At 39.0% G+C, this 57,671-nt stretch carries 48 protein-coding genes and 1 riboswitch (1 of these 49 running past the window's edge); all 48 genes read left to right on the top strand.

Annotation, left to right across the window (positions count from 1 at the left end; translation table 11 throughout):
• Positions 1 to 852, top strand: the 3' portion of a protein-coding gene (gene lysS, locus E7L28_RS07135; protein ID WP_316691684.1) for a lysine--tRNA ligase. 663 nt of this gene lie to the left of the window's left edge; 852 of the gene's 1,515 nt are visible here — the last part of the coding sequence; its start codon lies beyond the left edge, outside the window; its stop codon occupies positions 850 to 852.
• Positions 853 to 1,408: 556 nt separating this feature from the next.
• On the top strand, positions 1,409 to 3,583 hold the full coding sequence (locus E7L28_RS07130; RefSeq protein ID WP_021147864.1) for an ornithine decarboxylase: 2,175 nt from the start codon (positions 1,409 to 1,411) through the stop codon (positions 3,581 to 3,583).
• 62 nt (positions 3,584 to 3,645) lie between these two features.
• The gene (gene potE, locus E7L28_RS07125; RefSeq protein ID WP_021147865.1) at positions 3,646 to 4,965 is read left to right on the top strand and encodes a putrescine-ornithine antiporter; all 1,320 of its coding nucleotides are present in this window, start codon (positions 3,646 to 3,648) and stop codon (positions 4,963 to 4,965) included.
• A 164-nt stretch (positions 4,966 to 5,129) separates the two neighbouring features.
• Positions 5,130 to 5,228, top strand: a riboswitch (purine riboswitch).
• A gap of 53 nt (positions 5,229 to 5,281) precedes the next feature.
• Positions 5,282 to 6,631: an NCS2 family permease gene (locus E7L28_RS07120; RefSeq protein ID WP_316691683.1), complete on the top strand. Its 1,350-nt coding sequence runs from the start codon at positions 5,282 to 5,284 to the stop codon at positions 6,629 to 6,631.
• Positions 6,632 to 6,760: 129 nt separating this feature from the next.
• Complete coding sequence (gene guaD, locus E7L28_RS07115; RefSeq protein WP_021147867.1) at positions 6,761 to 8,047, top strand: guanine deaminase; 1,287 nt, start codon at positions 6,761 to 6,763, stop codon at positions 8,045 to 8,047.
• 152 nt (positions 8,048 to 8,199) lie between these two features.
• On the top strand, positions 8,200 to 9,153 hold the full coding sequence (locus tag E7L28_RS07110; protein ID WP_278618561.1) for a cation diffusion facilitator family transporter: 954 nt from the start codon (positions 8,200 to 8,202) through the stop codon (positions 9,151 to 9,153).
• A 125-nt stretch (positions 9,154 to 9,278) separates the two neighbouring features.
• A complete protein-coding gene (gene serS / locus E7L28_RS07105; RefSeq protein WP_004695438.1) occupies positions 9,279 to 10,559 on the top strand; it encodes a serine--tRNA ligase in 1,281 nt (426 codons plus the stop codon).
• 13 nt (positions 10,560 to 10,572) lie between these two features.
• Positions 10,573 to 11,217, top strand: a complete 645-nt coding sequence (gene fsa / locus E7L28_RS07100) for a fructose-6-phosphate aldolase (protein ID WP_008715804.1) — start codon at positions 10,573 to 10,575, stop codon at positions 11,215 to 11,217.
• A 59-nt stretch (positions 11,218 to 11,276) separates the two neighbouring features.
• Entirely contained in the window at positions 11,277 to 12,239 is a 963-nt protein-coding gene (glpX, locus tag E7L28_RS07095; protein ID WP_004695442.1) for a class II fructose-bisphosphatase, read from the top strand.
• 202 nt (positions 12,240 to 12,441) lie between these two features.
• Positions 12,442 to 13,707, top strand: coding sequence for a UDP-N-acetylglucosamine 1-carboxyvinyltransferase (murA, locus tag E7L28_RS07090; protein ID WP_004695444.1), 1,266 nt, complete (start codon positions 12,442 to 12,444; stop codon positions 13,705 to 13,707).
• Positions 13,688 to 15,073, top strand: coding sequence for a rod shape-determining protein (mreB, locus tag E7L28_RS07085; RefSeq protein WP_038125913.1), 1,386 nt, complete (start codon positions 13,688 to 13,690; stop codon positions 15,071 to 15,073). Before murA ends, mreB begins: the two co-directional genes overlap by 20 nt.
• Positions 15,074 to 15,301: 228 nt before the next feature.
• A complete protein-coding gene (locus tag E7L28_RS07080; protein ID WP_105087051.1) occupies positions 15,302 to 16,642 on the top strand; it encodes a phosphodiester glycosidase family protein in 1,341 nt (446 codons plus the stop codon).
• 88 nt (positions 16,643 to 16,730) lie between these two features.
• A complete protein-coding gene (locus tag E7L28_RS07075) occupies positions 16,731 to 17,015 on the top strand; it encodes a biotin/lipoyl-containing protein (protein WP_004695449.1) in 285 nt (94 codons plus the stop codon).
• A 12-nt stretch (positions 17,016 to 17,027) separates the two neighbouring features.
• A complete protein-coding gene (locus E7L28_RS07070; RefSeq protein WP_316691682.1) occupies positions 17,028 to 19,010 on the top strand; it encodes a SpoIVB peptidase S55 domain-containing protein in 1,983 nt (660 codons plus the stop codon).
• A 30-nt stretch (positions 19,011 to 19,040) separates the two neighbouring features.
• Complete coding sequence (locus E7L28_RS07065) at positions 19,041 to 19,802, top strand: MlaE family ABC transporter permease (RefSeq protein ID WP_004695453.1); 762 nt, start codon at positions 19,041 to 19,043, stop codon at positions 19,800 to 19,802.
• Between the two features lie 21 nt (positions 19,803 to 19,823).
• Complete coding sequence (locus E7L28_RS07060; protein WP_004695454.1) at positions 19,824 to 20,582, top strand: ABC transporter ATP-binding protein; 759 nt, start codon at positions 19,824 to 19,826, stop codon at positions 20,580 to 20,582.
• Positions 20,582 to 21,841 carry an MlaD family protein gene (locus tag E7L28_RS07055; protein ID WP_316691681.1) on the top strand — a complete coding sequence of 420 codons (1,260 nt, stop codon included), beginning with the start codon at positions 20,582 to 20,584 and terminating at the stop codon, positions 21,839 to 21,841. The genes E7L28_RS07060 and E7L28_RS07055 overlap by 1 nt, the downstream gene beginning before the upstream one ends.
• Before the next feature lie 42 nt (positions 21,842 to 21,883).
• Positions 21,884 to 23,344: a TolC family protein gene (locus E7L28_RS07050; RefSeq protein ID WP_021147875.1), complete on the top strand. Its 1,461-nt coding sequence runs from the start codon at positions 21,884 to 21,886 to the stop codon at positions 23,342 to 23,344.
• A gap of 292 nt (positions 23,345 to 23,636) precedes the next feature.
• Positions 23,637 to 27,926 carry a translocation/assembly module TamB domain-containing protein gene (locus E7L28_RS07045; RefSeq protein ID WP_316711566.1) on the top strand — a complete coding sequence of 1,430 codons (4,290 nt, stop codon included), beginning with the start codon at positions 23,637 to 23,639 and terminating at the stop codon, positions 27,924 to 27,926.
• Positions 27,927 to 28,102: 176 nt separating this feature from the next.
• Positions 28,103 to 30,268: a BamA/OMP85 family outer membrane protein gene (locus E7L28_RS07040; RefSeq protein ID WP_316691680.1), complete on the top strand. Its 2,166-nt coding sequence runs from the start codon at positions 28,103 to 28,105 to the stop codon at positions 30,266 to 30,268.
• A 106-nt stretch (positions 30,269 to 30,374) separates the two neighbouring features.
• A complete protein-coding gene (locus E7L28_RS07035) occupies positions 30,375 to 30,863 on the top strand; it encodes an OmpH/Skp family outer membrane protein (protein WP_295815511.1) in 489 nt (162 codons plus the stop codon).
• A 29-nt stretch (positions 30,864 to 30,892) separates the two neighbouring features.
• The gene (locus E7L28_RS07030; protein WP_287509022.1) at positions 30,893 to 31,864 is read left to right on the top strand and encodes a coiled-coil domain-containing protein; all 972 of its coding nucleotides are present in this window, start codon (positions 30,893 to 30,895) and stop codon (positions 31,862 to 31,864) included.
• An 11-nt stretch (positions 31,865 to 31,875) separates the two neighbouring features.
• Positions 31,876 to 32,403, top strand: a complete 528-nt coding sequence (locus tag E7L28_RS07025; RefSeq protein ID WP_316691679.1) for an OmpH/Skp family outer membrane protein — start codon at positions 31,876 to 31,878, stop codon at positions 32,401 to 32,403.
• A 30-nt stretch (positions 32,404 to 32,433) separates the two neighbouring features.
• Positions 32,434 to 33,465, top strand: a complete 1,032-nt coding sequence (gene lpxD / locus E7L28_RS07020) for a UDP-3-O-(3-hydroxymyristoyl)glucosamine N-acyltransferase (RefSeq protein WP_012864065.1) — start codon at positions 32,434 to 32,436, stop codon at positions 33,463 to 33,465.
• A 6-nt stretch (positions 33,466 to 33,471) separates the two neighbouring features.
• Complete coding sequence (locus E7L28_RS07015; RefSeq protein WP_128114131.1) at positions 33,472 to 34,374, top strand: lysophospholipid acyltransferase family protein; 903 nt, start codon at positions 33,472 to 33,474, stop codon at positions 34,372 to 34,374.
• 261 nt (positions 34,375 to 34,635) lie between these two features.
• Positions 34,636 to 35,475, top strand: coding sequence for a UDP-3-O-acyl-N-acetylglucosamine deacetylase (gene lpxC / locus E7L28_RS07010; RefSeq protein WP_316691678.1), 840 nt, complete (start codon positions 34,636 to 34,638; stop codon positions 35,473 to 35,475).
• A complete protein-coding gene (gene fabZ / locus E7L28_RS07005) occupies positions 35,472 to 35,897 on the top strand; it encodes a 3-hydroxyacyl-ACP dehydratase FabZ (protein WP_004695477.1) in 426 nt (141 codons plus the stop codon). Before lpxC ends, fabZ begins: the two co-directional genes overlap by 4 nt.
• Before the next feature lie 20 nt (positions 35,898 to 35,917).
• Positions 35,918 to 36,730, top strand: a complete 813-nt coding sequence (gene lpxA / locus E7L28_RS07000) for an acyl-ACP--UDP-N-acetylglucosamine O-acyltransferase (RefSeq protein WP_004695481.1) — start codon at positions 35,918 to 35,920, stop codon at positions 36,728 to 36,730.
• A gap of 321 nt (positions 36,731 to 37,051) precedes the next feature.
• Positions 37,052 to 37,888, top strand: a complete 837-nt coding sequence (locus tag E7L28_RS06995) for an LpxI family protein (protein ID WP_316691677.1) — start codon at positions 37,052 to 37,054, stop codon at positions 37,886 to 37,888.
• A complete protein-coding gene (lpxB, locus tag E7L28_RS06990; protein WP_316691676.1) occupies positions 37,888 to 39,030 on the top strand; it encodes a lipid-A-disaccharide synthase in 1,143 nt (380 codons plus the stop codon). Before E7L28_RS06995 ends, lpxB begins: the two co-directional genes overlap by 1 nt.
• Complete coding sequence (locus tag E7L28_RS06985; protein WP_316691675.1) at positions 39,023 to 40,753, top strand: ABC transporter ATP-binding protein; 1,731 nt, start codon at positions 39,023 to 39,025, stop codon at positions 40,751 to 40,753. Before lpxB ends, E7L28_RS06985 begins: the two co-directional genes overlap by 8 nt.
• Positions 40,754 to 40,755: 2 nt before the next feature.
• On the top strand, positions 40,756 to 42,060 hold the full coding sequence (locus E7L28_RS06980; protein WP_012864072.1) for a 3-deoxy-D-manno-octulosonic acid transferase: 1,305 nt from the start codon (positions 40,756 to 40,758) through the stop codon (positions 42,058 to 42,060).
• Positions 42,061 to 42,114: 54 nt separating this feature from the next.
• A complete protein-coding gene (gene lpxK, locus E7L28_RS06975) occupies positions 42,115 to 43,227 on the top strand; it encodes a tetraacyldisaccharide 4'-kinase (protein WP_316691673.1) in 1,113 nt (370 codons plus the stop codon).
• A gap of 44 nt (positions 43,228 to 43,271) precedes the next feature.
• The gene (gene kdsB / locus E7L28_RS06970; protein WP_316711565.1) at positions 43,272 to 44,003 is read left to right on the top strand and encodes a 3-deoxy-manno-octulosonate cytidylyltransferase; all 732 of its coding nucleotides are present in this window, start codon (positions 43,272 to 43,274) and stop codon (positions 44,001 to 44,003) included.
• A complete protein-coding gene (kdsA, locus tag E7L28_RS06965; RefSeq protein ID WP_004698452.1) occupies positions 44,004 to 44,822 on the top strand; it encodes a 3-deoxy-8-phosphooctulonate synthase in 819 nt (272 codons plus the stop codon).
• A gap of 11 nt (positions 44,823 to 44,833) precedes the next feature.
• Positions 44,834 to 45,805 carry a KpsF/GutQ family sugar-phosphate isomerase gene (locus E7L28_RS06960; RefSeq protein ID WP_058948513.1) on the top strand — a complete coding sequence of 324 codons (972 nt, stop codon included), beginning with the start codon at positions 44,834 to 44,836 and terminating at the stop codon, positions 45,803 to 45,805.
• Complete coding sequence (locus E7L28_RS06955; RefSeq protein WP_004698460.1) at positions 45,805 to 46,326, top strand: KdsC family phosphatase; 522 nt, start codon at positions 45,805 to 45,807, stop codon at positions 46,324 to 46,326. The genes E7L28_RS06960 and E7L28_RS06955 overlap by 1 nt, the downstream gene beginning before the upstream one ends.
• Before the next feature lie 14 nt (positions 46,327 to 46,340).
• Positions 46,341 to 47,273 (top strand): lysophospholipid acyltransferase family protein, encoded by a 933-nt coding sequence (locus E7L28_RS06950; protein WP_004698446.1) that lies wholly within the window; start codon positions 46,341 to 46,343, stop codon positions 47,271 to 47,273.
• A complete protein-coding gene (gene lptC / locus E7L28_RS06945; RefSeq protein WP_316691672.1) occupies positions 47,260 to 47,796 on the top strand; it encodes an LPS export ABC transporter periplasmic protein LptC in 537 nt (178 codons plus the stop codon). The genes E7L28_RS06950 and lptC overlap by 14 nt, the downstream gene beginning before the upstream one ends.
• Positions 47,797 to 47,808: 12 nt before the next feature.
• Complete coding sequence (locus tag E7L28_RS06940; RefSeq protein WP_316691671.1) at positions 47,809 to 48,531, top strand: LptA/OstA family protein; 723 nt, start codon at positions 47,809 to 47,811, stop codon at positions 48,529 to 48,531.
• A gap of 9 nt (positions 48,532 to 48,540) precedes the next feature.
• Entirely contained in the window at positions 48,541 to 49,260 is a 720-nt protein-coding gene (gene lptB / locus E7L28_RS06935) for an LPS export ABC transporter ATP-binding protein (protein WP_012864076.1), read from the top strand.
• Between the two features lie 8 nt (positions 49,261 to 49,268).
• Complete coding sequence (locus E7L28_RS06930) at positions 49,269 to 50,360, top strand: LptF/LptG family permease (protein ID WP_012864077.1); 1,092 nt, start codon at positions 49,269 to 49,271, stop codon at positions 50,358 to 50,360.
• Positions 50,361 to 50,393: 33 nt separating this feature from the next.
• Positions 50,394 to 51,599 carry a DUF3084 domain-containing protein gene (locus E7L28_RS06925; RefSeq protein WP_012864078.1) on the top strand — a complete coding sequence of 402 codons (1,206 nt, stop codon included), beginning with the start codon at positions 50,394 to 50,396 and terminating at the stop codon, positions 51,597 to 51,599.
• 126 nt (positions 51,600 to 51,725) lie between these two features.
• Positions 51,726 to 52,253 carry a RuvC family protein gene (locus E7L28_RS06920; protein WP_278606651.1) on the top strand — a complete coding sequence of 176 codons (528 nt, stop codon included), beginning with the start codon at positions 51,726 to 51,728 and terminating at the stop codon, positions 52,251 to 52,253.
• Positions 52,243 to 53,112, top strand: a complete 870-nt coding sequence (locus tag E7L28_RS06915; RefSeq protein WP_012864080.1) for a YitT family protein — start codon at positions 52,243 to 52,245, stop codon at positions 53,110 to 53,112. Before E7L28_RS06920 ends, E7L28_RS06915 begins: the two co-directional genes overlap by 11 nt.
• A gap of 9 nt (positions 53,113 to 53,121) precedes the next feature.
• Positions 53,122 to 53,706, top strand: a complete 585-nt coding sequence (lepB, locus tag E7L28_RS06910; protein WP_008603428.1) for a signal peptidase I — start codon at positions 53,122 to 53,124, stop codon at positions 53,704 to 53,706.
• Positions 53,707 to 54,283: 577 nt separating this feature from the next.
• On the top strand, positions 54,284 to 55,546 hold the full coding sequence (locus E7L28_RS06905; protein ID WP_004695518.1) for an S-layer homology domain-containing protein: 1,263 nt from the start codon (positions 54,284 to 54,286) through the stop codon (positions 55,544 to 55,546).
• 608 nt (positions 55,547 to 56,154) lie between these two features.
• Positions 56,155 to 57,438 carry a putative porin gene (locus E7L28_RS06900; RefSeq protein WP_101929016.1) on the top strand — a complete coding sequence of 428 codons (1,284 nt, stop codon included), beginning with the start codon at positions 56,155 to 56,157 and terminating at the stop codon, positions 57,436 to 57,438.
• Positions 57,439 to 57,671 lie beyond the last annotated feature (233 nt).

The following is a 57,671-nucleotide window of genomic DNA, read 5'->3' as shown; positions in this document are numbered from 1 at the left end:
GATATCGATATTTACATGCGTATTGCACCAGAATTGTATCTAAAACGTTTAATCGTTGGTGGTATGGACCGCGTGTTCGAAATGAACCGTTGCTTCCGTAACGAAGGTATCGATAATCGTCATAATCCAGAATTTACTACTATCGAATCGTACCAAGCCTATGGCGATGTAGAGGATGCGATTCGCTTAACAGAAAATCTTGTGTCCTACTGTGCTCAAGAAGTACTTGGTACACAAGAAATTACATACCAAGGTACAGAAATTAATTTGACTCCTCCTTGGAATCGTATCACAATGGCTGAAGGTGTAAAAAAATACACTGGTGAAGATTTTGATGCAGTCACAACTATAGAAGAAGCTCGTGCTATTGCTGATCGCTTAAATGTAGAATACACAGAAAATGATGGTATTGGTAAAATCTTAAATCTTTGCTTTGAAGATTATGTAGAAGAAAACTTGATTCAGCCAACTATTGTATATGGTCATCCTAAAGAGATTTCTCCACTTGCTAAAGCAAGTCGTGAAAATCCATTGGCTACAGAACGTTTTGAAGCTTTCATCTATGGTCGTGAATTGGCAAATGGCTTCTCCGAGTTAAATGATCCAATCGACCAAAAACAACGTTTCTTGGATCAATTGAAAGAACGTGAAGCGGGTGACGATGAAGCTCATCGTATGGATGAGGATTTCGTTACTGCTCTTGAGTACGGCTTGCCTCCAACAGCTGGTCTTGGTGTTGGTATCGACCGTCTTGTTATGTTCTTAACAGACTCTGCATCTATTCGAGATGTATTATTGTTCCCATTGATGAAACCAGAAGCTCCTAAGCATTTTGAAGCTGAAGAAGATTAATTCTAAAGCTCACTACCGTGTATGGTGGTGAGCTTTTTGCTGTTTAGCATACAAAAAAAATCGATATAAAGCCCGTATCAAACACTTTGATACGGGCTTTTATCAACTCTTATAATGTTGATTAATAAATATATGAAGTGTGATTAGATATATAATATAAAAATGGTGTACGGATTATCTATGATTACATTATGATATACATAAAAAATTTTGATTTACTTTGTGATGAAATAAAAGAACATGGATATATAGTATTTATCGTTGATTTTCCAATATTATAGAGATATATGTGATTAAATTTACACATACCTGTAATAGTATAGATTATACATTTAAATCATGCACAATGTATAATTATGATATATGTGTATAATTAAACACTTTTAAATGAAAAATTCAGATGTTAAGATAGAAATATAGATACGTGAATTACCTTTAAAACAAGGAGGTGTATTTAGTAAAGGTGAATTCATTAATAAATTTTATAAATCAACCCTATGTGTAAGTTATATTCTTTAAATTATCGTTGTTAACATAATTTAGGAGGAAACACATCATGAAACATTTAAAAATTGCTTTCTCTCATAAGGCGCAATTCTACTTCGGTTCTATGGAAGGGCGTACAAATGTGGAGCTTAGTCAAACTGATTTTACCGATGTGGGGGCCATCGTCATTAGCGAGTCCGATACAGATGTACTTGAAAATGAGTTGGTACAATCCTTTGGTATACCGGTTTTCTTGGTTGTGTTTGATAAGTCTGTAGATATTTCTCCTTTTATCGGTAAGGTGGAACGTGTTATCGACGGATCAACTACAAATTTTGATTTATATAAACGACAGATTGAAGCGGCTGCTGCAAAATATGAAGCATCTATGTTACCGCCATTCTTCCAGGCCTTGGCAAATTACGTAGAGGACGGTAATTCTCAATTTGACTGCCCGGGGCATCAAGGGGGGCAATTCTTCTGCAAGCATCCTGCAGGACGTGCTTTCTATGATTTCTTCGGAGAAAATGTATTCCGCGCCGATCTTTGTAATGCGGACGTTAAGTTAGGTGATCTTCTGATTCATGAAGGTTCCGCAGTTGAGGCTCAGCAACATGCTGCACAGGTGTATAATGCGGACAAAACATATTTTGTATTGAACGGAACATCATCTTCTAATAAGGTCGTGTTAAATGCATTACTTACTCCTGGGGACATTGTTTTATACGATCGCAATAATCATAAATCGATTTGTCACGGGTCGCTCGTCATGTCCGGCGCAACACCTGTATATCTTGAAACGGCACGTAATCCGTTCGGGTCCATCGGCGGTATCTTAGAACATTGCTTTGATGAAAAATATATTCGCAAGCTGATTGCTGAAAAAGATCCTAAGAAAGCAAAGGCAAAGCGGCCTATCCGGTTGGCGGTTATTCAATTGGGAACGTATGACGGGACCATTTATAATGCGCGTCAGGTAGTCGATAAAATCGGACATCTCTGTGATTATATCTTCTTTGATTCCGCTTGGGTCGGCTATGAACAGTTTATCCCTATGATGAAAGACTGCAGTCCGTTGCTTTTGGAACTTGGTCCTGATGATCCTGGTATCCTGGTATCTCAATCCGTTCATAAGCAGCAGGCGGGCTTCTCACAGACATCTCAGATTCATAAGAAGGATAAGCATATTAAGGGGCAAGACCGCTATGTAAATCATAAACGTTTGAATAATGCGTTTATGATGCATGCCTCTACATCACCGTTCTATCCGTTGTTTGCAGCCCTTGACGTAAATGCAAAAATGCATGAAGGCGAAGCGGGTAAAAAATTATGGATTGAATGTGTGGAAACGGTTATCGAAGCTCGTAAAGCCGTATTGAAACACTGTAAATATCTACGTCCGTTAGTACCACCGGTTGTACATGGTAAAAAGTGGGAAGACGGCGACACAAAGAAAATGGCACAGGATGTGGATTACTTCGCATTTGAACCGGATGCGAAATGGCATTCCTTTAAAGGCTATGGCAAAGGTCAATATTTCATAGATCCTTGTAAATTTCAATTGATTACACCGGGTATTAATGTGGAAACGGGTGAATACGAAGATTTCGGTATTCATGCCAATATTCTTGCAAACTACTTGCGTGAAAACGGAATCATTCCTGAAAAATGTGACTTGAATACCATTCTGTTCTTGATGACACCGGCGGAAACAAAGACGAAGATGGATGATTTAGTGGCGCAACTTGTCCGATTTGAACAATTGATTGAAGCTGATGCACCTATGCAAGATGTATTGCCGTCCATTTATTACAGCCACTTGGATAAATACAAGGGATATCACATTCGTCAGCTATGTCAGGAAATGCATGACTTCTATAAAGACCGGAATGTAAGTATCTTGCAACAACGATTGTTCTTATATGATTACTTCCCGGAATATGTTATGAATCCTCAGGAAGCTAATTTTGAATTCCAGCGCGGCAAAGGTGAACTTGTACCGTTGAGCGAAGCGGAAGGGCGCATCGCTCTTGAAGGTGCGCTTCCTTATCCTCCAGGGGTATTGTGCGTACAACCGGGCGAATGTTGGTCAAAAACTGCTTGTGATTACTTCTTGGCGTTGGAAGAAGGCATCAACAAATTACCTGGATTTGCTCCGGAAATTCAAGGCGTATACATTACGGAACAGCCGGATGGAACGAAGAAAGCATTCGGTTATGTGTTGAAAAAAGAATTTGAAAAATAATTCCTCTGTGTACCGTCGGAGGTTTTCCGGCGGTACAATACACAAGATAAAAGGAGGTAACTATGAGTACAGGCAAAAATAAGATGTCCGTATTGCAGCTTACAATTTTGACCGCTGTAAATATGATGGGCTCAGGTATTATCATGCTGCCTACAAAATTGGCGCAGGTAGGATCATTGTCAATCGTATCATGGCTGATTACAGCTGTAGGTTCCATGTGTTTGGCCTATGCTTTTGCAAAGTGCGGTATGTACAGTCGTAAAGGCGGCGGTATGGGCGGTTATGCCGAATATTCCTTTGGCAAGGCGGGGAACTTCATGGCGAATTATACGTATGGCGTGTCTCTTTTAATCGCCAATATTGCTATCGCTATTTCAGCCGTAGGCTATGCGGCGACCTTTGCAGATGTTACGTTGACTCCGTTGTTGACCGGTATTTATACGATTGTCACATTGTGGTTGGCGACGACGTTGAATTTCGGTGGTGCCAGCATCACGGGACGTGTATCCAGCTTTACGGTATGGGGTGTTATTGCACCGGTTATCGTAATCAGTACAGTCGGTTGGGCTTATTTCTCAACAGATATGTATGTGGCGAACTGGAATGTTAATAATATGCCGTTCGGCGAAGCGGCAACTAATTCCATCGCTATGACTTTATGGGCATTTCTTGGCCTTGAGTCCGCCTGTGCAAATGCGGATGCCGTAGATAATCCTGAAAAGAATGTACCGAAAGCAGTTCTCGGTGGTACATTAGGGGTTGCAGTTATTTATATCGTATCCACCAATATGATCTTTGGTATTGTTCCTGCAAATGAACTCGTTAACAGTAATGCACCGTTTGGTTTGGCCTTTGCATCCATGTTTAACGGTGTAGCCGGTAAAATCGTTATGGGTCTTATGGTTATGTCGTGTTTCGGATCTTTACTCGGATGGCAGTTTACCATTGCCAATGTATTTAAAGGTGCTGCGGACGAAGGATATTTCCCTAAATTATTCAGCAAGATTACATCTAAAGATGCACCTGTAGTTGGTATGGTAACGATTACAATCATTCAATCCTTCCTCAGCTTGATGACAATCAGTCCATCTTTGAGTGAACAGTTTGAAACGCTCGTTAATTTAGCGGTTGTAACGAATATCATTCCATACCTCTTGTCGATGGGGGCTATCATCGTGTTGATGAAAGCTACGGGCCGCAGTGGCGGCGAATTGAAGGGGACAACCTTTATCGCTTTCATTGGCTCCATTTATAGCTTATATGCGCTATATGCATCCGGTCTTGAAGCAATGACATATGGTGCCATTGTAACCTTTGCGGGCTGGACCTTGTACGGCTTTGTATCGGACCGATTTGATTTGGAACGAAATCTCGGGAAATAGTCTTTATACGATGCGCCTCCTGAGGGAGGCGCATTGTTAGGATGTTTATTTATTATTTATTATTTATTATTTATTATTTATTATTGACAGTATATAAAAATAATTTTATACTTAAACTAAGACATATTTGTTCGGTACATATTTTATACAATTGATATATATAATTTCATAGTAAGACTATACCTTGTATACCCTTGACATGATGGGTCAAGGCTTTCTAGCGGGAACCGATATTCACGACTACAAGAGCTATTTTGTGATGCTCTTGTAGTCGTTTTTATTTATTTTCTTCTCTTTAAGTTAGGAGGTAAGTAAGATGAATTCGATGTCGAATGAGAGTGTGAGACACGGACAGGACCGGTGCTGGCTTGATAAATTTTTCAAGCTGTCTCAGCATGGTACGAATGTGCGTACCGAGATTTTTGCGGGCATAACTATGTTCATCGCTTCCGTATATATTTTAGCGGTTATACCGAATTTGCTGGTTGCATCCGGTATGCCTCATGAAAGTACGGTTGCGGCAGTTATTTTGACGACCGCATTTACGACAATTTTAATCGGTTTAGTAGCGAACGTTCCGGTTATCGTCGCTCCGGGACTAGGACTTAGCGCATTCTTCGCCTATACCATATGCGGATCGATGGGACTGACCTGGCAGACCGCACTAGGTGCCGTATTTATTTCCGGTGCTGTCTTTATTGTTTTGACAATAACGCGTATTTTGAATCTTATCATCGACGGTATTCCCAAGGTACTTAAAACATCTATTGGTGTCGGTATAGGTCTCTTTATTGCTTTTATCGGATTTAAAAATGCTCATATTATCGTAGCGGATAAGGCCACATTCGTAACACTTGGCGATATGCAGGATCCTGCGGTATTGTTGACATTGGCCGGTTTGCTCATCACCAGTGTGCTCTTAGCCAAGCAGGTGAGGGGCGGTTTGTTGTTGGGTATGATTATCACGACTGTTGCGGCCATGATTTTCGGTTATACAAAGGTCCCTGAAACTAGTGCGGATATTTTCAACTTGGTGCCGCCATTTCCTGTGGATACATTTGCTCAATTGGATGTGATGAGTGCTATTAAATATGGATTTTTGTCTATTATTTTCTCTATTACAATTGTAGATATGTTTGATAACATCGGTACGCTTATCGGTGTCACGCGAAAAGCGAATCTCGTTGATGCGGACGGTAAATTTAAACGGTTAAATCATGCATTACTATGTACATCTATAGGTGCCGCGGCCGGTGCAATCATCGGTACGTCTACGGTAACTTCCTATATTGAAAGTGCGGCCGCTGTTGCCGATGGTGGACGTACGGGTCTTACGGCATGCGTAACGGGTATATTATATTTAATCGCTCTGCTTTTTGCGCCATTATTCTTATTGGTACCTGCTCAAGCAACAGCTCCGGTACTCGTTATCGTAGGTGTATTTATGATGAGTGAAGTGACGCATATCGACTTCGGTGATTTTACGGAAGCGTTGCCTGCATTTTTAACGATTCTTCTTATGCCGCTTACCTTCAGTATTGCGCAAGGTTTATCCTTCGGTTTTATCTCTTATACATTGGTGAAACTTATTACAGGACGTCGTAAGGAAATCCATCCTGTTATGTATGTAATGACCATTGCTTTCATCATACATTTTGCTATATAAGCTGTGAGAGTCGGGATTGTTATATGTGTTTTTATTGTTGAGAGAGTAGCATCGAGCAATTATAGTTCATTGTAGTTGACGTACGTATATTACGGTTAAGCGGTATTGTTGAAAAGAGGAGATTATTCGATGAATTCCGTTTATATAGTAAAAGGTAATATTATTTATACATCACGACCAGCGGAGTTTGCAGTGATTCCAAACGGCTATATGATTGTGCGTGACGGTCGTATCGCATATTGTGGTGAAAGTATTCCCTCCGAATTTGAGTCGTATCCGGTTGAGGACTACGGGGATAATTTAATTATTCCCGGATTTGTCGATACCCATGCTCATGCGCCTCAATTTTGCAATCGAGGCCTTGGCATGGATAAAGAATTGCTGCCTTGGCTTGAAACGTATACATTTCCGGAGGAGGCGAAGTTTTCGGATTTAGACTACGCAAAGACGGTATATAGCGCTTTTGTTAACGAATTATGGCGTTACGGTACAACGCGCAGTATTTTATTTGGCACTATTCATAAAGAAAGCACATTGCTATTGATGAGGTTGCTTTCAGAAGCCGGCCTATCCGCTTTTGTAGGCAAGGTTAATATGGATCGGAACAGTCCCGATTATCTGATTGAGGATACGGACCAGTCCTTACATGATACGAGAGTATGGCTTGAAGAGGCTCGACAGTTTGGACCGCTCGTACGACCTATTGTAACCCCTCGCTTTGTGCCATCCTGTACGAGCCGCCTGATGAGTGGTCTCGGAGATTTAGCGGTGGAGTATAATGTGCCAATTCAATCGCATTTATCTGAAAATCATGGTGAGATTGAATGGGTTCATTCACTTCATCCGGATTCCTCCAGTTATACGGATGTATACTGTGAACATCGTCTGATGGGTACAGTGCCGACGGTCATGGCTCATTGTATTCATCTGAGCGATGAAGAAATGGAGCGGATGCATGAAACGAAGACGATGGTGGCACACTGTCCGTATTCTAACGTGAATTTGTCCAGCGGCATTGCACCTATACGAAAATTATTGAATCATGGTATTTCCATTGCACTGGGATCAGACATTTCAGGAGGCCATGACATCAGTATGGCTAAGGTTTTGACCGAAGCCGTGGGTTTGTCAAAGATGAAGTGGGCCGAGGTGGATGCCAGCTATGCATCGCTTACATTACCGGAAGCTTTCTATATGGCGACTAAGGGAGGCGGACAATTCTTTGGTGACGTAGGTAGCTTTGAAACCGGCTATGAATTTGATGCTCTTGTTATCGATGATCATGAATTGTTTGATCCGAATGAACGGAGTATAGAGGAACGTCTGGAACGGTGGCTATATATAGGTGATGATCGCCATATTGTTGGGAGATATGTAGCCGGTAAATTGTTAGATGAGCCTCCGATGGCTATGTAGCTATCATATAATAGAATAAAAGTTCATATGTTAGTGATTATTGAAGGTCCACCGTGCATAAGGTATACGGTGGACTTTTTGTAATACATTTTATACACTTCGATGATTAGTGTATAATAAAGATGTATATAAGTCAGAAAGGAGTGTGCTCAATGGATATATTAGGGGCAAGGCGCTCCATTGAACAGAAACTGCTGATGCAATCCGTAGGGCTTATGGCTTTGGTGGCTGTGAGCGGTACGATAATGGGGATTGTGACCGGGTCGAGTGCGGTCTTATTAGATGGTGTATTCTCCTTTGTCGATGTAGTTATTAAGATTATGATGCTCATGACGGCCAAATTAGTGGCTCGTGAGACGAGTAAGCGCTTTCAGTTCGGATATTGGCAATTTGAACCTCTCGTACTCGCGGTGGAAGGTTTTTTTATTTTGCTTATCGTGCTGTACGCGTTATCCAGCGGTATTACGGATTTGTTAAGCGGTGGACGTCACGTAGACTTCGGGCCAGCTATTTTCTATGCTATATTCTTTACTGTTGCGGATACTGCTTACTATCTTTATGTACGTCGTATTAATAAAAGTTTGCAGTCTAACTTGATTAAATTTGATAATGTAAGCTGGTATGTCGATGCTTTGTTAGAAGCGGCTATCTTGATTAGTTTCGTTGTAGCTACTATGCTAGAAAGTACTGAATATGCTAGATGGGCTACTTATATTGACCCTATTGTATTAATTATTTTAGCGGTACAGATGATACCCTCTGCATTTCGTATCATTGTGCCATCCATGAAACAAATATTAGGATGGGCACCAACTTCATTGCATAATGAAGTGCAAGAAATTATGGATCGATTTATGGAAAAGTATAATTTTAAAGATTATGTGACGAGCGTGCAAGTATATGGCAATACTCGAATCATTGAAATTGATATTTTAGTTCCTAAAAGTTTTCCATATCAAACCATTGCTGAAATTGATGCTATTCGCAATGAAATTGACCAAGAAATCGGCGGTAACCCAACGGAAAAATGGGTGACCATTTCTTTTACAGGCACGCGTAAATGGATGGCAAAAGATTATTTGCTAGATGAAGAAGAGGATGAATAATATAAAATATTGGTGAGAAGTCTAGTATATAGCACATAATTTAATGATAAATACACCAATATATGGTATACTTAAACGTATTGAATATATTGTGCGTAACATAGTTGGAAAATGAGGTTTATAGTATGTTAGATTTAAAATTTGTCCGTGAAAATATTGATTTAGTGCAACAAAATTTAGATAATCGTCATACAAAAGGCGATCTGAAAACCTTTGTATCCGCTTATGATGAACGTCGTCAATTGATCGGTCGAGTAGAAGAATTAAAAGCGCTTCGCAATTCTGTAACAGAAGAAATTAGCAAATTAAAACGCAACAAAGAAAATGCTGATGAAAAAATCGCAGAAATGAAAAAAGTAGGCGATGAGATTGCTGAGTTTGATAACCGTATTCGCGAAGTGGAAACAAAATTGCGCGATGCGGCATTGATGTTGCCAAATATGTGTGATGCATCTGTTCCTGTAGGGGCCGATGAAGATGAAAATGTGGAGCAACGCAAATGGGGCGAACCACGTCAATTTAATTTTGATGTACAGGCTCATTGGGATTTAGGTGAAAGCCTCGATATCCTTGATTTCAATCGTGCAGGCAAAATGAGTGGAGCTCGCTTTACTGTGTATAAGGGGTTAGGGGCTCGTTTGGAACGCGCTCTTATCAACTTCATGGTGGATCTTCATGTAGATAAACATGGCTATACTGAAATGATGACTCCATATATGGTAACACGTGAAACTTTGACGGGCACTGGGCAATTGCCTAAATTTGCTGAAGATATGTACCATGTAGAGGGAACGGAATATTTCTTGATTCCAACTGCTGAGGTTACATTGACTAATTATCACGGTGGTGAAATTTTGAGCGAAGAGGAATTGCCTAAATACTATACTGCATTCACCGCATGTTTCCGTGCTGAAGCGGGTTCCGCGGGGCGTGATACTCGTGGCCTTATTCGACAACATCAATTTAACAAAGTTGAAATGGTTAAATTAGCTAAACCAGAAGATTCTTTCAAAGAATTAGAAACATTAACAGATAATGCAGAAGAAGTATTGCGCTTATTAGAATTACCGTTCCGTGTTATCACTCTGTGCACAGGTGATATGGGCTTTGGTTCTGCTAAAACCTATGATGTAGAGGTGTGGATGCCTGCACAAGGCAAGTATAGAGAAATTTCCTCTTGCTCTAATATGACTGATTTCCAAGCTCGTCGTGCTAATATTAAATTCCGTCGTGGACCTAAGGGTAAACCGGAATTTGTTCATACATTAAATGGATCTGGCCTTGCAGTAGGGCGTACAGTAGCTGCTATCTTGGAAAACTATCAACAAGCCGATGGGTCCGTTGTAATTCCAAAAGTTCTCGTGCCATACATGGGTGGCGTTGAAGTGATTTCACCGGCTAAATAAGAGGGGGCATTTTATGAGATTCTTTATTGATACAGCAGAATTTGATGAGATTAAAGAGGCCTATGATTTTGGTTTCATTGATGGCGTAACTACAAACCCATCGCTTATCGTGAAAGCTAAACGCGATTTGAAACAAGTTATTTCTGAAATTGCAAACCTTGTTGATGGACCTGTTAGCGCAGAGGTTATTTCCTCTGATGCTGAAGGCATGGTGGCGGAAGCACATGACCTTGTGAAATTAGGCTCTAATGTGGTTATTAAAGTTCCTATGACTCCAGAAGGTCTTAAAGCCGTTGCTATTTTGAGCAAAGAAGGCATTAAAACGAATGTGACTTTGATTTTTTCTGCAAACCAAGCCTTATTAGCTGCTCGTGCAGGTGCAAGTTATGTGAGTCCATTTGTGGGTCGTATTGATGATATCAGCATGGATGGTCTTACATTGATTCAAGATATTACAGATATTTTCGCTATTCATGAAATTGAAACTGAAATTATTGCTGCAAGTGTGAGAACTCCGCTACATATTATTCAATGTGCTAAAGCAGGTGCTCATATTGCAACTGTTCCATTTAAAGTACTCATGCAAGCTATGAAACATCCGTTGACTGATGCAGGACTTGCAAAATTTATGGAAGATTGGAAACAAGCTAATCAATAAGTTAGAGACTCTAGGTAAGAGTCATATCAATACATAGAGGACTTATAAGGAGGCCCATTATGGATCGTACATTATCTTTGGAATTTGCTCGTGTCGTTGAAGCCGCAGCTTTGCGTAGCGGTCGTTTGCTTGGCCGTGGGCAAAAGGATGCAGCCGATGGTCTTGCTGTAGATGCTATGCGTCAAGCGTTTGATTCTGTTCGCATTTCTGGTACTGTGGTTATCGGAGAAGGCGAAATTGATGAAGCTCCTATGCTTTATATCGGAGAACACGTAGGTGCTGGCGGACCAGAAGTAGATATCGCTGTTGATCCTATTGAAGGGACAAACTTGATTGCTAAAGGTCAAAATGGTGCTATTGCAGTTATGGCGATTGCAGAAAAAGGTGGCTTGTTACATGCACCGGATATGTACATGGAGAAACTTTGTGTTGGTCCTCGAGGTGCAGGTGCTATCGATATTACGAAATCTTTGACCGAAAATATCAAAAATGTAGCGGCTAAAATGGAACGTAATGTAGATGAAATCACGTTGGTTATGCTTGATCGTGAGCGTCATCAAGGCTTGATGAAAGAGGCTCGTGAAGTAGGGGCTCGTATTATGCTCATTTCTGATGGTGATGTTAATCCAGCTATGGAATGTTGTATCGAAGGTTCTGGGGTGCACATGGTTGTAGGTACTGGTGGTGCACCTGAAGGTGTATTAGCGGCTGCAGCCTTAAAATGTGTAGGCGGCGATATGCAAGCTCGCTTAAAACCAGAAACGGAAGAAGAAATTCGTCGTTGCCATGAAATGGGCATTGCCGATGTAAACCAAGTGCTCACATTAAATGATTTAGTTCGTACTGATGATGTTATTTTTGCGGCTACTGCCATTACACGTGGTAACTTATTAAATCCAATTCAATATTTCCCAGGTGGTGCGCGTACACATACTATTGTGATGCGGTCTAAAACTGGTACGGTTCGTTTCCTTGATACAGTGCATATGGATCATAAACTTAAAACATTAAAAGCTAAATAAGAATAAAGCCCTGAAATATACTCAAAAATTTGGCACAAATTTTTGAGATATATTCAGGGCTTTTTTTTTCTTTGTATTTTCTCTCATTCTCTTGATGAGATATATCGAAAAATAGTATAATAACATTTAGTATATGACGTTATAAATACAAGGTCTTGTAGCTTATACAAGATGAACGATATAAAGTGTAGGAGGAATTCTGTTGGAAAAGTTAATCATTCAAGGTGGCAATCGATTGGAAGGACGTGTACGTGTTAGTAGTGCTAAAAATGCAGTACTCCCTATTATTGCCGGTACTTTGCTAGCATCAACGCCTAGTAAATTGCTTGAAATTCCAAATTTAGAAGATGTAGGCACGATTTGCCAAGTTATCGAGTCTTTGGGGGTTAAAATCACTCGTAATAATGCAGATGGTGAAATTGTTTTCGATGCTTCTACATTGACTGCTACGGAAGCTCCTTATGAACTTGTGCGTAAAATGCGTGCATCCTTTCTTGTCATGGGTCCACTTTTGGCTCGTAAAGGGGAGGCTAAAATCTCAATGCCTGGTGGATGTGCTATCGGTGCACGTCCCATTGATCTTCATTTAAAAGCATTTGAAGCATTAGGTGCAAAAATTGAAATTACTGAAGATTATGTATATGCTCATGCTCCGGAAGGACTTAAAGGGACTCAAATTTATTTGGATTTCCCAAGTGTGGGGGCTACAGAGAATGTAATTATGGCTGCTTCTATGGCGGAAGGTAAAACCGTTATCGAAAATGCTGCAGAAGAGCCTGAAATTGTTGATTTAGCTACATTCTTAAATGCTATGGGGGCTAATATTCGCGGAGCTGGTACAAATGTGATTCGTATTGAAGGTGTACCTCAATTACACGGTGCTATTCATACAGTTATTCCTGATCGCATTGAAGCTGGTACATATTTAATCGCTGCTGCTATGGCAGGTGGTGATGTATTCGTAGAAAATGCATTGCCAGAACATCTAAAACCAGTAGTGGCTAAATTAAAGGAAGCTGGTGTAACAGTAGAGGAAGAAATCGACGGCATTCGCGTTATCAGTAGTGGTAAAGGCATTAAAGCTGTCGATATTAAAACCTTGCCATACCCTGGATTCCCAACAGATATGCAAGCTCAATTCATGGCTCTTACCACGATTGCGGAAGGCACTAGTACAGTAACAGAAACTGTATTTGAAAATCGTTTTATGCATGTTGCTGAACTTCGTAAAATGGGGGCGCATATTGACATCGATAATCGTCAAGCTATTGTCGAAGGTATGCCAAGCTTACACGGGGCTATAGTGAATGCTACTGACCTGCGTGCTGGAGCGGCGCTGGTATGCGCTGCATTGACTGCGGAAGGTAGAACAGAAGTCGGTCGTTTACATCATATTGACCGAGGTTATGATGATTTTGTAGGTAAATTGCAAAGGTTAGGTGCTGATATTGTTCGGGTTGACGAATAAGAGTACACAGCCAAAACAAAATAAAAAGAAAAGAAGCCGGCGCTCTAAAGGGCCGGCTTTATACAACGAGCAACAGAACTTAGGTGCTGCAAAGGTTGAGAATTCGAAAGCGAGTACTACACGTAAACCATTGAGAAGGACAAAACGTAAGTCTACTAAGCTTTCAAATGGCGTGGCAAAGCAAGCTAATCATTTGGCCTCCAATATGCGCGAGACCATGATTAAAGTTACAAAAATGCGCCGTGCTGAACGACGTAGTCGTGAGACTGTAGCGATTGCTAAAACAACGCCAGCCATGACATTAAAACGTTTAGTTCGACCTGAGCAAGTTGGAGATTTTATGAGTCGTTTGAATCGATCCTTAAACTTCGATTTGGGAATTGATTTAGGGACTGCAAATATCCTCATTTTTGCGAAGGGTAAAGGCTTGGTATTAGATGAACCTGCGTATATTGCACGGGATGATAAAACCGGTGATATTCTTGCTTTAGGTGAGGCTGCACGTTCTATGGTAGGCCGTACTCCAAAAGGGATTTCCGTCATCCGTCCAGTTCAAGCGGGCGTTATTGCAGATTATGATATGACAGAATTCATGTTGAAGTACTTTATTCGCTCCGTTGTACCTGCTTCTAGATTGATGAAGACGCGTATTATCGTATGTGTGCCATCAGGCATTACACCTGTAGAGAAACGCGCCATTTTAGAGGCCTTACTCAGAACCGGTGCAAAAAAGACAGTCCTTATTGAAGAGCCATTGGCTGCTGCTATGGGGACTGGTCTCAATGATGCTAAGCACGTAGGGGCGATGGTTGTCGATGTTGGCGGTGGCACTACGGATATTGCCGTTCTTTGTGATACGGGTGTGGTTGTAAGTGAATCACTTCGCATCGGTGGAGATTCTTTTAACGAATCTATTATCCGTTATATCCGCCGTAAGAAGCGCCTCGTTATTGGTCCGCTAACGGCAGAGAAAATTAAAATTTCTGTAGGGACTGTGGATCGTCGTGCAAAGGAGCGTACGATTGAGGTACGAGGACGAGATGCAAGTTCTGGATTACCAAAGATGGTTGCGGTGAATTCTTTAGAGATTCAACGTGCTCTAGAAGCACAAGTGATGAATGTTTTGGAAGGCGTTAAGTCCATTCTAGAAAAAACTCCACCAGAACTTGTGGCCGCTATCAATGATCATGGTATCATTCTTACTGGTGGTGGCGCGCTCATCGATGGATTAGACCGTGTTATCACACGTTCTATTGGAATCGCGGCATACCTTGTAGAATCTCCAAGATATGCAGTAATTAAAGGTGTTGCAAAGGCTTTAGATGAAATGTCACAGCTTCGTGATACATTAGATGAGTTACAATAATATAGTTACAATAATATACCATGATGATGTAAGCTTAAATTGACGAGGTTATGGTCTACAGTTATTCTATTTTATGTATGGAGTATCTTTAGACTGTAACCTCGTTTTTCGTTTATTTTTTTGAATTTTTCATCTTTATGCTGTATACTATAGTAAAAGTATATTGCGTAAAATTGATGTAATGATATAAGGCCATTATTATGGTTTGTAGCTATAGAGGAATTAAAGATGAAACGATATCTGTATATGACTTTTGCTGTTTTAGGTCTACTGGGTAGTACCGTTCCTCATGCTGAGGCCGGTAATTTAACAGGGGTGCGCGTATCTAATCATGAAGGTACAAGCCGAATTGTTTTAGATGTATCTGAAATGCCTGTATCTTGGACTCAATCCTATAATGAAGAAACACATGCTCTTACATTGAACTTAGGGGGTACTACAAATGGTTTAACTGGCCCCATATCACAAAATGATAAAAAAACGGGAGTTCTTAAAGGCATTGGCTTACAACCGGTTAATGGGGCCTTACGAGTAACATTAACAGCGAATAAGGATGTACAACATCATGAGTTTGCATTAGAAAAGCCTTCGCGTATAGTAGTGGATTTATTTTCTGGCTATGCGCAACAGACTACAAAAGATGTAAATAAATCTGTAACGTATAGCAAAATTAATAACACCGTAGCTGAAGGGAAAATTCAAGCCTTTGCATTGACCGTAGATAATGATTCACCTATGGTGGTGGCGCATGTTCCAGAAGGTAAACCATTATCTTCTGTTACTCAAGCTCATACAGCTATCATTGGAGCAAAGGTAAAAGGGGGCAGTTTTGAACGACCTTACTCAGTGGCAAGTGATGGAGCCATTGATTTAGAGCGTATTTCTAATCGTGGTACGTTACGATATACGCCTAATAGAGGATACTTTATAGAAGAGAAAAAACCTTTACTTCAAGCTAAAACGAAGAATGAGAGTTTTGTAATCACCTCCGTTGATACGGTTCGTAAAGAGAATGCCTTGACCCTTTATACGTCAACTTATGGTCCTTCTACAAAGACCAATGAATATGGTTATGAAGTGACTGTAGCTAATGGCAAGGTTATTAGTAAACAAAAGGGAAATTCTAAAATTGGGGAAAACCAATATGTATTGTCTGGTCATGGCGAATCTGGAAATGCTTTACGTAAAATAAAAGTTGGAACACCTATTACGATTCAAAATAGAGAAGAACTTGCTCAAGTTAGTACTACCGGTGGGGCTAGTTTAGAAGTGGGCACTATGGTGATGAAAGGCGGTCGCTATGTAGGAGCTGATGAATCTAATAACAAAGGTCGTAGTTTCATTGGAACCACAAAGGAACATGATTTAGTTGTGCTAACAGTTGATAAATCCGAACTTCAATCTGTAGGTGTGACTCAAAAAGAAGGAGCTCAGTTATTGTCTAAATTAGGTGTTGTTGATGGCGCTGAATTATCAAATCAAGGTAGCATTGATATAGTTATCAATGATGATTATGTACACAAATCTTCTGCACCTATGAGTTATGAGGATATAGTAATCATAAAATAGATTCGTTGCATACAATTTTGTTTGAAATATTACTAATAATTTAGTATACTATAAATACATAACTAATTTTGTAAAAGGAGGGATCGTTATGAAAAGAGTAGTGTTAGCTTTAGCTGCATTAGGTATTTTAAGTGTTAGCTCTGTAATGGCGGCCCCTGTATCATACCAAAGTGTATTAACAGGTAAAGTTGCTTCTACAGTTTCTGTTGGTACTTCTGTAACAGAAGGCCAAACATTGGTGACTGTAGAGACATTGGCTGGTCCTATGGCTGCTGCTAAATCTACTGTAACTGGTACTGTAACGGCGGTTAATGTTACAGTGGGTTCAGACGTTTCTCGTGATCAAATCGTTGTCACTGTAGAAAGTAAATAAAGGAGAGAAGGAATGAAGTTTTCTCATTCTTGGCGTCGGTATAGAAAAGCGATACTGGCGCTTTTCTTCTGTACTTCACTTACAACTGCACAGGCTATTGATTTTATGCCTGTCAATGATGTAACAACAGGTATGGAAGGTATTGCAAAAACTGTAATCGTAGGGGATACTATTTCCACCTTTGATGTAAAGGTACTGGGTGTCATGAAGGATAAGGGACCATCTGGTCATCTTATTTTAGCCAAGTTTTCCGGCCCCGTTATGGATCAAACTGGTGGCATTGCGCATGGTATGAGTGGTAGCCCTGTATATATAAATGGTAAACTCGTTGGGGCTGTTGCTTATGGCTGGGGGTTTGCGGATGGTACGATAGGTATGATTACTCCTATTGAGGATATGGTTAAACTATGGAATATACCATATGAGAAAAACTTATCTAAACCTTGGGATGATACACAATTGATTCCTTTAGGTACTCCACTTATGGCGTATGGCTTCGATGCGGCATCAATGGAATACTTTAAATCGAAGTTACCGCAATATAAATATGAAACATATGACACCGCAAGTGCTAGTGGTGATGAAATTGCAAAACCTTTAGAAGCTGGTGGCTCGGTAGCGGCTTTGCTAGTTGATGGTGACCTTAAATTGGGCGCTATTGGTACTGTTACTCATGTAGATGGTGAAAAGGTTGTTGCCTTTGGTCATCCATTCTTAAAACATGGTTCTTCTAACTATTTTATGCACAATGCAAGTATCTTTACCGTTGTAAAAAGCTATAATGCTGCCTTTAAGCTTGGCTCTATGGGTAAAGAGATTGGTTCTGTTACTGAAGATAGAGGTGCCGGTATTGCAGGTGTATCAGGCGTGATTTCTCCTGGTATTCCATTGCGATTCCATTTAAAAGATCTTGATATGGGACGTGATAGAACTAGCTCTGTAAAGGTTATTGAAGATGGTGAAATGACACCAACTTTAGCAGCTACAGCCTTATATAATATGTTGAATAAAACATTGGATCGTAGTGGCTCTGGTACGGCTACAATTTCTTATACTATTACGCCAAAAGGGAAAGAACATAAGCCATTAACGCGAACAAATATGTTCTATAGCTCTGATTCCATTAGCGAAAAAGCAGTTGATGAATTTTATAATGTCATTGATGTTCTTATGAACAATCGATTCATCAACTATGAAATTTCGGATATTTCGGTTGAAACAAACGTAACGCAAGATAAGAAAACAGCCAAGCTTATAGATGCTTCTGCTTCGTCTACTGTAGTTTCTCCTGGGGATACTATTGTAGTAGATGTAACATTAGAACCGTTCCGCGGCGAAAAGGTTATTAAACAAATCTTCTTTAAGGTTCCAGACGATCAAGCTATTGGTAAATATACCTTAGAGGTACGTGGCGGTGGCGAGATTCCATTGCCATACGTATTGGAAAAACAAAAGTATAATTTAACAGACGAAATTTTACGCCGTTTGAAAGTTCATAAAGATTTTGATGAGCTTTATGATGAAATTCAAAAGACAGATACAAATAATCAAATCGTTGTAGAATTTTTGGAAGATGGTATCAGCTTAGTTGATGAAGATGGCTCTCAATCTGTTAAAAAGGCTAAGCTTAAAGATGTGGAATCAAAACCTATGCCAGGGGATGTAAAGAAAAAAACAGGTCAAGAAGATTTGAGTTCTAGTAAGGATGATGAAAAGAAACCTGAAAAGACTGCTGTTGATACTGAGTACATTGTGCAAGGTGATGGTCAATTTACGATTCATGTAATGAAGCCTGCTGATCGGGATAAAGAATTAGCAAAACGTGTCAAAGAAGCGAAACATCAGATTAAGATGGAACGCAAGTTAGAATTGGAAGATCAATCTAAAAAAGATAAAACGGATAAAGCTGAGTCTAAAAAGGATTCTAAAAAAGAGTCGAAAGAAACCAATAAAAAAGATGAGGCTAATGCTGGTGGAACAAATACAGCTGAATAAGTTGAAACTGTAAGGGAAAGGGATAGACTGTTGAGTTGGCTAGAATCGATAGGTCGAGTCGTCATAAACGGCTTATCGCAGATGGGTAGTGCTACATTATTAGTGTGGCAAACAATAAAACAATTAAAAATGATTAATCTGTGGCATGTATTTCAACAGATGGCTCACTTAGGGGTAGACTCCTTGCCTATTATTAGCTTAACTCTACTCTTTGCTGGTGCCGTTATGACCTTACAGATTACAGATGTACTAATTACCTATGGTGCTCAAAGTACAGTAGGTGGCCTTATGGCTGTAGCTATGGGCCGTGAATTGGGTCCTATCTTAGTTGGTGTAGTATTAGCCGGCCGTGTTGGCGCAGCTATCACGGCTGAAATTGGTACAATGAAGGTAACAGAACAAATTGATGCCCTACGTGTTATGGCTGTTGATCCTGTTGGTTACCTCGTGGTACCACGTGTAGTAGCGTGTATGATTATGGTGCCAATTTTGGCATTTTATGGTGTTGTTATCGGTATTGCCGGTGGTTACTTTGTAGCCACTGTTATCAAGGGTTTGGCGCCTAGTACATATTTAGACTCTATTCAAATGTTTTCTACCATTTCAGATTTCACCTTAGGACTTATAAAGTCTAGTGTGTTTGGTGCTGTCATTGCATTGGTAGGTGCTTATAAGGGCATGGAAACTAAAATGGGCGCAGAAGCTGTTGGTTTTTCCACTACTAGTTCTGTAGTAACTAGTATTATTCTAGTATTTGTATTAAATTACTTTTTATCTACATTGTTATTTTAGTGGATATTTTTAGAGGGATTTATGATTGAACTACGCAATGTTGTAGTTGCCTACGAGTCACGTGTGATTTTAGACTCTGTTAATCTCACTATTAATGATGGGGAGACGTTAGTTATATTAGGCGGCAGTGGTAGTGGTAAAAGTACATTACTTCGCTTATTAATAGGTTTACAACGTCCTACATCAGGGCAGATTATCGTAGATGGCACAGATATAACTACATTATCTGAAGATGAATTTAATACGGTACGAAGAAAAATGGGGATGGTATTCCAATATTCAGCTTTGTTTGATTCTATGTCGGTAGGTGAGAACGTAGCTTTTGGTTTGCGTCAACATACGAAGTTAAAGGATGACGAAATCAAACGCATTGTGGCAGAAAGACTTGATTGGGTTGGTTTAAAGGGATATGAGTCCTATATGCCTAATGAGTTATCTGGTGGTATGAAAAAGCGGGTTAGCTTAGCTCGTGCTATAGCACTAGATCCGAGTTTAATTCTTTATGATGAACCTTCATCAGGGTTAGATCCTATTACATCAGGTACGATTAGTATGCTAATTAAGGGGATGCAGAATCGGCTTGGTTGTACTTCTATCGTGGTAACACATGATATGCAGTCAGCATTTTATGTTGCTGACCGCATAGCTTTACTCGATCAGGGGCATTTTGTAGAAATTTCTGATACAATAGAATTTAAGAATTCTACAAATAAGAAGGTACAACAATTTATTCATGGTGAAGCAGAGCCGATTAACGAATCTGCGATGGGAGATATATAATGAAGTGGACGACGGAGGCCAAGGTAGGGGCTTTTACAATAATAGGTATAGTTCTATTTATTGCAGGCATACTATTTGTAGGCCGTATCGATATTTGGGCTAAACCGCAAATGACAATTACAGGTGATTTCACTCAAGTAAATGGCCTAAAAAATGGGAATCAGGTTAAATTTTCCGGCGTGGCCATCGGGACTGTTTCTGATATTGAAATTACACCGCGTGGCGTTGTGGTTAAGATGAAACTTGATGAAAAAACGCAGATTCCAAGTGACTCAATCTTTTCCTTGGGGGCAGATGGTTTTTTAGGTGATAAATTTATTCAAATTTCACCAGGACAGTCTAAAGTATATTTACAAGATGGTGACTCCGTTAAAGGTGAAGGCGTTGATGCTGTGGATAAGGCCATGCAGAGTGCACAAAAATTAATGGATGGTACTGAGAAGATGCTACAGTCTATTAATAGTATTATTGGTGATCCTGCAACTCAAAGTGCACTTAAATATTCTTTGCAATCTACAGCTGTGATGGCTGATAATGCGGTAGCTATTACACAAAATATGGCGGATGTAACGGCTCAGCTAAATCAAGCAGCACAACAGTTTAATGCTGATGGTAATGCAGGCAATGATATGCGTGCTATTTTAACTAATTTAAAACAAACTACTGATCGTGTAGATAATATGGCTCGTACCATGGAATCAACTGTAACAGATCCTAAAGCACAAGAAAATATTAAGGAGACTTTACATAATACGGCACAGATTTCAGCTCGCATCAATAAACTGATGGGCGGAAAGGCGTACCAAACGGATGTAAATGGAAATAGTGTAGAGGTTGGTATGACTGAAAAAAAGTCATCTACCAAGATTGAACCATCTGTAGATTTGTTGTATAACACAACGGATAATGAATTCCGTGTCAATGGTAGAGTACGTGCCTTTAACAATAAAGGAATGGCTGAAATTGGCCTTTCTAATATGGGTGATGATACTACTTTTGATCTGAATGCAGGTCGATTTATTAGTTCTAAATGGTTAGTGCGTGGTGGTATTTTTGAAAGTGAATTGGGCCTTGGGGTGGATTATAACTTCCGTGGTCCTGTGTCCTTATCAGCCGCGCTATATGACCTTAATCATCGTAAATATCGTATTCGTAGTGATATACGTTTGCATAAAGATACCTATGGCGTTATTCAAATGACCAGACCGTTCAGTTCTACGAATGGAGGTACCTATTTCGGTATTAAACAAGTATTCTAATGACTAACACATTTACTCTATATGAGTATGGAGGTACATATTATGAATAAAAAGGTTCTTTCCTTAGGTGTAATGCTTTCTTTAGTTACTACTGGTGCATTCGCCGCTGATGTAGTAACTACATCCGTTAACAACGGAGACCAATTAAGCAAATATCAAAAAGAAGCTATTCAATTAACACAAAAGCAATTAGCAGAAAAATCTGTTTTAGACAGTAAAACCTATGAACGTACATTAGCTTTAAACGAAGCCCGTACGGTTGATTTAGCATTAGCTAATAATCGTACAGCTAAGCAAACTAAATGGGGTTATGAAGCTGCTAAATCTGCAGTAAGCCAAGTAGCAGCTGGTAAGAATCCAAGTGTTAGTTATGGTTGGAGTGCTCAAAAAACGGGCGGTGACACAGGTAGTGGCAAATCTGGTAGTCATAACTTCTCCATTAGTGCGCCTGTATTCAATCCACAACTCGATGCAAGCATTGATTCTGCACGTTATACTCGTGAAGGTACTGGTGCTAGCTATGAAGAGGCTTTACAACAAGCAAAATATGATGCTCTTAACGGTTATTATACATTGATTATGAGCCGTAATATGGTAGATGTAGCACAACAAGCTGTTAAAGATTATCAAGGTCATGTAACTAATGTAGAGGCACAGTATAATGTTGGTTTAGTGGCGAGCTCCGATGTATTGGCAGCTAAAACAAATCTTGATGATTCTCAAACATCTCTTGTAAAAGCGCAAAATGCTGCAAATTTAGCAGAGGCGAACTTAAATCAAGTTATTGCATACCCTGCACAAACAGCTATTACTACAGCAGAGCATGATTTACAATATAAACCATATAATGTAACCTTGGAGCAAGCGAAAGCATATGCTATGCTTCATCGTTCCGCTCTTGTTAAATCAGCTCTTGATGTAAAATCTGCGGAAGAAGCTGTAAAATCTGCTAAGGCGGGTTATTTGCCTACGGTTGCTGTAAAAGCTGGTCGTGGCTATGGTGATCCAGATGGTTACTTTGGTACAAGTACAAAGTCCTGGAGTGTTGGTGCTAGTGCTACTTGGAACTTATGGGATGGTGGTGCAACACAAAATGCTATTAAAAAAGCAAATGCACAACTTGAACAAGCAAAAGAAGCTAACTTGGCCACTGTTGATGCTGTATTGTTAGCTGTACAAAAAGCATACTTGAATTTACGAGCTGCTGAACAAACAATCCAAAGTACACAAACTGCAGTCGCACAAGGTCAAGAAAGTTTCCGTATTGCTACGCTTCGTTACCGTGCAGGTGTTGGTACGAACCTTGATGTACTTGATGCAGAAACTAAGTTGACAACAGCTCGTAATAACTATGTAGAAGCTCTTTACAATTACAATATTAGCATTGCGGCTCTTGAACAATTAACAGGCGTTCCATTGTCTACACCTGTAGGTCAAGGGGCTGAAGTTATCGCTAATAGTGGCGCTGTTGAACAATTGGCAAAACTAGGCGGCAATCAATAATATGATCCTTAAAAAGACGACTTCGGTCGTCTTTTTTCTTGTAGTGGACAGTATAGACAATGAGTGCTCTTGATAGGGTTATATTTTATATGTATATTTCATGTAGTGTCGCAAAGTTTATGTTTATGTAGTGGTTAATAAAATTAAATATGTATTTATTCTAGAAACTGATTTCTGAGAAAATATATTAGTTTTATAAAATTTACCCTGAAAATACTATAGTTATTACTGTGTCTGTGGTAAGATTAGTATATATATTTATATTATTCATAATGTGTATGGGAGTATCATTATGACCCGTAAAAAGTGGCTCCTTATCGGTGCAGCGATTTTAGGTTTGTCTGGTATTGTTGGTGCCAGCATCAATCCTATGGCTCAAATTTACATTGCACCTATGGTTAAAGAACAAGTAAATAATGTCATAAACGGATCTATAGACTATGATTCTCTCCGAATTAATTGGAATGGTGATGTTGTTCTAACAGATGTGATTATTAAAGATAGAGATGGTCATTTAGTTGGAACTGCTCAAGAGGTAGCTGTAGGAGTTAAATTATCTTCTTTGCCGAAGATTGTCGGTGGCAACACATCAGGGGCTACGGCTATTTCTAGTGTAATCGTTGAGGCGCCAGATTTTCATATATGGCAACTAGCTGATGGGTCGTGGAGTATAACTAAGTTAGTAAAACCATCCGATCCAAATAAGTCGGGTACTTTTGATGGCTCTGTGACTATTAATGATGGTCGCGTAGCGCTACGTACTAAAGATGGAATAAAGAGGAATGTAGAAAATCTTGATGGGACTATGGCGCTTGATATGAGTGGCATGTCTAAAGGTGCCTTTACTGCTGATGTAGATGGTTCCGCAATTACCTTGAATGGCAAAATTGATATGAACAATGTATCTAATTTTGATCTCTTTGTACAAGCTGATGAAATTGATACTGCTGGTATTATGAGTTTTGTTCCACTTCGTAAGGATCTATCTGTAACGAGTGGTAAGTTACAAGATTTACATTTAAATCTTAAAAGTGAAGATGGCAAATACATTATGAGTGGTAATGTAGGCTTTAAAGGTTTAACAGGCACTTATAAACGGGGTAATACAATTTATAATATTACCGATGGCACGGGTCGCATTATGCTTAATAATGATCAAATCGTTATTAGTCGTAGTTCTTGGAGGGTAAATGATCAAGTAACAAAGATCAATGGCTTAGTTACACTAGGCAAAGATGAAGAGTATTTAAATCTTAATGTTGTGGCCGATAAAGTAGATTTAGAGGCGATAACAGACGTCGGTGTTTCTGGTATTGTAGGTGGGCGTGCACATATTGGTGGTACGACAGTAGCTCCTCGTGTAGATGCAACGATTGCTAGTGATGGTATTTCTTATAATGGTTACTATATTGATCGTTTACAAGGTGATATTGTATATGATAACGGTTTAGTTCGTACGGATGATGTGCGCCTATCAGTAGGCGAAGGTAGTGCAAAGGTTAAGGGCCAATATGTGGTTGATACAGGGGATTTTGATACTACTATAAAGATTCAAAATTTACCTTTAGGCACTTTCACAAAAGATATGACCTCACCGGTTACAGGTAATATCGATGGTGAGATGCGTATCTTAGGAAAAAATAATCAAGTTACAGATGTTGTAGGCGCTGTTGAAGGTCGCCAAATAGGCATTCGCGGTGTTGTAGTTGATACTGCAAAAGCTAACTTTACGCACGCTGATAATAGTACAAATATGACCGTTGTAGGCACTATAGGAGATGGGGCGCTAAGCGGATATGGCTATATCCAAAATGGTAATATAGATGCCACTATTTCCGGTAATGCATTGCCATTGACCGCACTAAGTCCTATTATTGGTCAAGATGTTGATGGCACCTTGAATACCTCTTTTGCGATACAAGGTACATTGGATAATCCAAATGTAATGGGCACTGTATGGGGTCAAGAGGTACATTATAAAGGGGCTCGATTCAATAATATCCATGGAGATATTAAGCTAGATAACCATATTCTCACTATCACCAATGGACATATTGGTGATGGCGATGGGGGCTATGATGTTAATGGTTGGTATAATCTTAATACAGATGTGTTAGATCTAAATGCCAAGGCTCGGGCTGCTCGTATTGAAAATGTGATTCGTACTGTTACAGATGTTCCTATTACAGGTTGGTTTGAAACAGACAATCATATTACAGGGACGGCTGCAAATCCGATTATAGAAGGTCGTGCTCATTTGTGGGATGGTTCTGCTTATGGCAAACTCGTGACTAATGCGTTTGCAAAATATAACTATCAGAATGATACATTAGAGCTTTATAGATTTGATATTGAAGGTTATGGTGCAACTATCACAGGTGGCGGTACAGTATCTAAAGAAGCAATTAATATTGATTTTGAAGGCAAAAAAATTGATATGGGCAGATTGCTCATTAATACGGATTACAAAGTTGATGGTTTGCTATCTGGTCGAGGACAAATTACTGGATCTGTGGATAACCCTCAATTCAATGGCTATATTTCATCCGATGCCTTATCAGTTAATGGGGAATTATTGAACGATATTCATGGTCGTGTTTATGCAGATAAATCGGTTGTAAATGTGCAAGATTTCACCTTTGCTGAAGCCGATGGTGGTCGCTACACTGCTAAAGGTGGTATGAAGTTTGATGATAGTAGACAACTATTTGGTGTATTAGATGTTACTAATGGTAGCGTAAAGAATTTGCTAACCTTGCTAGACCGGTCCAATGAACACATTGATGGCAAATTAAATGGTTCTGTTGAAATCGGAGGTACACGCGACAATCCAAGCGTTAATGTAACAGGCAAGATTAATGATGTAAGTATTGATGAAAAGATTGTTGGTGATGCAACTATCGATGCAAGTCTTGCTAATCGTAAATTCAAAGTTACAACTTTGAAACTGCCTGTTGATGAAGGTCTCATTGCAATAGGCGGTACGATGGATCTTGATGGTCAAGCGGACTTACAGGTTGCATTAAAGGATGTTGATATAGTACCGTTCTTGCCACTTATGGGTAAGGATATTCAAGCTACTGGTTGGGTGACTGGCGTTGTAAATATCACTGGGGAAACTAAGAATCCTAAAGTAGAATTATCCGGTGCTGTAGAGTCGGGGTCCTTTAATGGTGTTGGTATTGATGAAGGTTTTGTATTGGCTACAATGCAAGATCAAGTTATTCAGATTCAACGAATTCAAGGTGCCAAAAGTGGGTATAAGCTAAGTGTCTATGGTAAGATTCCATTAGCGGCAATCTTTACGTCTGGGTATATTCCAGCAAATGATAGCAAATCTATGGATGTAACTATTGATTTTAACGAAGCAGATATGGCTGTTATCCCTCTTCTTACAACTAGTGTTAAGGAGGCAACAGGTCCGTTAAAAGGCACGGTTCACATTACAGGCACTATTGATCAGCCTGAAGCATATGGTACTGTATCGGTACGTAATGGTACGATGAAATTGGCAAGTGTAGAAAATCAAATTACTGGTATTGATGGTGACTTAATTTTCTCTGGTCAACAAGGTGATTTCCAATCCCGTATTAATATGGGCAAAGGCTCAGCTGGTTTGGCTGCTAAAGTAAATTGGTCTGGACATACTCTTACTAATTACAAGGCGGCAGTTCAGCTAGAAGACTTAGAGGTTCGCAGTGAATATGTAAGAGGACCTTTGAATGGTGAACTTTATATTGCTGACCGAGATGGATTGCCGACCCTTATTGGTACTTTAAATCTTGAAAAGATTCAATTCAAAATTCCTCTTTCCTTACAATCTAGTGAAAGTACCAAAGATATGGGGGTGGATGTTACTGTTCATGCGGGTAAAGGTGTACGTTTATATGATCGCACCTTATACAACATGTTTATCAGTGGCGATGTTCATTTTGGTGGATCCTTACAAAATCCAACTGCTAGTGGTCAATTCGATGTTAGAAATGGCACGTTTAAGTATTTGAGCCATGTATTTAATATTACAAAAGGGAATGCTCATTTCGTAGGTGGCTCTTATTTACCAAACTTACAATTAGAGGCTGAAACAAATGTAAGTAATTACACTATTATGCTTGGCGTAAAAGGGACAGTGGATCATATGGACTTATCATTGTCCTCTAATCCTACATTGTCTAGAAAGCAAATCATTTCCATGTTGACCTTCGGCCGCGGTGCAGATTCAAATAGTAGTACTTTGACAAATGAAGATGTGAATGCTGTGGCTACAGCAGGGCTTCAAATGTTTGCTTTTGGCTATGTACAAGATGCATTACAAAATACACTTGGGTTAGACCGCATCAATATTACAACAGGGTCAATTGATCCCGATGAGCCAACTAATAGGGATACGGCAAGTAATTATAATATTGAAATCGGTAAATATGTATTACCGAGAGTCATGTTGACTTATTCTCAAGGTATTAATAACAAACAAAATAAATATGGTATAGAATATTCTGTTAAACGAAACCTTAAGTTCACGGGATGGCATACATCAAAAGGGAACAATTATATAGGTGGTCGTTGGACACGTAGCTTTTAAGAGTATGACTAGAATGTGTAAACCCCTTAGGTATGCACATTCTAGTCATATTAATTTCATAAAATTTGTTTAATATAGTACTCATTCCAAGCAATTTATGCTATAATGATAAAGATTTATTAGTCTTTATAAATAAGATGTAAACTCTTTATGGGGATGAGTTCTAGGAGGAATTTATGTTTAAACCAAAAGCTTATAAAAGTATGCTTGCAGCGTCCGTGTTGACCGCTGTCATGGGGACAGGCAGTGTATTTGCTGCTGAGGTACAAGCTGGCTATACTCCAGATTTAAATAGCACAACGACGACTAATGCTGCTACAACAAATGATGCAGCTACTACACAAGCTGTTTATAATGCTGATGCAACTACTACAACTATACAAGATGAAACTGATGCAGCTATCTTAGCTGCTCGTGGTGATACGACTATATCTAGTGACGGCACTGTAGTAAAAGGTTCTGATGGAACTGTTACAGTCAATAATGCTGCTTTAAAAACTGATGATAAACAAGTAAAAATGGTATCTAAAACTACTGGTGGTACTGATCTTGATAAGGCTGCTGAAAATGGCCAAACTCAAGCTGTTACAACAGTAGAAGCACAATATGTTACATCTGCTAGTGCAGAATCTGTTAATCCTTACGTAGGTAAATTGATTACCGGTTTGTCTATATCTGGGGTTACAGCTGAACAACAAGCAAATTTATTGCCAATTTTAACTGAAAAAGTTGGCGATGCCGTATCTGTTGATGGTGTATTTAAAGATGTAACTAATCTTGGTAATACTGGGTACTTCTCCGAAGTAAATCCTGTATTCACTTCCGTGGCTGAAGGCGTAAAACTGGACTTTGCTGTAACCGTAAATCCAGTTACCACTGGCGTTTCCTTTGAAGGTAATACTGTATATTCCTCCGAAGTATTGACTAAGTTCATGGACATTCAACCAGGTCAAGTTCTTAACTCTGTATCCGTAGGGCAAAAAGTTCAAGGTATTAATGCTGCATATGCTCGCGATGGCTATATGTTAGCACACGTTGATGGTGTCCGTGTAGATGACCAAGGCGTACTTCATATACACATTGTTGAAGGTATCGTAGAAGATATCATTCCAGCAGGTAACAAGAAAACCCGCAATAAAGTTATTACTCGTGAATTTGTTCAAAAGAAAGGAAAACCTTTTAATAAATTCTTGGTACGTCGTTCTGTAGAACGCGTATATAACTTAGGTTTCTTTGATGACGTAAACGTTCGTATGTTGCCAGGTGAACAAGATCCAAATAATGTAATTATTGAAATCGATGTATTGGAACATAAGACTGGTACCATCACATTAGGTGCTGGTTACTCTAAATCTGATGGGTTGATGGGTATTGTTGAATTCGGTGAAGATAACTTCCGTGGTACTGGCGATAAATTTAAAGTTCACTGGGAAATCGGTGGTAAGAAAAAATATAAGAACTACCAAATCTCCTACTTGAAACCTTGGATCGATAGCAAAGGTACATCCCTTGGCTTCTCCTTCTTCAACCGCGAAGATGAATACACAGATTACAATGAAGATGGTAATGAAGTAGCAGAATACAATAAGAAATCTCGTGGCTTTAATATTTCGTTCGGACGTCAAACTGGGGAATATACTCGTGATTACTTGACATTAGAATCCCGTAAAGATTCTTATAAATGGGATGATGATAGCTCTGGCTTCCGTTATGATAAAAATGCGGGTAAAGGCACAAACTGGGATAATGGTTCCTATAATTTCGCATCTGACAACTATGTAAAAAATAACTTCGGTCGCATTAACTCCGTAACATGGCAAAAAGTATACGACTCTCGCGATAATATCTATGAACCAACTCGTGGTCGCCGTATTTCCTATACTACACAATGGGCTGGTCATGGTTTGGGCGGTGACTTCGACTTCTACAAATTCACAGCTGAAACTCGTATGTACAAGAAATTGGGCGCTAAAAATGTATTGGCATTCCGTGCACGTGCTGGTTTCATCCAAGGTGATGCTCCTTATAGCCAATTGTTCACATTGGGCGGTGCTGATTCCTTACGTGGTTATGAAGATGATCAATTCCGTGGTAAGAAGATGTACAATGCTACATTGGAATTCCGTTTCCCAATTGTTAAGAAAGTTAGCGGTGTGTTATTCGGTGATATTGGTGATGCATGGGATGCACCTAATGTTACATGGTATAACAGCAAAAAATCCTTTAACTATGGCGTTGGTGCTGGTGTTCGTATTACAACACCAATTGGTCCTGTTAAACTTGATTATGGTGTGGGTAAACACAAAAATAAATTCCATTTCAGCTTCGGTACACAATTCTAATATAGTAAATGTATATGGTGAAGGCCTCTTTTTAAAGAGGCTTTCACCAATATCTCTATATGGCATCCTTTGATGCAGTGATTTAAAGAAATGAGGGCACTCTATTATGATGCGAATGATGAACAACAAGGCGAATGTAAAGATTTTTTCTATCGCCATTGCTGCTATTTTTATTATTGGTATTGGTGCGTTAGCTTATACGCAAATGGCTTCGCCTAGTAGTAATAGTGGGACTAGTACTATTGGGGTTATCGATACATCTCGTATGTTGTCTCAAGATAATCCAATTTATATCTCTGCAGCTCAAGAATATATGAGCTATCAAAGCCAATTACAACAAGAAACGCAAGCTAAAATTGATGCGGCACAAGACGATGCTACTAAACAAAAAATCGCTGAAGAAGCTCGTCAAAACCTAGCTAAAAAAGATCAAGAAATTGCTAAATCCGTTCAAGATAAAGCTATGGAGGCTGCAAAAGCGGTTGGTGATGCTAAAGGTCTTAGCGTTGTTATGACTAAAGACACTGTACTATACGGTGGTGTTGACATTACAGATCAAGTATTGAAAAAACTAGCTACTGATGCAAAAAAATAAACTGTAGTTCTATGTAAGGGAGAACGACAATGAACGGGAAACAACGATATATAGGACTAGTCATATTTCTCGTTGCTGCAATAAGTGCTATGGTTTGGGCCTATGGTTTTGTAACAAATCGCCAACAGGGTCCTGATGGCATGTCAATAGGTGTTGTACGCATTGATGATGTACTAGAGTTTAATCCATCCTATGCGGATTATAAACAAGCCAAAAATGAATTGGAACTTTTACAACGTCAATATGAACTTGAACAACAAGCCTTAAATGCCAAGTCAGAGACACAAGATGAACAGTTGAAAACGCTTGCACTGGATTCAACCTTGTCAGATGCTCTTACGGTAGAATTGCAAACTCGTATTGCAACAAAAGAAAATGAACTAAATCAGCAATTAAATGCAAAGCGCAATGAATTAACTCAAAAGTATTTAGCTGAGTTAAAGGTTAGTACTAATGAATATGATCTGGAAATCGTAAACCTTCAACTAGACTTATATGCCTATGATGCACGTGTATATATAGATGATGCACAAAGAGCAGCGGCTATGGCTGAAAAAGCTAAAAAAGAAGAAAGATTAAAGGACTTATTAGCTAAGAGAAAACCATCGGATTTCGATGTGGATTCAATTAAAGCAAAGGTACAGGCTGAGCTTGCTCCAATGCAACAAAAAGGGCAGGAAGAGCTCAATCAATACGCTGCATCCCTACAGAAGGAATTAGCTGAGAAACGAGACTCCATGGTACAACAACAAGCACAAGCCATCATTGCTAATAATAACCTGCCTGTGGCGCAAGAGTGGAATGATACATGGGCAAAAAAGCTTTCAGATAAAGAAGCTGAAGTGAGTGCACTTCATGAGGCCATTTTAGAAGATGTTCGTATGCGCGTAGCAATTATTGCGGAGGAACAACATTTAGATTTAGTCATCATCGATGATGGTGGTAATATTAAAGGGCTTGATATTACTGATGCAGTGAAGGCGTCCTATCGAGTTCAATAAGGAGTTATATTATGAATAAACGTATTAAATCTTTAGTATTAGGTGCATCTTTAGTAGCTTCTATGGCTATCTTAGGTGGTTGTGGTTCTAATAATGTTGGTTATGTTGATAGCGTGAAAGTAGCAAACAGTACTGAAAAAGGTATTGAAATTACTAAAGAAATCAATGCTAAAAAAGCGGAATTAGATGCTAAAATTGCTGCTGCCGATGAAGCATCTAAACAAAATGTATTTAATCAAGCGAATCAAGAATTAAATGCCTTTGCGAATGCAAAAGCGCAAGAATATCGTCAATATCAAGAACAAAAAATCAATGAACTTGTGAAAGAAAAAAAACTTGATGTTATTATTGAGAAAGGCGCTGTTGTTGGTGGTGGCTCTGATGTAACTGATGATTTGATTACAAAAATGGGTAAAGCTTCTGACGACCAAATCAAAGAAGTTGAAAATGCAGCTAAAGCCCAAGAGCAACAAGATGCTCAGCAAAATGCACAACAAGCAGATCAAGCTGCAACAAGTACAACTGAAGCTACACAATAATTGAGGATTACCACGGGGGAGGAGTTTGCCTTGGAAAAAACTTTACAGGAACTCGCAAATTTAGTAGGCGGTCAACTTATAGGGGATGAGTCTATTGTCATTACTGAGACACGTAGCTTTGAGCAAGCAGTAAAACAATCCATAACTTTTGCAATAGGTGAATATGTTGAACATATTGCATTATGCCAAGCGGGTGCTGTTATCGTTGAATCGGAAGTAAAAAATGCACCGATGGCGCAAATCGTAGTTGATAATGCAAAAGCCGCATTTGCTCAAGTGCTAGAAGTATTCCATCCACCTGTTGTAGTTCCCCGTGAAGTGCATAGTACAGCTATTATTGGTAAGAATGTTACACTTGGTAAAAATGTAGCTATTGGTGCCTATTGTGTTATTAATGATAATGCTGTTATCGGTGATAATGTTACGATTCGACCTTATGTATATATTGGTCATAATGTACGAATTGGGGAAGATTCTGATATCTATGCAGGTGCTATCGTACATGAAAACTGTATTTTGGGTAAACGCGTTGTATTGCGTGCTAAAGCAGTTATCGGTGGTGAAGGTTTTGGCTTTGCCACAGAAAATGGTATTCATACGCATATTCCTCAAGTAGGCAATGTTATTCTTGAAGATGATGTAGAAATTGGCTCTTGCACTACTGTTGATAATGCCACAATGGGATCTACCTTGGTACGTCGCGGTACAAAAATTGACAATCTTGTTCACCTTGGCCACAATGTTGAGATTGGAGAAGATTGTTTCTTGATTGCACAGGTTGGGATTGCAGGTAGTACAAAATGTGGTAATCATGTAATCTTTGCAGGACAAACAGGTTGTACTGGTCATATTACAATTGGAGATAATGTACAATTTGCAGGTAAAACAGGAATTACTGGCAATGTGCCATCTAATTCTGTTATGGCTGGGTATCCAATGAGACCTCATAAAGAGTGGTTAAAATTGGCTGCTTATGAGAATCGTTTGCCAGAAATGGTGAAAACTGTAAAACAATTACAAAAAGAAATTGACGCTTTGAAAGCACAGCTTAAGGAGAGCTAATAATCCATGTATAGGTTTATGAAAATCTTTAGTGCCTTTATTTGCTTATTACCTAAAGGTTTGCAATATGCTATTGGTACATTGCTAGGTGAAATTGCGTGGTTAGTGGTGCCACCTAAACGCAAGCGCCTAGCGATAGGCCAAATTTTATTCTGTAATATTACAGATGATCCTAAAGAAGCTCGACGTATTGCGAAAGCTAGCACTACACGCTTTGGCCGTATGATTATTGATGTATTGCGCTATCCTGAAATTAAAGATGGTGCATACAAAGATATGGTGGAGTTTATTAATCGAGAGTACTTAGATGATGCCTTAGAAAATGGTCGAGGTGCAATCTTAGCCGCTGTTCATAGTGGTAACTGGGAACTCCTAGGTGCCGTTCTTGCTTCTGAAGGGTATCCGTTGATTTCTGTGGCTATGAAACAGAATGGTGATGCCGATAAGTTTATCAATGAATATCGTCGGATTATGCATCAACATGTGACCTATAAAACAGGTGTTCGTGAAATGATTAATGAACTAAAAAAAGGCGCATTTTTAGGCCTTATTATGGATCAGGACCCTGGTGATGATGGTGTTCTTGCACCATTCTTTGGCTATGAAACATTGACGGCTGCGGGGCCAGCTGTATTGGCTCGTATGCAAGATGTGCCTATTATTTTTGTAACCATACATTATAGTCCGTTTTCTGAGAAACATGAGATTGAAGCACATCCACCAATTTATGTGGAACGCACGGATGATAAAAAGCGTGATATAGCGGTAACAACAACTCGTCTAAATGAGTTTATTGAAGATTATATTCGGCGATATCCTGAAGATTGGTTCTGGCTTCATAACCGTTGGAAATGGACTCGTCGTTTTTATGGTGAACAAATAGATACACCACCTGATGTTTTTCAATAGTTAATAATTTTAAAGAGATTTTGTTTATGCGATTGTGGAATATCCAAGATGAAACTTATTCCTACTAGCATGGATGAAATCTCTTTTTATTTTATACTTATAACTTAGTGTTAAAAATAATCTATTAAAATTTTAAAGACTAAGAATAGTCTTTCCAATTAGCGTAATATATGGTAAATTTCTTGTAACACCTATGCAAATAGGGTATAATACATATTGGTGTATAGTAAACGTGAATTCGGATTATGAAAGGACATTCTTATGAGTAAGCCACAACAAACAATAGAAAAGGCTGTTTCATATCAAGGGATTGGCCTTCATAGCGGTGAACCAGTACATATGGTTTTCAAACCTGCACCTGAAGATACAGGAATTGTGTTTGTCCGCACGGACATTGAAGGGAATCCTTTTGTGCGAGCACACATTGATAATGTGACGAACACTATGCGCGCTACCACATTGGAAAATGGTGAAGCAAAGGTATTCACTGTAGAGCATGTGATGGCAGCGTTCAGTGCTATGAATATTGATAACTGTTATATTGAAATGGATTCTCCAGAACCTCCAGTAGGTGATGGCAGTAGTGCTATTTTTGTCAATCTTATTGAAGAGGCTGGCATTAAAGAACAAACAGTACCGCGTCAGGTATATAAAGTGACTCGATCCCATGCTGTTTATGATGGAGACCGTTTTGTTGTGATCTTGCCATATGATGGTTATCGTATGACGTTCACATCTATTAACAGTCATCCGTTGCTGGGCACTCAACAATGTGATTTTGAAGTATCACCAGAATACTTTAAAGAGCATATTGGGTCTGCTAGGACTATCGGATTTATGAAAGAATTAGAACAATTACAGGCCATGGGGCTTGCAAAAGGCGGTAGCCTAGATAATGCATTAGTCTATGATGATGAGAAATGTCTATCTGTACCACGCTTTGAGGATGAATTAGTTCGTCATAAAGCATTAGATGTTATAGGAGATTTATTCTTATTAGGACCAATTGAAGGCCATGTAATTGCTTTGAAATCGAGTCATGAACTAAATTCAAGATTGGCTCGCAGTATAATGGAAGAAATAAGGGAGACACAGCCATGATTCTTAATCACGAAGATATTTTAGAAATTTTACCTCATCGTTATCCAATGCTTTTGGTGGATCGCATTGTTGAGTTAGAACCTATGAAACGTGCTGTGGGCATTAAAAATGCTACATTCAACGAATTGTTCTTCCAAGGTCACTTTCCAGGGAACCCAGTTATGCCAGGTGTATTATTGACTGAAGCTATTGCTCAAGTTGGTGGTATTGCATTATTGTACCCTGAGGAAAATCGTGGTCTTACTCCTATGTTTACAGGTATTGATAAAGTGCGTTTCCGCCATCCTGTAAAACCTGGCGATCAAGTTCGCATGGAGGTAGATATTGTTAAAATTAAAGGTAAAATGGGCAAGGTTGAAGGCCGTGCCTATGTTGGCGACAAATTGTGCGCTAGCGGTGAATACATGTTTGCCCTTGTATAATAGAATGAGGAGTGATTGTAGTGATAGTTGTAGGCATGGAAAATGCGGAATCCAACATCCATAGTACAGCCATAGTCCATCCAAATGCTAAATTGGGCAAAGATGTAATCGTAGGTCCTGGCGCTGTTATCGGCGAACATGTCGAGATTGGCGATGGCACACAAATCGGTGCACATGTTGTAATTGGTGGTTGGACAACCATTGGTAAGCGTTGTGAAATTTATCCTAACGCATCTATTGGGTTGGAACCGCAAGATTTAAAATTTAAAGGCGAAAAAAGCTATTGTAATATTGGCGATGAAACTGTTATTCGTGAATTCGTAACTATTAGCCGCGCTACTGGTGAAGGTGAAGAAACACGTGTAGGCAATAATTGTTTACTTCAAGCCTGTACACATGTGGCTCATAACTGTATCGTTGGTAATAATGTAATAATGAGTAATTGTGCTGGTCTTGCAGGGCACGCTATCGTTGAAGATCGCGTGGTTATTGGCGGTCTTGCAGGTATTCATCAATTTGTTAAAATCGGTCGTAATGCAATGGTTGGCGGGATGGCTAAGGTGGTACAAGATATCCCACCTTACGTGATTGCCGATGGTCAACCAGCACGTGTTATCGGTCTAAACTCTGTAGGCTTATCTCGTGCAGGAATTTCCGAAGATGTACGACGTGATTTGAAACAAGCATTCCGTATTATTTATCGTTCTGGATTCAGCTTATCTAAGGCGATTGAAGAAATGGAATTACAATTGGATTCTTCCGTAGAAATTGAAAATTTATTACGATTCCTACGTAATGCTGATAGAGGCATTATGCGTACTCGTCGCGACTAATTATGAGGACCTCGTACAATGTACGAGGTCTTTTTGTGTGCATTATTACTAGTTGAGTTTTATATCAATGATAATTTACATTATATTTATAGAAAAGTTTTGATAGATATATTCGTAGATGTTTTAGTAGTTAAAAGTAATAAGGAAATTTTAATAAAATGATGAAGAAAAGGGCATAAAGCTTGGCTTTTTAATGGTAAAAAGTAGCTATTTATAGTAAAATATATTGTATATGATTATGTCTATTTTTAGGCATTTTCATAGTGAACTTGAAATTACTAATTGATATATAGGCCGTGAGGTCATCTAGGAGGTATAGTCTTGGCAAAGGTAGGATTAATTGCGGGCATAGGTGTTTTGCCTGTAGAATTCATGCGTGCCGCTCATGTATTGGGCCACGAGGTGGTTGTTATCGGTGTAGTACCTGATATAGACCCAGCTCTAAAGGCTGAGGCTGATGCTTTCTACGATATTGGTGTTGCTAAACTAGGTAAAATCTTCAAAACCTTGAAAAAAGAAGAGGTTCAAGAGTTAACTATGCTTGGGAAAGTTACTAAAGAGATTCTTTTTAAAGGCCTTACGTTTCCTGATTTAAAAACATTAGGCGTTTTAAAGCGGCTCAAAAATCGTAAAGATGATACGATTATGCTTGCCATCGTTGATGAAATCGAACGAGAAGGCTTTAAAGTATTAGATCAAACAGCATACTTGAAACCATTTATGCCAAAGGTAGGAGTGCTTTCAAAAGCACAACCTACAGATGAGCAATGGGCTGACATTTGTTTTGGTTTTGAACTAGCTAAACAAATGGGGGCCCTTGATATTGGTCAAACCGTTGTTGTTAAACATAAGGCGGTCATGGCAATTGAAGCTATTGAAGGTACTGACAAGTGTATCTTGAGAGGTGGAGAACTGGGGCGCGGAGATGCGATTGTTGTTAAAACAGAAAAACCAAATCAAGACGTACGCTTTGATGTGCCAGCAGTAGGCATAAAAACTCTCATGTCTATGATTGATAGCGGTTGTAAAGTGTTAGCTGTAGAAGCGGAAAAGACTATTTTCGTACAACAACAAGATGTGCTTAATATGGCAGATCGTCATGGTATTGTTATCTGTGCTGTAGACCAAGAATTTGTAAATTCCAGAAAGGATACATAATGAAAGTCATGTTTTCCGCCGGTGAAGCTTCCGGCGATACTCATGCGGCAAGTGTAGCCAATGCATTGAGAGAAATAGATCCTTCTGTAGAGATGTTTGGTATGGGTGGCACCTTGATGGAGCGTGCTGGTGTTCGTATCGTGTATGATATTAATAACCTTGGTGTCATTGGTATTGTAGAGATTGTGAAATCGTTGCCAAAGTTCTTTAAGCTGCGCACGTATTTGAAACGCGTCATGATGAAGGAGAAACCGGATATTCTCGTTTGTGTAGATTATCCAGGTTTTAATATGAAATTAGCTGCGGTGGCTCATGAACTGGGGATTCCTGTTTTATATTATATTGCTCCAACGATTTGGGCTTGGCACAGTAGTCGTGGTAATACAATTCGTAAGTATGTAACCAAGGTAGCATCTATTTTCCCATTTGAAGCTGAAGCATATCGCAAGTACAAATGTGATGTAGATTTTGTAGGTCATCCTTTACTCGATATTGTACATCCTACGATGACTAAAGAAGCGGCCGAAGAATACTTTGGGGCTCGTAAAGAGGCTAAAAAAGTATTGCTTATGCCTGGCAGTCGTAAACAAGAGGTTTTATCCTTGCTTGATACGATGCTAAAAAGTGGTGAGCAATTGATGGCGAAGCATGAAGATGTTCAATTCTTCTTGCCTCGAGCACATACGATTGATCGAAGTGAGCTAGAAGCTTTTATCGATGCTCATAAGGTACCTGTTACGATTACGGAAGACCATACATATGACTTGATGCAGATTTGTGATGTGTGCCTTGCCGCATCAGGAACCGCTACATTAGAAACGGCTATGATGGAATTGCCAACCGTGTTATTGTATCGCGTATCACCAATTACTTATGGTATTGGTAAGATGGTTGTGAATGTAACACATGTGGGCTTGCCTAATATTGTAGCTGGTAAAGAGGTTATTCCTGAATTATTACAAGATGCTGTCACACCAGAAGCAATTGTATCTTTGGTGGAACCATTGATTAGTGATGTAGAGAAAAATGAAGCTATGCGTAGTGAATTGCGCGAAGTACGTCATAAATTAGGTGAGCCTGGTGCAGTAAAACGAGTAGCACATCTTGTGTACAATCTCGGTAAGGAGAAATGTAATGAATAGTTATTCTAGGCTCTTATATTTTGTAAAGCCTTATTATAAGCGGATGCTTTTTGCAGTGTTCTGCATGATTGTCGCTGCTGCTGCCTATTTGGTAGTGCCTTGGCTGATTAAGAATGTAGTAGACCAAGTGTTAGATGAAAAGAATATGTTTATGTTGAACCTTATTGTAGGTGCTATCATACTCATCTTCTTAATTCGTGGCTTTGCTACTTATGGTCAAACTTATAACATGTCCTACATCGGACAGCGCGTGATTATCGATGTACGTGAGGCTATTTTTAATCATCTACAAAAATTAAGCTTATCCTATTTCGATCGTCGTAAGACGGGCGTTATCATGAGTAATCTTACAAATGACGTAGCTGCATTGCAAACGGCCGTGGTAGATAACTTGATTTCTTTTATCACTGAATCTGTAACACTTATCGGTTCCTTGGTGTCCATGCTTCTCATTGACTGGAAATTGACGTTAGTTACTTTTATTACGGTTCCCGTAGTTTTAGTGATTATCAATGTTTTTGGTAAGAAGCTTCGCGTGGCGGGGCATGATGTCCAAGGGCGCGTAGCTGATATTACGGCACTTTTACAAGAGGTAATTAGTGCAGTTCGCGTTGTAAAATCCTTTGCTCGTGAAGATTTTGAGCGTAAGCGTTTTGAAGATGAAAATGATCGCAATTTTAAAGCAGTTATCAAAGCTACTAAATTGACTAGCTTGTTAAGCCCAATGGTTGAGTTTTCTGCGGCAATCGCTGTAGCGGTCATCCTTTGGTACGGTGGTTACTCCGTAGTAACAGGTGCCATCACTGCTGGTTCTTTGATTGCTTTCTTGATTTATGCTATTAACTTGTCAAATCCCGTAAAACGTTTGAGTCAAGTATATGGTAATATTCAAAAGGCGTTGGCTGCTGCCGATCGTGTATTTGAAATTTTAGATACTAAAACAGATGTTGTGGAGAAACCTGATGCTATTACATTGCCTGCGATTACCGGCAATGTGGAGTTTAATGATGTTTCTTTCTCCTATGATGGAGAAAAGACTGCCTTAGAAAATTTTGCCTTGTCAGTTAAGGCTGGCGAAAGTGTAGCCCTTGTTGGACCATCTGGTGCAGGTAAGACAACTCTCGCTAACTTACTACCTCGTTTCTATGATGTAACCGGTGGTTCTATTACAATTGATGGTTACGATATAAAAGATGTTACTTTTAAATCTTTGCGTGAACAAATTGGTCTTGTACCACAGGAAACCATATTATTCAATGCTACAATTAAAGAGAATATCTTGTATGGCCGTTTAGATGCTACTGATGAAGACGTGTATGAAGCGGCTAAAGCGGCTAACGTACTTGAGTTTGTTGAGAAGATGCCTGATGGTCTCGATACAATTGTAGGCGAACGAGGCAGTTCATTATCTGGTGGACAACGTCAACGCGTTGCCATCGCACGCGCTATTTTAAAAGATCCTCGTATTTTAATTCTAGATGAAGCTACATCTGCTTTAGATACGGAGAGTGAAAAACTTGTACAAGAGGCGTTAGATCGTCTCATGAAAGGGCGTACGGCATTTGTTATTGCCCATCGATTGAGCACTGTTCAAAATGCTCATCAAATTGTTGTACTCAATCAAGGTCGCTTGGTAGAGCAGGGGACTCACCAAGAGCTATTAGCTATTGACGGCGGATTGTACAACCATCTTTATTCCGTTCAATTCTCCAATAAAGGATAACCATGTACTGGATATATAACGTATTGCTCATATTCTATTGGATTGGCTTGATTCCGGTTATTTTATACCGACTTGCCTTTGAAGATGGATTTTATGAGCGTATCAAACAGAGTGCAGGCTATATGCCCGCTTCACTATTAAAGAAAATTGAAGGGCGTCGTGCTATTTGGATTCACGCCGCTTCCGTAGGGGAAATTGTGGCTACCAGTCCATTGGTAAAAGAGGTTAAAAAGGAATTTCCTGAAGCTGTTGTGGTTGTGTCAGTAGTTACTGCTACTGGTCATGCTATGGCTCATCGTATCATTCCTGAAGCAGAAGGAATTATATTCTTTCCCCTTGATCTGCCGTATTTAACTCGTAAAATTTTACATATTATTAAGCCGATTACTATTTTACTCGTAGAAACTGAAATTTGGCCAAACTTCTTGCGTATCGCCGAATCGGAAAACATTCCAGTTATGATGGTTAATGGACGCATTTCAGATCGCAGTATGAAACGTTATAAGTATATCAGTGCTTTTACGCGTGAAATGTTACGTTCTATTGAGCGTTTCTGCATGCAGTCCAAATTTGATGCGGCGTATATTGAAAGTTTAGGGGCTCATACACCTGATATTACCGTAACAGGTAATATGAAATACGATCAAACGTATGCCACCGTATCATATGAAGAAAAACAAGCTCTTCTCGATGAGTTTGGCTTTGGGAATAATCATCCTATCATTATTGCAGGTAGTACTCACAAAGGTGAAGAAGAGGCTATTTTTGAAACTTTTAAGCAAGTATTGAAAGAGTATCCACAAGCCCGTTTATTGATTGCACCTCGCGAGATTTATCGTGGTCATGATGTACAAAATATTGCAAAGCGTTATGAATTGAGTGCTATTTGTCGTAGTGATATGAAAGAGCCCGTTCATGAAGGTATTCCCGTTGTCGTTTTAGATACCATTGGTGAACTTGGACGACTGTATAGCTTAGGCGACATTATCTTTGTTGGTGGCTCTCTTGTTAAAACTGGAGGTCATAATATCTTGGAACCAGCTGCACATGGTAAGCCAATTTTGGTTGGTCCTCATATGTTTAACTTTAAAGAAATTTTCGCCTTATTAAACTCTCGAAATGCTTGTGAGCAAGTGAAGAATGGAAAAGAGTTAACCGCTATGGTCTTGCGTTTATGTAAGGATAGAGACTTGGCTAAAAAGATGGGGCAAAACTGCCTGGATATCATTAAAGAAAATCGTGGTGCTACGCGGCGTAATACACAAGAGTTACGTTTGCTATTTGAGAAACATCAAATTATTCCGTAGTAAGACTAAATTTGTAGATTAGTTTACTGTATTACATAATAGGAGGCGTCACCTATGAGTGGGGAAGCATTATTCAAATCCATCGTTAGTGGTGAAGATCAATCCGTATTAGGTGATATAGCTCGCTCCAGTTTAGGCCTTTTGAGTAAAGGTTATGAGAAAGCTGTATCAATACGCAATGCTCGATTTGATGAGGGTAAAGGCGTTACGAAAGTTACAGTGCCTGTAATCAGCGTTGGCAACATTACGGCTGGTGGTACTGGAAAAACACCGATGGTGCGATTTATTTGTGATGTGCTTACTCAGAAGGGCCTTCATCCTACTGTTCTTAGTCGTGGATACCGTGCAGAAGATAATAACAAAAATATTATTATTTCTGAAGACGGAACAATGCTTGTAGAGCCATCTATCAGTGGTGATGAGGCTTGGTTACTGGCTAAGGTTTTACAAAAATCTAATGTAATCATTGGACGTGAACGTTCCAAATCTGCAGAAATCGCTATTAATGAGCTAGGCGCCGATTGTCTTATTATGGATGATGGTTTTCAACATCGTGCACTAGCAAGAGATATTGATATTGTACTAATTGATGCATCCAATCCGTTTGGCTATGAACATGTGTTGCCACGGGGACTATTACGTGAACCCCTTAGTGGTTTACAGCGTGCGGATATTATCGTTCTTACTAAGGTGGATCAAGTAGCGCCAGGTATTGTATCTGGCATTCGAAAACGATTAACTCAGATGATTCCCAATATACCTGTCTATGAAACAACACATAAACCGCAGTTTATGTATACCTTAGATGAGTGGGCTAATGGCTCTGTTGGGGCTTCTGTAGATGCTTATAAGGAGCAACGCATTATGGCTGTAAGTGGAATTGGAAACCCTCAATCCTTTACACAAACGTTAACTGATGTAGGGTATAACGTTGTTCATACCTTGCCATTTGGAGATCATCATGACTTTTCAAATGATGATGTAGTTGAGATTTGGAAACAAGCATTTGCTCATCAAGCTGATGCTATTTGCATTACAGAAAAGGATGCAGTTAAGTTAAGTCAGTTGCATGCAATTGAAGACTTGAAAATACCGATTCTGGTGCTATCTATCGGGATTGAATTTGTTTCTGGAAAACAAGAATTCATAGAAAATTTAGAGATTTAGTGTATAATAATAAGATACACGAATAACAGAAATGGGGTTTTATCGTGAAGTTTGGATGTGTTATTCCTGCGCGTTATGGTTCTACAAGATTACCGGGCAAACCATTAGCTGATATTGCAGGTAAACCTATGATTGAACGGGTTTATGCAAGGGTATCACAAGCTACAAAGACAGTATGTACAATTGTAGCCACTGATGATAACCGCGTATATTCTGCAGTACAACAGTTTGGGGGAACTGTTATGATGACAGATCCTAATCACCCTACAGGGACGGATCGATTAGCAGAGGTTGCGAGTCATTATACAGACTTGGATGTTGTTATCAATGTCCAAGGTGATGAACCGATGATTGATCCAAATCTTATTGATGACTTGGCACGTCTATTTGAGGAAGATCCAAACTTGCAGATGGCCACAGTAGCTACTCCTTTATTAGAGGAAGAGTACGAGGAGCCATCAGCGGTAAAGGTCATTTTAAATAATCGTAATGATGCGATGTATTTTTCTAGATCTTTAATCCCATATCCTCGCCATGATTTTGTGCGTCCGCCACTAAAACATATTGGCATCTATGCATATCGTAGAGAGTTTTTATTAAACTACGCTAAGATGGAGCCAACTCCGGCGGAGCGAACAGAATCTCTAGAACAATTACGTGCTCTAGAGAACGGTTATACAATTCGTGTTATTTTGACAAATAAACGATTTATCGGTGTTGATACACCTGAAGACTTAGTTCGTGTTAATGCAATTTACGAGCAAGAGGAGAAATAAATGAAAACAGTTCAAATTAAAGATATTACTGTGGGTGGCGGCAAGGGTTTATTTGTCCTTGCAGGTCCATGTGTTATTGAGGACTATGACCGCACATTAGCTATCGGTAAACGAGCAAAAGAGATATGCGAACGTTTAGGTGTTCCCTATATCTTTAAAGCTTCCTTTGATAAAGCTAATCGCTCTAGCTTTAGTTCCTTCCGTGGACCAGGTCTTGAGGAAGGGTTAAAAATGCTTGCTTCTATTAAGAAGGAACTCAATGTGCCCGTTGTCAGTGACATTCACTCTATCGAGCAAATTGAACCTGCAGCTGAAGTATTAGATATTCTACAAATTCCAGCTTTTTTATGCCGTCAAACTGATCTTGTTTACGGCGCTGCTAAAACTGGTAAATGCGTAAATGTTAAAAAAGGTCAATTCATGGCTCCTAAGGACATGGAAAATGTTCTTAATAAAATGAAAGAAACAGGTAATGAAAATCTTATGCTTACCGAACGTGGTTTTAGCTTTGGTTATAATAATCTCGTAGTTGACATGAGATCCTTCCCAATTATGCGTTCTTTCGACTATCCAGTAATCTTTGATGCTACTCATAGCGTTCAATTACCAGGTGGTGCAGGGACTAAATCTAGTGGTAACCGTGAATTTGTACCAAATTTGGCACGTGCGGCTGTGGCTAGTGGCGTAGATGGGTTATTCTTTGAAGTACACGATAATCCTGAGGAAGCATTGTCTGATGGTCCTAATATGTTGTATTTAGATCAATTTGAAGCTGTGCTTCGTGATTTAGTAGCTATTGATAAAATCGTAAAAGGTTAGGGGCGGTATTTGTGACTATTTTAGAACAAGCGGCACAGGTGCTTCATGAGGAAGCTCGTGCTATTGAAGAATTAAGTTCTCGTTTGGATCACAATTTTGTAAATGCTGTAAATATGATTTTGGCTTGTAAGGGCCGTGTAGTATGTACAGGAATGGGGAAATCTGGTCATATTGGTCGTAAAATTGCGGCTACCTTGGCTAGTACAGGGACACCGGCACTTTTTATGCATCCTGGTGAAGGCGTGCATGGTGATCTTGGTATGATTACTGAAGATGATGTAGTGTTAGCATTTTCTAATAGTGGTGAAACAGGAGAAATCATTAGTATTTTGCCGTCTCTGCGCCGCATAGGAGCTAAATTAATCTGTGTTGTAGGGAAACCAGAGTCTACATTAGCAAAAAATTCTGATATTGTATTGTTGGCAGAGGTAGAACGAGAAGCTTGTCCATTGGGTTTAGCACCTACTACAAGTACTACTGTTGCTCTAGCACTAGGTGATGCATTAGCAGTATGTTTATTGGAACGCCATCATTTTACTCCAGAAAACTTTGCTGTATTCCATCCAGGTGGTTCCTTAGGTCGCAAATTATTGTTGACTGTAGAAAATATCATGCATGGTGGCGATGATAATCCAACAGTATTTAGAGGGGCTACCGTTCGTGATGCACTCTTTGTAATGACAGAAAAAGGGTTAGGTGCTACAAATGTTATTGATGAAGAAGGACATTTGTTAGGTCTAGTGACTGATGGTGATGTGCGTCGTGGACTTGATTCTGGCAGCAATTTTTTAGAATGGCCCGTAGAGGATATGATGACGTCTATGCCGCGTACGATTACAAAGGATAAATTGGCCGCAGAAGCGCTTCATTTGATGGAGAAAAATCAACCTCGCCCTATCACCGTATTACCTGTGGTTGATACTAATAATGTATGTCTTGGCATTGTTCACATTACGGATTTATTGCGTAGAGGCATTGTATAATGAATATTCAATGGATTGTTCTCGATGTTGATGGAGTTTTATCAGATGGCACTCTAATTTATACATCGACTGGAGAAGAGCTCAAAGCCTTTTCTGTAAAAGATGGTTTAGGCTTGACTGCGGCTCGTAAATCAGGGATAAAGTTAGCAATTATTACGGCTCGTGTATCTCCTATGGTAGAGCGCCGTGCAAAGGAATTGCATTTTGATGAACTTCTTATGGGGCATGCTAATAAAACTGAAGTATTAAGAGCTCTTTGTAAAAAACATCAAATCGACTTAGCTTCGGTTGCTTACATGGGTGATGATCTTAATGATTTAGGAGCTCTTCAACTCGTAGGTTTGCCGATGGCACCAAATAATGCGGTATTAGAGGTTAAATCAATAGCTAAATTTATTTCTACCGTCAATGGTGGACATGGTGCTGTTAGAGAGGCTGTAGAATATATCCTGAAGAATCAAGGTTTATGGGATTCTGTTGTTGCAGATTATGCGCGAGAGGCCCATGCTCATGGACAATAAAGGAGGTGGGCAGAATGAATAACGAATGGCAATACCATTTAGTTAAAGGCATTAGTTGGCTTGTTTGTCGACTACCATACAAGCTCATTTTGCTCATAGGCGCTTGTTTAGGTCCTGTATATGGGCTAATAGCGAAGAAGCAAAAGCTTAGAGGCATAAATAATATTAAAATTGGCATGAATATGAACGATCAAGAGGCGGAACAATTAATTAATAAGTTGTTCAAAAATCTTGGTCGCAGTGTTATGGAAGTATTATACATGCCAAACCTGACGAAATCCTTTATCAATAAACACATAGAGATGCGTGGTGTTGAACATTTAGAAAAGGCCATTGCTGAAGATAAGGGAGTTATCGTTCTTACCGGCCATGTAGGCAACTGGGAATGGATGGGGGCTGCTATGGCGGCTCATGGATATCCTTCCACTACAATTGTTAAGAAACAACCTAATGCTCAATTCACACGCCTTATGAATGAATATCGTGAGATGGTGGGGCTTGACGTATTTGCTAGTGGTGGCAACGAAATCGTTTCTGCTGCTAAGGCTTTAAAAAAGAAAAAACTTCTTGGATTCTTAGCTGACCAAGATGGATATATAAATGGTTTACCAGTTCCGTTTTTGGGACAAGATTCATCAGCTGTTATGGGACCAGCAACATTTGCAAAGAAATTCGGCTCTCCTGTAGTACCTATTTTTGCATCTCGTAAGCCTGAAGGAGGACATATCGTTCATATCTTGCCGGCATTACATTATGAGGAAACTGGCGATGAAGATGTTGATATGTATCGTCTAACTGAAGCCTGTGTACGTGTTACGGAAGAATTTATTCGTGAACATCCAGATGAGTGGCTTTGGTTCCAACATCGTTGGATGACTAAGATGGATCAAATTATTGATTACGATAAGAAGATAGCTATACGGGAGAGAGCGCATGAAAAACAATAAAAAGTTAATTGCCATTGTGGTCGCTATAGTATTAGCTCTAATCGGTCTTATTGTATTTATTATGAAAGACTCTAATGAGGCTAATTCCACTCAAAATCAAAGTGGACAACTCGTTAATTTCCAAGGTGCGGACTTGCAAGAGGAAAAGGATGGCAAGTTAGTATGGGCATTATCGGCTGAGAAGATTGAATATGACCCGCGTACAAAAGCTATCGTTCTGACCAATTTGAAAGGTCTGTTCTATCAAGATGATGTGACTACTACGATTACAGCTCCTCATGCTGTACTGACGGGTGATCGAAACTCTCTTGATATTGATCAAGGCGTTACTGCTACCAATACGGAAGGTGCAGAATTTAAAACTGAGGCCCTTCATTTTGATAACAAAACGAAAACATTGACATCTAAAACGGCTTTCACTTATAACAGTAAGGATGTAACCCTCATAGGTGACAAGCTTGAGGGCAATATGTCCTTAAAAATTATTAAAGCCATTGGACATGCGAAATTAACAAAGAAGTAATTGAGAGGAAATATGATGAATAAGAAAAAACAGATTGGTATGGCTATATTAGTTGTACTCATGACCGCATCTGTTACAGTTTGGGCTGCAAATGATCCGTTGACTATCAGCGCTGATACATTGTCTTATGATGGCAATTCAGGTCGTGCAGATGCAACAGGTAATGTTGTTATTACCCAAGCGGATAAAACTATGACTGGTGCCAAGGGTTGGTACAATACAAAAACTCAAGAAGCAAATCTTGATGGTGGTGTATCTATGATTGGTTCTGATATGGCCATGTCTGCTCAAGCGGTTCACAGTTACAATAATAATAAATTCACTGCTAATGGTAGCGTTCATTTACAACGTGCTGATCGCCAAATCTTTGGCGACAGTGTTGAGTATAGTACTGACTCTGAATACGGTCTTGTTACAGGCAATGCCCGTTTGATTGCTGAAGGGACAACCTTAACCGGTGATAAGGTAGAAGGATGGATGAAGGAAGTTCGTGCTGTAGCGCAAGGTAATGTTACCTTCTCTAATCCTGAACGAAACGTGTCTGGTTCTGCTGACCGAGCTACATATACACAAACGCCAAACCAAAATGATGGAGTGGTACTCTTATCGGGTTCTGCGCATGCCGTTCAAAATGGTAATGTACTGAATGCACCGGAACTGAAAATTCGTTTAGCTGATGATTCTGCTGAAACATTAGGTGGACGTAGTACACTCGTCATTGTTCCGAATAAATAAGGATAATATATGTATATAGAAACCAAAAACTTAGTTAAAACCTTTAGCGGACGCAATGTGGTAGATGGTGTAAGTCTACGCGTTGATAAAGGCCAAGTTGTAGGTCTATTAGGGCCTAATGGGGCCGGTAAAACTACGTCATTTTATATGATTGTAGGCATTGAAAGACCAAGTTCTGGTATCATTACCGTTGATGGCAAGGATATAACAAATATTCCTATGTATAAGCGGGCGGCTGAAGGGATTGGATACTTACCGCAAGAGGCATCAATCTTTCGTTCCATGTCTGTAGAGGACAATATTCGTGCCATGCTACAGATTACGGCAAAAAAATCTGATGAGATTGAAGCTATCGTGGAATCATTGATTGAAGAATTTCATATTGGACATGTCCGTGACCGTATGGGGATGCAATTATCTGGTGGTGAACGACGCCGTGTAGAAATTGCGCGTTGCCTCGCCTTAGAACCTAATTTCATCCTTCTTGATGAACCTTTTGCAGGTGTCGATCCAATTGCGGTTGCTGATATTCAGCAAATTATCTTACACGTTAAGAACCGAGGTATTGGTATCTTGATTACAGACCATAATGTTCGCGAAACATTGGGGATTGTAGATAAGGCTTATATTTTGAGTAATGGTAAAATCCTCCTAGAGGGTACCCCTGATGAAATTGCGAATGATCCAATCGCTCGTGAACATTATTTAGGGGATAACTTTAAATTATAGGAGGGGCTATGCGATTATTAGATAAATATATTTTAAAAGCTTTTGTAGGCCCATTCCTATTTGGGGTTTTTGCTTTTACTAGTATTTTTATTGGTACAGGCACATTGTTTAGGATTGCTCAATATATTACTGAATATGGAGCACCATTGTTGCTTGTTATGCAAGCATTTGTCTTGGCTTTACCAAGTATTGTTATTTTAACATTCCCAATGTCAGTACTATTGGCTTCTCTTATGACTTTTAGTCGTTTGAGTAGCACTAGTGAAATCGTTGTTATGCGTGCTGGAGGTCTAAGCTTTTTACGCTTGGCCATGCCTGTATATATTATTGCCCTCATCATTTCCATTGGGGCAGTAGCATTTAATGAATTTGTTGTACCTCGTACAAATCATATGTATCAAACGATTGTGCGCGAACAAATTATGAAAAATGCATCACCTCAAACACAAAATCATATTGTGTTAAAAACGATGAATGGTGATGAGCTAGGCACATTGATGTATGCTAAGAGCTATGATGCTGAAACCAAACAGTTGTCCATGATTACGGTTCAACAATTTGGGGAGGGCGGCAAGTTACAACAAGTTGAAAATGCTGATACAGCTATCTGGAATGGTCAATATTGGGTGATGCAGAATGGTATCATCTATGATTTATCAGCTGGTAATGGTGTTGAACGTACCATGAAATTTAAGGAGCAATCATTGCCGATTAAGTCTGCCCCAAAAGATATTCAACAAGATCAACGTAAGCCTGAGGAATTGACGATTAAGGAGTTACGTCACCAAATCAGAGCTTATAAGGCTGCTTATACTAATGCTAATAAACTTGAAATGGAAATGTACCAACGCTTTACAATTCCGTTGGCAAGTTTTGTATTTGCTCTCGTAGGTGCACCTTTAGGCCTTCAAAAGCAACGCTCTAGCTCATCTATCGGCTTTGGTATTAGTATTCTCATCATCTTTATTTATTATGGGGTGATGACCTTTGCTGGTGCTTTAGGGAAAGGTGGAGCATTGCCAACCTTATTGGCTGCATTAATACCGGATACATTAGGTATTATTGCAGGGTTGTATTTGAATTGGCGTGTATCGAAATAACAGATTGTATTCTTAGGAGAAAGGAGGGACATGATGTTAGTAGGTGTTAAAATCTTAATAATTATCGCTCTTATGGGTGGTCTCATTGCTTACATGGGGGATAAGCTAGGCACTAAAATTGGTAAACGTCGTATGTCCCTCTTTGGATTACGACCTAAGCACACATCTATTATAGTTACTATTGTGACAGGCCTTTTAGTTGCAGCAGCTACGGTTGGGGTATTAACTTTTACGTCTCAAAGTGTACGAACCGCATTGTTCGGTATGGATCAGTTGAGAGCTGATATGAAGCAGTTGAATAATGAGGTTGCTGCAAAGACGCAAGAACTGATTCGTGGACAGGCTTTGTTAGAACAAAATAAACAAGAGCTTGAAGAGCGGATGGCTGAGATCGAACAAATTCGCCGTGAAGTAGAGGCTACAAAAGCTGAATTGGCGAGTGCACAAGCTGCTAAAGATGCAACAGAAGCCGAACTAGCATCTTTACAAGCCTCTTATGCAGAGGTATCTCAAAAGGTAGCTGAGCTTGAAGCAACACGTGCTAAGATGGAAGCGCATATTAAGAATCTACAAAATACACAAGAACAATTGCAGAATGGCATCATTCATTTACGGGAAGGAACCATTCTCTTCCAAGTAGATCAGTTATTAGCACAAGCTGTTGTACGACCTGGTTTAAGTGAAGAAGATAGTAATAATGCTATTAAACATATTATCGATGATACAAATAAACTTGTTTTACGTCGCTTAGGTATAGAAGATAATGGTCAATCCGTTGTGTATGTAGATCGACAAAATGTTGAGGTAGCTACTCAAAAGCTAATCAATTCCAAGACTCCTATGGTGGTTCAAGTTGTGGCAGCCGGAAATATTATTTCAGGTGAACCTGCAGTTGCAGTTATTCAAGTATATCCACAACAATTTATCTATAAAAATGGAGAGGTAATTCACTCTACAGTAATTGATGGGGGTACTAATGCTCAATCGTCTATGCTTCAATTCTTGAAACAAGTAAATGAACGTGCTAAGGCAAAGGGGATTATTCCTGATTCCTTATCAGGTGATATTGGAACGATACCTGGTGATGATTTGTTTACAGCCATTAAAAGAATAAGTACTATGCGTGGCAAGGTTCATGTGGAAGCTTATACTGATGGCGACACATATTCATCTGGTCCTGTTCACCTCAAGTTGCGTATTACTCAAATGCCAGATTTCAATGATAAGGCAAAAATGTAAACTAATTAATATGATGAAGGTATGCTGTTTTCATACATTATAAAAGAAGGTCTTATGTAATTTTCAACATAAGACCTTCTTTTTATGTTAAAATATAACTACTGTACTTACAAAGGGGATAATCAAATGACTGAAAATACATATATTTTAGCAGTGGATCCAGGAAATGAGAAAACTGGCGTAGCTATACTTTCACCTTTCGGTGAGATGATATGCCGTAAAATTATTTCTTCAAATACTTTTAATAAAGATATTGAGCGTATTTTAACTGAATATTATGGTATTGTTCATATTGTTTGTGGAAATGGTACAAATCATAAACACTTGTATCCTTCTCTTCAACAAATTGGACGTAATCATAAAATTACAACTAGTTTAATCGACGAATCTCACAGTACAGAGGAGGCCCGTAAATTATATTGGCAATATAATCCTCCTACAGGGTGGCGCAAGATTATTCCTACATCTATGCAATTTCCACCAGAACCTGTAGATGATTTGACGGCTCTCGTTATTGGCTTGCGCTATACGAAGCAGTTAGCTCAGAACGAAGCGGCAATCAAAGAAGAAACTATGAGTTCAAGTGAGTTAGAAGAGAAAAGATTACATGCTATGGAGCAGTTATACGGAAAAGGAGATAATCATGACGAATGAAACTTCAATGCGTAACTGGTCAAATCTTATTATGCGCTGTGTAATGATGACTCTAGGTGCCTTAATATATACGATAGGGTTAGATTTATTCTTAGTACCCAATAGTATCATTGACGGTGGGGTAGTTGGTATATCTTTGATGGCTGCGGAACTATCAGGTATTTCTTTTAGCATTTTCGTAGTACTTTTCAACTTACCCTTTTTATATTTAGGCTATAAAGTAATTGGTAAAGGATTTACCTTGTCTACTTTGTTCTCTATTATATGGATGGCAATATTTTCTACCATTGCACACCGCTTTACACCTATTACAACTGACCCATTTTTAGGGTCAATCTTTGGTGGTATAATCTTAGGTATTGGGGTAGGGCTAATTATTCGTAATGGTGGCTCATTAGATGGATCTGAAATTGTAGCTATTATCTTTGATAAACGGTCCACCTTTTCTGTAGGCGAAATTGTAATGGCCATGAATTTAGTTATTCTTGGAGCAGCGGGCTTTGTATATAGTTGGAATAGTGCCATGTATTCCTTAATTGCTTATTTTATTGCTTATAAGATGATTGATGTGACCATCACTGGACTTGAAGAATCTAAAGGGGTTATGATTATTACCGATGCAGATAATTCCAAGATTATTGCTGATGCATTAAATGCTAATCTTAATCGTGGTGTTACTATTATGTATGGAGAAGGCGGGTATTTAAAACAACCGAAACATGTATTATATTCTGTAGTAACGCGGCTAGAAATTACAAGATTAAAGGATACCGTTTATGAAGTAGATCCTACAGCATTTATTACGATCCAAGACGTACATGATGTCTTTGGTGGGAGATTTACGAAAGGTGGTCATTAAGAGGAAACTATGAGTAATAAATTAGGTAGTACAATAGTAAAAGAAATATTAGATTGGATTTATGCTATTGCATTGGCATTAATCATTGCTATGGTAATTCATATTTTCTTGATTCAACCTACTAGAGTGTCTGGGGAATCAATGGATGATACATTACACAATGGACAATATTTGATTGTTACCAAATGGCATCATATTATGAATGATATGCCCGAATATGGACAAATCGTTATTATTGATAGTCGTGTTAATCGTGTTCGTACATGGGTGGATGATGTAAAAGAACCACTGATGAACTATGCATCTGTTTTTAATAAATCCGCTCAAACAAATGATGTATGGGTAAAACGTGTAATAGGTAGACCTGGTGATGTACTAGAGTTTAAAGATGGTTATGTATGGCGTAATGGAGAAAAATTACAAGAACCATATACAAAAGATACAAAAATGAATTATACCCGGTCTACACCTGTAACAGTTCCTGAAGGTCATGTATTTGTAATGGGGGATAATCGCAATCACTCTAGTGATAGTCGTTTTATCGGCCCAGTTCCTGTTGATCATATTCTAGGATTTGTTTCTTACGCAATTTAATAATCGTGAAAGCCTATCTACGATAAATTTCATCGTAGATAGGCTTTTTATAAGTTAAGAAGGATTAAGTTATGTTGTATCTTGTGAAATGTATACTAAATAAAATTTAGCAAGACGGCTAGGTCGAATCTAAATATATCACTTATCAATCTTATAGAAAATAAATAATTCAAACAAATGAATTAATATAAATTATAAGTATATCTAAATTTAATAAGTGATAATTATTAAAATTGTGGTTATAGATAATAAAATTATCTATTTTTTTAGACTATAAAATGAAATTTTGTAAAATTAAATTTTTAAAAATGCAGTAATAATCTATGTTTTTGGTATAATTTTTATTCATGAAAGAAATTTCATAAAATTTAGTTGTGTAAAATGCTTTACAAAGTTTTGGGGTGGTGGTATATTCACATCAACAGAAAGGCTACGCTACAAAGAAGTGGAGCTAAGATAGATAATTTAGTTGAGGAAACATGGACACTCCTAATACATCTTTCATAGTGATACTACTTATGTAGTGAATGTCTTCTGCAAATATAAATTCTTATTTATAAGAAAGAAGGAATTCATTATGAAAAAACAATTCGCAACAATGTTAGCAGCAACAGCAGTGTTAGGTGTAACAACAGCATTTGCTGCAAATCCATTCTCCGATGTAACTCCAGATAGTTGGGCATACCAAGCAGTATCCCAATTAGCACAAGCTGGTATCGTTAATGGTTATCCAGATGGCACTTTCAAAGGCCAAAACAATATCACTCGTTATGAAATGGCTCAAATGGTAGCTAAAGCTATGGCTAACCAAGATCGTGCTAACGCTGAACAACAAGCTATGATTAACCGCTTGGCAGATGAGTTCTCTAATGAGTTGAACAACCTTGGCGTTCGAGTATCTCGCTTAGAAGACCGTGTAGGTAATGTAAAGGTAACTGGTGATGCTCGTATCCGTTACCAAGGTTCTGAAGACAAAGGTGTTTACAAAGCTAATAGTAAATCTTTAACTGACGGCCGTGCACGTGTACAATTCAATGCTAATGTAAATGATAAAACACAAGCAGTTGTTCGTGTAAAAGGTAATTACGAATTTGGTGACTCTACTAAAGGTTCTCAAGCAACAATCGATCGTGCTTACGTAGATCACAAATTTGGTAGCAACGTATCTGCTAAAGCTGGTCGTTTCCAACAAACAATTGGTGGCGGTTTGATGTACGATGATACATTTGATGGTGCACAATTGAACGTAGGTAATGATAAAGTTCAAGTACAAGGTGCATATGGTTATATGATTGATGGTGCTGCTGATGGCAACTCCAAATCTGATAACCCATCTGTATCCTATGTAGGCTTAAAAGGTAAAGTTGGTAAAGAATCCTCCGTTGGTGGTTTCTACTCCAGATTATCTAGCGGCAACTTGAACCACAATGGTGTAACAGTTAATTCCGATAAACAAGATGTTTACGGTTTCAATGCGGACTTCCGTAAAAATAAATTGTGGGCTGGCGGTGAATGGTTGAAAGCTTCCAACGTAGATAATTCTCAAGCTTGGACAGCAGGTCTTGGCTATGGTAACTACGACATCGCTAAAAAAGGTACATGGGATGTGAAAGGTCAATACTTCAACCAAAAAGCTAATGCACCAATCGTAAGTTCCACTTGGGATCAAGCATATGATTTAACAAATACATCTAATGGTTACAAAGGTTACATGGCTAGCGTAGACTACGCAGTACAAGATAACGTAGGTTTATCCGCAGGTTATGGTTTCAACTCTAAAGACCAAAGCGGTAATGATCTTTCCGATTTCTATCGTGCAGAATTAAATTACAAATTCTAATTCCCTCACAAACAAAAAAAGACTTCTTCGGAAGTCTTTTTTTTTGTTGCATAAAAGTATTATGAATTATTTTATATATAATAGTATATATATAGTAAAATGTTTTATAAATACATAATATTAAAAGTAATCGAATAATTTAGTGGTTATCAAGAATTATATCCCTTATATTTTAGGATATATTTATAAAATCTTTCTGTATAGAAAGATAAATTTCTTATTAATTATATATATATTAATAAGTTTAACTTAATGAAAAATATAATAAAAATTCTCAATTAATAGAAAGGGATATAAAATTAAATTTTTTTATGAAAAAAGTTATACCTTATAAAACTAGATAAAATCTAATCTTGAAGATATTTTAAGTTATAAAAATAAGATGTTGAGAATACAATTGAGAAAAAAGGGTTTACATGAAAAAATGGTTGTGCTAATATCACCGTACAAGAAGTAGCAAACATATGAAACGAAGAACTTCGATGAAGAATGTGGCGAGGAAACGTGGACACTCCCAAAGATTCTTAATCTGAAGAACTGAGTAGAATGTGAATGTTATGACTTGAACATTTTATTTTCTATTTTTTTCAGAAAGAAGGAATTCAACTATGAAAAAACAATTCGCAGCAATCTTTGCAGCAACAGCAGTTTTGGGTGTAACTACTGCATTCGCAGCTAACCCATTCTCCGATGTAACTCCAGATTCTTGGGCATACCAAGCAGTTTCTCAATTGGCTAACGCTGGTGTTATCAATGGTTACCCAGATGGTACTTTCAAAGGCCAAAACAACATCACTCGTTACGAAATGGCTCAAATGGTAGCTAAAGCTATGGCTAACCAAGACCGCGCTAACGCAGAACAACAAGCTATGATCAACCGTTTGGCTGATGAATTCTCTAACGAATTGAACAACTTGGGCGTTCGTGTAGCTCGTTTGGAAGACCGCGTTGGTAATGTAAAAGTTACTGGTGATGCTCGTCTTCGTTATAAAGATGCTGAACATGCTAAATCCAAATTCGACGCTCGTGCACGTGTACAATTCAACGCAAAAGTAAACGATCGCACTGATGCAGTTGTTCGTATGACTTCCGGTAGCTTCGAATTGGGCAACTCTGAAAATGAAGATAAAGCAGATGCTACAATTGATCGCGCTTATGTAAACCATAAATTCGGCGAACATGTATCCGCTAAAGCTGGTCGTTTTAACCAAGTTCTTGGTGGCGGTTTAGCATTCGATGGTACATTCGATGGTGCACAATTCAACGCTGGTAACGATAAAGTAAACTTACAAGCAGCTTATGGTTACATGGTATCTGGTAATATCGGCTTGCTTACTGGTACTCCAAAACTTGATGCTAATGGTAATCCTCAAATTGATCCTAATGGCACTGTTGTTTGGGATAATTCCTTATCTAAAATGAGTAATGTAACTCATACATATGTAGGCTTGAATGGTAAAGTAGGTAAACACACTATGGTTGGTGGTTTCTACGATCGCGTTAACCAATCCTCTGGTTACAAAAACATCTACGGCTTCAACGCTGACGCTAACTTTGACAAAGTTTGGGTAGGTGGCGAATGGTTGAAAGCTTCCAACGTTGACGAATCTCAAGCTTGGACTGCAGGCGTTGGTTTCGGTAACTACGACATCAAAAAACAAGGTACTTGGGGTGTAAAAGGTCAATACTTCGATGCAAAAGTTAATGCTCCAATCGTAGATACAACTTACAACCACATCTACACTACAAATGCTAAAGGTTGGATGGCTTCCGTTGACTATGCATTGCAAAACAATGTTGGTTTGTCTGCTAACTACGGCTTCGACTGGAAAGACCAAAACGGTAACGACAAATCTGACTTCTACCGTGCAGACCTTAACTACAAATTCTAATTTGATAGTTAATTATATGAAAGAGACTTCTTCGGGAGTCTCTTTTTTGTGTTGTACGCCGAATAGGCATATGACTAAACCCCCAGTTAAACTGGGGGTCAGTAAAAATTCTTAGAGAAAAGAAACGAACCTCCTAGTGCTAGAATGGAGTTGATCTGGCAACCACAACATTTCAACATAGGAGGTTCAATGTCAATGAATGACGTAAAAAGCTTATCACATAGTAAATGGAG

It is taken from the genome of Veillonella parvula (assembly GCF_032575955.1).
GTDB lineage: Bacteria > Bacillota > Negativicutes > Veillonellales > Veillonellaceae > Veillonella > Veillonella parvula_J.
Note: the sequence above shows the minus strand (reverse complement) of the source record. Positions and strands in the feature narration are given on the sequence as shown.

Excerpts from the sequence above, each read along its gene's own strand:
- lptB (WP_012864076.1), top strand. The coding sequence starts at position 48,541 with ATGTATATAGAAACCAAAAACTTAGTTAAAACCTTTAGCGGACGCAAT.
- guaD (WP_021147867.1), top strand. The coding sequence starts at position 6,761 with ATGAATTCCGTTTATATAGTAAAAGGTAATATTATTTATACATCACGA.
- E7L28_RS07050 (WP_021147875.1), top strand. The coding sequence starts at position 21,884 with ATGAATAAAAAGGTTCTTTCCTTAGGTGTAATGCTTTCTTTAGTTACT.
- E7L28_RS06985 (WP_316691675.1), top strand. The coding sequence starts at position 39,023 with ATGAATAGTTATTCTAGGCTCTTATATTTTGTAAAGCCTTATTATAAG.
- E7L28_RS07060 (WP_004695454.1), top strand. The coding sequence starts at position 19,824 with ATGATTGAACTACGCAATGTTGTAGTTGCCTACGAGTCACGTGTGATT.
- E7L28_RS07045 (WP_316711566.1), top strand. The coding sequence starts at position 23,637 with ATGACCCGTAAAAAGTGGCTCCTTATCGGTGCAGCGATTTTAGGTTTG.
- E7L28_RS07075 (WP_004695449.1), top strand. The coding sequence starts at position 16,731 with ATGAAAAGAGTAGTGTTAGCTTTAGCTGCATTAGGTATTTTAAGTGTT.
- E7L28_RS06920 (WP_278606651.1), top strand. The coding sequence starts at position 51,726 with ATGACTGAAAATACATATATTTTAGCAGTGGATCCAGGAAATGAGAAA.
- kdsA (WP_004698452.1), top strand. The coding sequence starts at position 44,004 with ATGAAAACAGTTCAAATTAAAGATATTACTGTGGGTGGCGGCAAGGGT.
- E7L28_RS07120 (WP_316691683.1), top strand. The coding sequence starts at position 5,282 with ATGAATTCGATGTCGAATGAGAGTGTGAGACACGGACAGGACCGGTGC.
- lpxK (WP_316691673.1), top strand. The coding sequence starts at position 42,115 with ATGAGTGGGGAAGCATTATTCAAATCCATCGTTAGTGGTGAAGATCAA.
- E7L28_RS07110 (WP_278618561.1), top strand. The coding sequence starts at position 8,200 with ATGGATATATTAGGGGCAAGGCGCTCCATTGAACAGAAACTGCTGATG.
- E7L28_RS06900 (WP_101929016.1), top strand. The coding sequence starts at position 56,155 with ATGAAAAAACAATTCGCAGCAATCTTTGCAGCAACAGCAGTTTTGGGT.
- lptC (WP_316691672.1), top strand. The coding sequence starts at position 47,260 with ATGAAAAACAATAAAAAGTTAATTGCCATTGTGGTCGCTATAGTATTA.
- potE (WP_021147865.1), top strand. The coding sequence starts at position 3,646 with ATGAGTACAGGCAAAAATAAGATGTCCGTATTGCAGCTTACAATTTTG.
- E7L28_RS07015 (WP_128114131.1), top strand. The coding sequence starts at position 33,472 with ATGTATAGGTTTATGAAAATCTTTAGTGCCTTTATTTGCTTATTACCT.
- serS (WP_004695438.1), top strand. The coding sequence starts at position 9,279 with ATGTTAGATTTAAAATTTGTCCGTGAAAATATTGATTTAGTGCAACAA.
- E7L28_RS06905 (WP_004695518.1), top strand. The coding sequence starts at position 54,284 with ATGAAAAAACAATTCGCAACAATGTTAGCAGCAACAGCAGTGTTAGGT.
- E7L28_RS07030 (WP_287509022.1), top strand. The coding sequence starts at position 30,893 with ATGAACGGGAAACAACGATATATAGGACTAGTCATATTTCTCGTTGCT.
- E7L28_RS07040 (WP_316691680.1), top strand. The coding sequence starts at position 28,103 with ATGTTTAAACCAAAAGCTTATAAAAGTATGCTTGCAGCGTCCGTGTTG.
- E7L28_RS07025 (WP_316691679.1), top strand. The coding sequence starts at position 31,876 with ATGAATAAACGTATTAAATCTTTAGTATTAGGTGCATCTTTAGTAGCT.
- E7L28_RS06955 (WP_004698460.1), top strand. The coding sequence starts at position 45,805 with ATGAATATTCAATGGATTGTTCTCGATGTTGATGGAGTTTTATCAGAT.
- E7L28_RS07130 (WP_021147864.1), top strand. The coding sequence starts at position 1,409 with ATGAAACATTTAAAAATTGCTTTCTCTCATAAGGCGCAATTCTACTTC.
- E7L28_RS07055 (WP_316691681.1), top strand. The coding sequence starts at position 20,582 with ATGAAGTGGACGACGGAGGCCAAGGTAGGGGCTTTTACAATAATAGGT.
- E7L28_RS07070 (WP_316691682.1), top strand. The coding sequence starts at position 17,028 with ATGAAGTTTTCTCATTCTTGGCGTCGGTATAGAAAAGCGATACTGGCG.
- fsa (WP_008715804.1), top strand. The coding sequence starts at position 10,573 with ATGAGATTCTTTATTGATACAGCAGAATTTGATGAGATTAAAGAGGCC.
- E7L28_RS07035 (WP_295815511.1), top strand. The coding sequence starts at position 30,375 with ATGATGCGAATGATGAACAACAAGGCGAATGTAAAGATTTTTTCTATC.
- lpxC (WP_316691678.1), top strand. The coding sequence starts at position 34,636 with ATGAGTAAGCCACAACAAACAATAGAAAAGGCTGTTTCATATCAAGGG.
- E7L28_RS06980 (WP_012864072.1), top strand. The coding sequence starts at position 40,756 with ATGTACTGGATATATAACGTATTGCTCATATTCTATTGGATTGGCTTG.
- lepB (WP_008603428.1), top strand. The coding sequence starts at position 53,122 with ATGAGTAATAAATTAGGTAGTACAATAGTAAAAGAAATATTAGATTGG.
- E7L28_RS06915 (WP_012864080.1), top strand. The coding sequence starts at position 52,243 with ATGACGAATGAAACTTCAATGCGTAACTGGTCAAATCTTATTATGCGC.
- glpX (WP_004695442.1), top strand. The coding sequence starts at position 11,277 with ATGGATCGTACATTATCTTTGGAATTTGCTCGTGTCGTTGAAGCCGCA.
- E7L28_RS06940 (WP_316691671.1), top strand. The coding sequence starts at position 47,809 with ATGATGAATAAGAAAAAACAGATTGGTATGGCTATATTAGTTGTACTC.
- E7L28_RS07080 (WP_105087051.1), top strand. The coding sequence starts at position 15,302 with ATGAAACGATATCTGTATATGACTTTTGCTGTTTTAGGTCTACTGGGT.
- fabZ (WP_004695477.1), top strand. The coding sequence starts at position 35,472 with ATGATTCTTAATCACGAAGATATTTTAGAAATTTTACCTCATCGTTAT.
- E7L28_RS06925 (WP_012864078.1), top strand. The coding sequence starts at position 50,394 with ATGTTAGTAGGTGTTAAAATCTTAATAATTATCGCTCTTATGGGTGGT.
- E7L28_RS06930 (WP_012864077.1), top strand. The coding sequence starts at position 49,269 with ATGCGATTATTAGATAAATATATTTTAAAAGCTTTTGTAGGCCCATTC.
- lpxB (WP_316691676.1), top strand. The coding sequence starts at position 37,888 with ATGAAAGTCATGTTTTCCGCCGGTGAAGCTTCCGGCGATACTCATGCG.
- E7L28_RS06950 (WP_004698446.1), top strand. The coding sequence starts at position 46,341 with ATGAATAACGAATGGCAATACCATTTAGTTAAAGGCATTAGTTGGCTT.